This window comes from Aeromonas sp. DNRA1 (genome assembly GCF_963888745.1).
GTDB lineage: Bacteria > Pseudomonadota > Gammaproteobacteria > Enterobacterales > Aeromonadaceae > Aeromonas > Aeromonas hydrophila.
Window position 1 is genome coordinate 1 of sequence record NZ_CAWPKQ010000008.1, and the last position, 56,610, is coordinate 56,610.

Consider the following 56,610-nt stretch of genomic DNA (forward strand, 5'->3'; position numbering starts at 1 on the left):
CGTGGAACCACCTGATCCCATGCCGAACTCAGAAGTGAAACGCGGTAGCGCCGATGGTAGTGTGGCATTCGCCATGCGAGAGTAGGACACTGCCAGGCATCAATTAAGCAATCACAGCGATGTGGTTGGTCGCGATACAACGTAAGGTTGTATAGGACAGAAGATTTAGATAGCGCACACAGTGCGGTCTTTACCGGTTAGTGTGCTGATATGGCTCAGTTGGTAGAGCGCATCCTTGGTAAGGATGAGGTCCCCAGTTCGACTCTGGGTATCAGCACCATTATTGAAGTAGTAAAGCTTTTGCCTGACGGCAATAGCGCCGTGGAACCACCTGATCCCATGCCGAACTCAGAAGTGAAACGCGGTAGCGCCGATGGTAGTGTGGCATTCGCCATGCGAGAGTAGGACACTGTCAGGCACCTATTTAGAAGAGGCCTCCCATTCGGGAGGCCTTTTTGCATTGGAATTTTGCCGTCCTGATGGGTTTCTTTTAGTAAAAATGCTGGGATGTCAGCACGTTGCCCGTTACTCTTGGTCTGGTATTGTCGGGAGTCATCGCCAGAGGAGTATGCATGGCCACGTTGAAGGAAATTGCACTGGAGGCGGGGGTTTCCCAGGCTACCGTGTCACGGGTGCTCAATGAAGATCCGACGCTGAGCGTCAAGGAAGAGACCAAGCAGAAGATCTTCGAGATCGCCGAGCGGCTGGAGTACAAGACCAGCGGTGCCCGCAAGGGGGTTCACAAGAGCAAACTGCACTTCCTGGCGGTCTATGCCTACCCGCAGAGCACCGAGGTCAACGACCCTTATTATCTGGCCATCCGCTATGGCATCGAGACCCAGTGTGCCCGTCTCAACATCGAGCTGACCCACTTCTACAACGGTGCCGAGGGGCGCGATCTCTCCGCGGTCGACGGTATCCTGGTCATCGGCCATCTGCCTGCAGAGCGTCTCGCCGCGCTCCACTCCCTCTCTGCCCAGCTGGTGTTCGTGGATTGCCGTTCTCAGGGGGACTTTGACTCGATTGACGTGGATCTGGCGCTGATCAGCCAGCAGGTAGTGGACTTCTTCATCGCCCAGGGACATCAGCGCATCGGCTATATCGGAGGCCAGGATGATGGCCCGGATCTGCGCGAGCTGGCCTTCCTCGACTATGGTCAGCGTCTTGGCGTGGTGCAGGAGAGCGACCTCTATCGCGGGGATTTCTCCAGCGCCTCCGGTTACAAGTTGGCCAAAGAGATGCTGGCGGGAGATTGGCCTCAGGCGCTGTTTGTCGCCTCCGACTCCATCGCCATCGGTGTACTGCGTGCCATCCACGAGAAGGGACTGGCAATTCCCCAGCAGATCGAGCTTATCAGCGTCAACGATATTCCGACCGCCAAGTTCACCTTCCCGCCGCTCTCCACGGTGCGGATCCACTCCGAGTTGATGGGCTCCCAGGGGGTCAATCTGTTGGTCGAACGGCTGCGTGACGAGCGGGATATTCCACTCCGAGTTTTGGTGCCGAGCAAGTTGACCCTGCGTGGCACTACCCGCCAATTTTAGTAAAATATTATGCTTTTTAGTCGCACCATCTTGCGGTGGTGCGACACATCTCCCAAGCAAACCTCTTTCCCATATCATCCAGCAACTTCATATCATATTGTTTTATAGTTTATTTTATTGCAGTTCAGCCAACGGCTATCAACATCTATGCCACTCATCCATATCTTGTCCTCCTTTATCTCCCGCTTCTGATCTCGCTCACAAAACCATTTGTTCATTGTGATCAGGTTAAAACTTTACCAATTCAAAGCTGATATTTAGTAAATGTTTATCTAGAGTTTACCCAGTTAACGTTGCCTTGTTCCGGGAGGACATGTGAATAACTGGGAAAACGTCCAATTCGTTGGTGAAAACAGGCTGGCTCCGCGCGCCTACTTCTTCTCTTATGCCGACCACGCGCTGGCGGCCACCATGCAGCGCGAGCTGAGCCGCCGTTTTCTGAGCCTTGGCGGCCAGTGGCAGTTCCACTACTTCGACCACCCCCTGCAGGTGCCGGAGGCCTTCTATCACAGCCCCATGAGCGAGTGGGGCCAGATCACCGTGCCCAACATGTGGCAGATGGAAGGACATGGCCAGCTGCAGTACACCGACGAAGGTTTTCCCTTCCCCATCGATGTGCCCTTCGTGCCGACCAACAACCCCACCGGCGCCTATCAGCGCAGCTTCACGCTGAGCCCGGCTTGGGACGGCGAGCAGGTGATTATCAAGTTTGACGGGGTGGAGACCTACTTCGAGGTCTATGTGAACGGTCACTACGTCGGTTTCAGCAAGGGGAGCCGTCTCACCGCTGAGTTCGATATCAGTGCCTACGCCAACATTGGCGAGAACCTGCTGTCGGTGCGGGTGATGCAGTGGGCTGACTCCACCTATATCGAAGATCAGGACATGTGGTGGATGGCGGGGATCTTCCGCGACGTCTATCTGGTGGGCAAACCGGCCACCCATGTGCAGGACTTCTTCATCCGCACCGCGCTGGCGGATGACAACCAGAGCGCCACCCTGAGCTGCGATATTCAGCTGGAAAATCTGGGAGCGGCTGCCCGAGATCACCGTCTGGTCTGGTCGCTGCTGGATCAGGGCAACGAGATCGCCAGCGGTTCGCTCGATCATCTCGCCATCGATGGCAAGTGTGATTGCCGCTTCACGCTGGATCTGGCCACCCCCCATTTGTGGAGCGCCGAAGACCCTTACCTCTATCAGCTGCAACTCTCCCTCTACAACGGTCGGGGCGAGCTGCTGGAAGTGATCCCGCAGCGGGTCGGGGTGCGTGAAATCAAGGTCAAGGATGGCCTCTTCTACGTCAACGGCCACTACCTCAAGCTGCACGGGGTGAACCGCCACGACAACGACCACCTCAAGAGCCGCGCGGTCGGCATGGATCGGGTGGAGCGCGATATCGTGCTGATGAAGCAGCACAACCTCAACTCGGTGCGCACCGCCCACTACCCGAACGACCCGCGTTTCTACGAGCTGTGCGACCAGTACGGTCTGTTCGTGATGGCGGAGACCGACGTGGAGACCCACGGTTTTGCCAACGTCGGCGATCTCAGCCGCATCACCGACGACCCCTTCTGGGAGCCGGTGTTCGTGGATCGCATCGAGCGCCACGTGCACGCCCAAAAGAACCACCCCTCCATCATCATCTGGTCGCTCGGCAACGAGTCCGGCTACGGCTGCAACATCAGAGCCATGTACCAGCGCTGCAAGGGGATCGACCCGACCCGGCTGGTGCACTACGAAGAGGATCGCGATGCCGAGGTGGTGGATGTGGTGAGTACCATGTACTCCCGCGTCTCCCAGATGAACTGCTTCGGCGAGTTCCCGATGGCGAAGCCGCGCATCCTCTGCGAATACGCCCATGCCATGGGTAATGGCCCGGGTGGCCTCAGCGAATACCAGCAGGTGTTCGACCGCCATCCCCACATTCAGGGTCACTACATCTGGGAGTGGTGCGATCACGGCATTCTGGATCAGGACGAGCAGGGGCGCCCCGTCTACAAGTACGGCGGCGACTACGGCGACTACCCCAACAACTACAACTTCTGCATGGATGGCCTCATCTATCCGGATCAGACCCCGGGGCCGGGGCTGCGCGAATACAAGCAGGTGATCTGCCCGGTCAAGGTGCGCGCCCTGGATCTGGCGAGCGGCAAGCTGGCGGTGGAAAACCGCTACTGGTTCTCCACTCTCGACGACATCCGCCTGCTGGTCGAAGTGAAGGCCGAGGGCGAACTGCTGGCCAGCCAGCAAATTCGGCTGGAAGGGATTACCCCCGGTGCCACCACAGAGCTGCAACTCGAACTGCCATCCCTCGATGGGCGGGAAACCTTCGTCCAGCTGCGGGTCATCAAGGCCAGTGCGACCCGCTACAGCGCGGCGGAGCACGAGCTGGGCCAGTACCAGTTCCAGCTGAAAGAGTCGACTCGCCAGCTGCAGCCCTTTGCCAACCCCAACGCCACTCCGTTGCAGATTGCCGATGAGCGCCTCGCGCTGACCTTGAGCGGCAGCGGCTTTGCCCTGCGTTTCTCGCGCCTCGACGGCAAGCTGGTGAGCTGGCAGCAGGATGGTATCGAGCTCATCGAGCGAGCCCCGCGCCTCACCTTCTTCAAGCCGATGATCGACAACCACAAGCAGGAGTACGAGAGCCTGTGGCACCCGAACCACCTGCAGATCATGCAGGAGCACTTCCGTGGCTTAAGCTGGCGTCAGCTGGGTGAGGCGGTCGAGGTAACGGTGGAGAGTCTGATCGCACCGCCGGTGTTCGACTTCGGCATGCGCTGCCGCTACGTCTACACCCTGAGCCCGAACGGTCAGCTGCACGTGGCACTGTCCGGTCAGCCCTACGGCGGTTATGACGACATCATCCCCAAGATCGGCTTCGAGCTGGGCATTCGTCAGGATCTCGACCGGGTGCACTACTACGGCATGGGGCCGGGCGAAAACTATCAGGACAGTCGCCAGAGCAACTGGATCGACAGCTTCCAGAGCACAGTCAGCGAGATGTGGGAGCACTACCCCTTCCCACAGGATAACGGCAACCGCCAGCAGGTGCGCTGGGCGACCCTGACCAACCGCCACGGTGCCGGTCTCTACGTGCGGCCCGATGCCCCCATCAATCTGAGCGTCTGGCCTTACAGCTGGGAGCATATCCACGCGGCGCAGCACATCAACGAGCTGGAGCCCTGCGGTTATCTCACCCTCAATCTGGATCACAAGGTACTGGGGCTCGGCTCCAACTCCTGGGGCTCCGAGGTGCTGGACTCCTGGCGGGTGCGCTTCGAGCCATTCAGCTTCGGCCTGACCCTGCTGCCCATCGCCCGTGGCAACCTCAATCCGGCTGCGCTGGCCGGGCTCGATCTCACCATCAACGGCGGGAGGAACCTCGCATGATCACCCTGGACAACCTGACCCTGTTCAAAAACATCTACCGGGAGGGCAAGAAGTGGGGCCGCTGCGTGGAGGCCATCAACAACCTGCCGAACCTCAAGCCCGGCATCTGCCACTCCATCGGTGACTCCCTCACCTACCGCTTGCAGGAGGGGGCCAGCCCGGCCACCTCGTTGTTCGAGGGGCAGCGCCGCTACTTCGACGTTCACTACTACCTGGAAGGGGAAGAGACGGTGGAGTGGGCTGCCAAGAGCGAGCTGGTGGTCGAGCAGGCCTATGACGATACCACCGACCGCGAGTGGCTGGCCGGTGAGGTGCGTGAGCGCCAGAAAGTCGGCAACGGTCAGGTGGTGATCTTCGAGAACGACGAGGCCTACCGCTTCGTCGGCGATGCGCCGGTGCGCAAGGTGATCATCAAGGTCACCGTCGAAGGCGGCTACTTCAAAAACAAATAACAAGCCGCCGGTTCTGCACTGATAAAAGCCGGAAGGGCGGGGCTCACCCTACAAATCATGCCCCGCCCTTTCGCTGAGATAACTACAGGTCTGGAGATGCACCATGTCTGATTCCAAACGCAATACGATAGGCAAGTTTGGTCTGCTGTCGCTCACCTTCGCGGCGGTATTCAGCTTCAACAACGTCATCAACAACAACATCGAGATCGGTCTGGCCTCGGCCCCGATGTTCTTTCTGGCCACCATTTTCTACTTCATTCCGTTTTGCCTGATCATTGCGGAATTTGTGTCACTGAATAAGAACTCCGAAGCGGGGGTGTATGCCTGGGTGAAGAGTTCCCTCGGCGGTCGCTGGGCCTTTATCTCCGCCTACACCTATTGGTTCGTGAACCTCTTCTTCTTCACCTCCTTGCTGCCACGGGTCATCGCCTACGCCTCCTATGCCTTTCTCGGCTACGAGTACATTCTCACTCCGGTGGCGACCACGGCATTGAGCATGGTGCTGTTTGCCTTTGCCACCTACGTCTCCACCAACGGCGCCAAGATGCTCGGCCCCATCACCTCGGTGACCTCGTCCCTGATGCTGCTGCTGACCCTCTCCTACATCCTGCTGGCGGGTGCGGCACTGGTGGGCGGCGTGCAGCCGGCTGACCCCATCACGGTAGAGGCCATGGTCCCCGATTTCAGCTGGGCCTTCCTGGGCATCACTACCTGGATCTTTATGGCAGCCGGTGGCGCCGAGTCAGTGGCGGTCTACGTCAATGATGTGAAGGGGGGCTCCAAATCCTTCGTCAAGGTGATCATCGTCGCCGGGATCTTTATCGGCGTGCTCTACTCCATCGCGTCGCTGTTGATCAACGTGTTCGTCCACAGCGACACCCTGAAATATACCGGCGGCTCGGTGCAGGTGTTCGAGGGGCTGGCAGCCTACTTCGGCCTGCCGGAGATCCTGATGAACCGCTTCGTCGGGCTGGTCTCCTTCACCGCCATGTTCGGCTCCCTGCTGATGTGGACCGCGACCCCGGTGAAAATCTTCTTCTCCGAGATCCCGGCCGGCATCTTCGGCAAGAAGACGGTCGAGCTGAACGAGCACGGCGTGCCCGCCCGTGCAGCCTGGATCCAGTACCTCATCGTGCTGCCGCTGATGGTGATCCCGACCCTGGGCTCCAACACAGCGCAGGATCTGATGAACACCGTCATCAACATGACCGCTGCCGCCTCCATGCTGCCGCCGCTGTTCATCATGCTGGCCTACCTCAATCTGCGTCTGAAGCTCGATCACCTGCCGCGGGATTTCAGGATGGGTTCGCGCACCACCGGCATCGCCGTGGTCTCGGTGCTGATCGTCCTCTTCTCGGTGGGCTTCCTCGCCTCCACCTTCCCGACCGGCGCCGACATCATGACCATCATCTTCTACAACGTCGGCGGGATCGTGATTTTCCTCGGCTTCGCCTGGTGGAAATACAACAGATACGAGGCCTCCCTCAGTGCCGAAGCGCGTGCCAAAGAGGCCCAGCCGACAGCGCAGGTTGCCATGCAGACGCCATAGCCACTGCATTGAATTCCAATCAAACCGGGTGGCCGTTGGCCACCCGCAAACCGTTGAACCAGAAAAGGAAAAGAGCATGAGCGAGACGATCGAGTTTGCCGAATTCAAACGGGTCGAGATGAAGGTGGGCAAGGTGCTGGAGGTGGTGCGTCACCCCGGTGCCGACAAACTCTACATCGTCCAGATCGACGTGGGTGGCGAGCGGCCGCTGCAGACCGTCACCAGTCTGGTGCCTTACTACAGCGAAGAGGAGCTGATGGGCAGCGAGGTGGTGGTACTGACCAACCTCAAGCCCACCAAAATGCGCGGTGAGCGATCCGAGTGCATGTTGCTCTGCGCCGAGACCCCGGACGAGAGCCAGAGCGTGCTGTTGCAGCCGCGGGTGCCGATGGCGCCGGGCACTCCGATCGTCTGAATGGTATTGCGAGCCGGTGCGGGAGATTGCACCGGTTCACCAAGAAGGCCGTCCACGCGGCCCGATCATAACAAGAGAGTAAAGGGCAGGGTCGACAGACCCTTGCCGAACACATCACAGAGTCACAGCGTTACCCGCAGGGAGCGCGAGTCCACTGGAGGACACCATGTCTGAATCCGTACGCGGCACCATAGGCAAGTTTGCCCTGTTGTCGATGACCTTTGCCGCCGTGTTCAACGTGCGCAACATCGTCAACAACAACATCGAGCTGGGGCTCAGCTCCGCCCCCATCTTCCTGCTGGCGACCATCGTCTACTTCATCCCGTTTGTTTTCATCATTGCCGAGTTCGTCTCGGCCAACAAAAACTCCGAGTCGGGGATGTATGACTGGCTGAAAAAGCCACTCGGCACCCGGATGGCCTATCTGGGCTCGTTTCTCTACTGGTTCGTGAATCTGTTCTGGTTCGTCTCCCTGCTGCCCAACGTCATCGCCTACGCCTCCTACGCCATGCTGGGCTATGAGTACAGCTTCTCGCCCATGGTCACCTCGGTCATCTCCATCGTGCTGTTTGCGGCGGCGACCCATATCTCCACCAAGGGGGCGAGCTGGCTCGGCAAGATTGCCGAGATCGTGGCCTACGGGGTATTTGCCCTGTTCGCCATCTATGTGCTGGGCGCCCTGATGGCTCTGAGTGGGGATCATGTGCCGGCCCAGCCCATCACGCTGGAGGCGATGACTCCCACCGTCAACTGGGCGACGCTCGGCATCATGTGCTGGATCTTCCAGGCGGCGGGCGGTGCCGAGACAGCGGCGGCCTACCTCAATGACGTGAAGGGCGGCCAGAAGTCCTTCATCAAGGTGATCATCAGTGCGGGTATCGTCATCGGTGCCATGTATGCGGTCGGTTCCCTGTTGGTGAACGTGTTCGTACCGCGCGAGAGCCTCACCTATGCCGGCGGCATGGTGGAGATCTTCACCGGCATGGCGCAGTACTTCGGTCTCTCCGAGGCGCTGGTGGGCCGCTTTGTCGGCGTGGTGCTGTTCATCGCCATGTTCGGCTCCATGATGATGTGGACCTCGGCGCCGGTGAAGATCCACTTCTCCGAGATCCCCCAGGGGGTTTACGGCGAGAAGACCACCCAGCTCAACGAGCACGGGGTGCCGGTGCGCGCCGCCTGGTGGCAGTTTGTCTTCGTGTTCGCGATGCTGGTGGTGAACGGCTTCGGCTCCGAGTCGGTACAGCAGATGATGAACACCGCCATCAACCTCACCGCCGGTACCGCCATGTTGCCGCCGATCTTCATCATGGTGGCCTACTTCGTGTTCCGCTGGAAACATGACGACACCCCCCGCGAGTTCCGCATGGGGTCGCGCAAGTTCGGGATGGGGGTGGTGTCGGTGCTGATCGCTATCTTCGTGGTGAGCATGAGCGCTTCTGCTTTCCCGGCCGGGGTGGATCTGGTGCGCGCCTTCTTCATCAACGTCTTCATGACCGCGGTCTTCTCGGCGCTGGCCTACTGGTGGATCTCCCGCTTCGAGAAGCGCCAAGCCCGCAAGCAGGCCACCGGCACAGCCGGCGGCAAGCTGGCCAAGCAGAGTTGAAGCACAAGGCTGGCCGGATCCGGTGGCCAGCCGGGCTTGCTTAATTTCCGACAGATAAAGGGGCGTCGCTCAACTTTGCGCCTCCCGCATATCGGGGTAAGCTGGAGATTCGTTTCAACAGGAGCTGTGCCACAGCTCCTGTTGTGTTTCCTGTCGTCCCCGATCACCGGCCCCGCGAGGGGACGGGATCTGCTTTCACCGGAGACCGCTCGTGCGTCTGGATCCCTTTACCTCTGTACTGATTGTGGTGGTCGCGCTGGCCTCCTTCTTCCCCTGCGAGGGGCAGGTGGCCGTCTGGTTCGGTCTGCTGACCAAGCTGGCGGTGGCGCTCTTGTTCTTCATGCATGGCGCCAAGCTGTCGCGCCAGAACCTGCTGGCGGGCCTCGGCCACTGGCGGCTGCACCTGGTGGTGATGGCCAGCACCTTCGTGCTGTTTCCGCTGCTGGGGCTCTTGCTCACGCCGCTGGTGCCCCACTGGCTGAGCCCGGCCATCTACCTCGGTTTCCTTTACCTGTGCGCCCTGCCGGCCACCGTGCAGTCGGCCATCGCCTTCACCTCCATGGCCGGCGGCAATGTGTCGGCGGCGGTGTGCAGCGCCTCGGCCTCCAGCATCCTCGGCATCTTCCTCTCGCCGGTGCTGGTGGGGCTGATGATCAATGTGCAGGGGGAGGGGGTCGATACCTGGCACTCCATTCAGGCCATCATGGTGCAGCTGATGCTGCCGTTCGTGGTGGGCCATCTGTCGCGCCCGCTCATCGGCCGCTGGGTTGACAGCCACCGGCCACTCATTGGCAAGCTGGATCAGAGCTCCATTCTGCTGGTGGTCTATGTGGCCTTCAGCGAGGCGGTGGTGCAGGGGATCTGGCACCAGGTCGGCTGGTACGATCTGGCCAGCATCGTGCTGTTGAGCTGCGTGCTGCTGGCGCTGGTGCTGGGCTGGAACGTCTGGATCAGTCGCCGCCTCGGCTTCAACAGGGCGGACGAGATCACCATCGTCTTCTGCGGCTCCAAAAAGAGCCTGGCCAACGGGGTGCCCATGGCCAACGTCATGTTCCCGGCCGCCAGCGTTGGGGTCATGGTGCTGCCGCTGATGATCTTCCACCAGATCCAGCTGATGGTGTGTGCCGTGCTGGCCCGCCGCTACCACGAGCAGGAGGCCCTGCCCCAGGTTCAGCAGGGGTAAGTCGTCTGGATAAAAAAGAGGGAGGCCATGGGCCTCCCTCTTTCGTTTGCCGCGTCGTCAGCGTTTGCGCCAGACGGTGAGCTGAGCCACCGTATGCTGGTACTTGCGGGCGGTCTCGCGGATGACGAAGGGGACGTCCCTCGGGGGCATGTGCTCCTCGAACTCATCCGCCAGCAGCCGTTGCAGCGCCTGATAGGTGCCGAGGGCCTCGCCGTTTTCCCGGATGCCGCCGAGCCAGTTGGCCTTGGGGGTGTAGTCGGTCAGCCAGGTGTAGGGGCTGGTGAGCACCAGCAGGCCGCCGCTGCGAAGGCGCGGAGCAATGTCCCGCAGGAAGCGGGCAGGTTCCCGCAGCCGGTCGATCAGGTTGGAGGCGAGCACCAGGTCGTAGTCGCCGTACTTGGGCTTGAGGTTGCATGCATCCCCCTGGCTGAAGTGGACCCGCTCGCCCTGCTCGCGACCGAGCTCGTGGCGGGAGAGGCGCGCCTCGCAATATTCCACCAGATCCCCTTCCACCGGCACCGCATAGCGGAAGCTGTCCTGTCTTGCCAGGGTCAGGGCCACGTCGATGAAGCGGGCCGAGTAGTCCACCCCGTCCACGTGGGCGAAGCGGCGCGCCAGTTCGAAGCTGGCGCGACCGGTGGCGCAGCCGATGTCGAGCGCCCGCTCATGGCGGCCGCAGAGCTCGCTGGCAAGACCGGCCAGAGCCTCGGCGTAGTTGGCGACCCCGAAGTGGCTCGGGCCGTACTGGAAGTCGAGGTACTGAGCGACGAGCGTGTCGGTTTCATAGGGGTTCACGATGACGGGCTCCTGATGGCGTGAGACCAGGTAGCGGAAGCCCGCGTGCTGGAAGAAGTGGCGACGAAAGGCGTAGCGGGAGGATTTGAGCGCCTCGTTGCCGGTGCTGATCCAGCTCCCGCCCTTGATCAGGGTGTGTTTGCCGTCGAAGGTGGGGGTGGAGAAGTCGTCGTAGAGGGAATGCACCTTGAACCCCTCGAAGCCGTCGATGGCGGTGCTGGTCCATTGCCAGACGTTGCCCACCAGATCGAAGAAGCTGCCCTGCGGGCAGGCATCCACCGGACAGGACGATGCGAAGCGGGCCAGATTGATGTTGCCGGGCGCCTCGATCCAGTCCGGCTGATCGCCGGCCAGCTGTTCGCGCAGCAGCATCCACTCCGCTTCGCTTGGCAACTGGACGGGCAGACCGGTCTGGGCCGCCTGCCAGCGACAGAAGGCGGCCGCCTCCAGCTGATTCACCTCGGCCGGCCAGTCCCAGGGCATAGGGACCAGCTCGGTCATCAGCCGCAGATGCAATTGTTCGGGTTCGAGGGGGTCGCCGACCCAGAAGGTGGGCATACGGGCCCTGGCATACTGGCGCCAGCCCCAGCCTTCGTCATCCCACCAGTCACGGGTCTCGTAGCCGCCTGCCTGCACGAAATCGAAAAATTCTGCGTTGCTCACCAGCATGCGGCTGGCCTGGAAGGGGGCCAGTTCGATGTGGCGCTCGCCATATTCGTTGTCCCAGCCGTAGGTGGCATCCTGTTTGCCGAGCCGCACCCGGCCGCCGGCCACCGGCAGCAGGGTGTTGGCGGGCACCTCGTCACGGCGATGGCGCGCCTCGGGGCAGACTGGCCACTGGGGCTGGCTGCGCACCCAGGCCAGCGGCAGCTGGCGGATCAGCACGCTGGAGGTCTCGAGGTGGATGCGCTCGTGCTCTATGCCCATCAGGATGACCCAGGCCGGGCTCTGCCAGTCGATGGGCAGGGTGAGCGGCATCCGCGCGATGAAATCACACACCAGGGCGCGCACCTGGCCGCGATAGTCGCGCAGCTCGCTGACGGAGGGCCAGTCGTAGTGGGTCTCGTCCAGATCGTCCCAGCTCATCTCGTCCACCCCGATGGCGACCATGGCCTCGATGCGGGCGTCGAGCCGGCCCTCGATAAGGCGGGCCGCCAGCAGCTTGTTGATGAAGAAGGCGGCGGTGTGGCCGTAGTAGAAGATGAGCGGGTGGCGCAGGGGGATCGCCTTGTCAAACCAGGCGCGCTCGTCGGCCAGGCAGTCGAACAGCGAGTCGTAGAGATCGAAGGTCTGGCAGAAGTAGGCGAGCAGCTCGCGGCGCTTGTGTTCGGGATCGCTGCCGGTCAGCAGCGGGGTACGGGTCGGTTCCGGCAGGCCGGTGGCGGTGGAATAGAGAAGAGTGGCTTGGGTCACGCTCTGACTCCTTGTTGGCAGTGAAGACTGACAAGACAGTGGTAATGGCATTACCGCGATGGAGAGCTTTGTACGCACAAGGTACCACTATTGGCTCAACAGACCGGCTCGGCAACCAAAAACTTCCACGGCTTGTCAGCATAGCGACCCCGCAAACGGCTCGCCAATCGGCCGTCCACCTGCCCGTTCGGGGATGGTCAGATTCGCCAGATTATGGTCTGAATGACTCTCTGCTTGCTGTGATCATGTGGCGTAAAAATGGATATTTTCTTGAAAATCATACAGTTGATTAACTGGCACAGGCTTTGCGATGGATGCTGACCAAGGGGCCACGACTGGCCAATACACAATGAGGAGAGTGGCGATGAAATGGATGATGGGCGTGGTGCTGGCGGTCGGGCTCAGCGGGTGCAGCTGGCTGGATGATACCCGGGTGAGCGGGGCGGGGGCCGTGATCGAGCAGCAGCACGGGGTGGGCCGGCAGGTGACCCGGGTGCTGGCCGGCGTGCCTGCCAGCGTCCATCTGGTGGCCGGCGAGCCGCGCGGATTGCGCATCCGTGGGCAGGAGAACCTGTTGCCCTACCTGGTGCTGAACGAGCGGGGCGACAAGCTGGAGATCGAGGTGAAGGACGGCTACCGGCTCGATCCGACCGAGCCGCTGGAGATCACCATCACCCTGCCCGCGCTCCATGAGCTGGCACTGGCAGGGGTCGCCAACGGCGAGCTGCGCGGCTTCAAGGGGGAGGCGCTGGTGCTGTCGGTGGCCGGGGTCGGTGACATCGTCGCCGACGGGCTCGAGCTGGATCGGCTGGAGGGCAACATCGCGGGCGCCGGCAGCCTGGATCTGGGGAACAGCACGGCTAGGGCCGTCGAGTTCAACATCGCCGGCTCGGGGGATGTGCTGGGGGCCGAGCTGAAGGGGCGCGAGGTGGAGGTCAATATCGCCGGCAGCGGCGACGTGGAGGTCCGGGCCCAGGAGCGGCTCAAGGTGGGCATCGCCGGCTCGGGTTCGGTCAGCTACTGGGGCGATCCCGTGCTGCAGAGCGAGATCGCCGGCTCCGGCGAGGTGAGCCGGCAGGGCAGCTGAATGGTCTTGTCCACCGAGTAGAAAAAACAGGCCCGTCACGGGCCTGTTTCGATCAGAGGTGACGGGCGTGAAAGCGCAGGTGCGCCTCGATGAAGCTCGCCACGAAGTAGTAGCTGTGGTCGTACCCGGGGTGGCGGTTGAGCTCCAGCGGCCACTCCTTGCCGGCAGCCGCATCGGCGAGGGCGTCGATGTGCAGCTGTTCGGCCAGGAAGGGATCGTCCAGCCCCACGTCCACCAGGGTCGGCAGCGGCGTCACCGGGTGGTGGCGCAGCAGCTGGCAGGCATCCCACTCCTGCCACAGCAAGGGGTTGTTGCCGAGGTAGGCGCCGAGTGCCTTCTGGCCCCAGGGGCAGCGGCTCGGGTGGCTGATGGGGCTGAACGCCGACACCGAGCGGTAGCGACTGGGTTCGCGCAGGGCGGCGATGAGCGCCCCGTGGCCACCCATGGAGTGGCCGCTGATGGCGCGTTTCGTCGAGACCGGGAAGTGGGTCTCGATGAGCTCGGGCAGCTCGCGGGTGACGTAGTCATACATCTGGTAGTGATCGCGCCAGGGATGCTGGGTAGCGTTGACGTAGAAGCCGGCGCCCATGCCGAGATCGTAACCTGGGTCGTCCGCGACGTCTTCACCGCGCGGGCTGGTGTCCGGTGCCACCAGGGCGATGCCGAGCTCGGCGGCGATGCGCTGGGCGCCCGCCTTCTGCATGAAGTTTTCATCGGTGCAGGTGAGGCCGGAGAGCCAGTAGAGCACGGGCACCTTCTGGCCGGTGAGGGCCTGGGGCGGTAGATAGATGGCGAAGCGCATCTCGCAACCCAGCACCTCGGAGGCGTGGCTGTAGCGCTTGTGCCAGCCGCCGAAGCTCTTGTTGCTGCTGATTATGTCCAGATTCATCGGGGGAACTCCTGCACCCCGCCCACGGTGGCGGGCGGGGTGATCATGCTCAGTAGTGGATGACGCTGCGAATGCTCTTGCCTTCGTGCATCAGATCGAACGCCTCGTTGATCTGCTCAAGCCCCATGGTGTGGGTGATGAAGTCGTCCAGCTTGAACTCGCCCTGCATGTAGCGCTGCACGTAGCTCGGCAGCTCGCTACGACCGCGCACGCCGCCGAAGGCGCTGCCGCGCCAGACCCGGCCGGTGACCAGCTGGAACGGACGGGTGCTGATCTCCTGGCCGGCGCCGGCCACGCCAATGATGACCGACTCGCCCCAGCCCTTGTGGCAGCACTCGAGCGCTGCACGCATCACCTTGACGTTGCCGATGCACTCGAACGAGAAGTCGACGCCGCCGTCGGTGAGCTCGACGATCACCTCCTGGATGGGTTTGTCGTAGTCGTTCGGGTTGATGCAGTCGGTGGCGCCCAGCTTGCGGGCCAGTTCGAACTTGCTCTCGTTGATGTCGATGGCGATGATGCGGCCGGCCTTGGCCAGGCGAGCCCCGATAACGGCGGAGAGGCCGATGCCACCCAGCCCGAAGATGGCGACGCTCTCACCCTCTTTCACCTTGGCGGTGTTCATCACGGCGCCTATGCCGGTGGTGACGCCGCAGCCGAGCAGGCAGACCTCTTCCAGCGGGGCGGCCGGGTCCACCTTGGCGATGGAGATCTCGGGCAGTACCGTGTATTCGCTGAAGGTGGAGGTGCCCATGTAGTGATAGATGGGCTGGCCATCCTTGGAGAAGCGGGTGGTACCGTCCGGCATCAGCCCCTTGCCCTGAGTGGCGCGGATCTTCTGGCACAGGTTGGTCTTGCCGGATTTGCAGAACTTGCACTCGCCGCACTCGGGGGTGTAGAGCGGGATCACGTGATCGCCCACCTTGACGCTGGTGACGCCCTCGCCGACGGATTCGACGATGCCGCCCCCCTCGTGGCCGAGGATGCAGGGGAAGACCCCTTCCGGATCTTCACCGGAGAGGGTGAAGGCATCGGTGTGGCAGACGCCGGTGGCGACGATGCGCACCCGCACTTCGCCCGCCTGGGGCGGCATGACGTCGACTTCTTCGATGGAGAGGGGCTGGCCCGGGCCCCAGGCGATGGCGGCCTTACACTTGATGCTTTGAACCTGTGCCATGACGGATGTCCTTATTGTTGAGCAGGGTGAGGAGAATGGGTTCGGACATCCAGTGTAGTTTCCCGCTTATTTGGTGATAATAAGGCGAAATCTGAAATCACTTTTACAGACAGGTAATAATGTTCGGCTGGGAAGGGATCTGTGAATTTGTCAGCGTGGCGGAGCAGGGGGGCTTTACCCCGGCGGCGCGCAAGCTGGGGGTGTCGGTGGCGCAAGTCAGCCGGCAGGTGGCGCAGCTGGAGGATCGGCTGCAGGCCAAGCTGCTGCTGCGTACCACCCGTCAGGTGCGGCTCACCGAGCTCGGCGAGATCTACTATCGCCACTGTCGTCAGCTGCTGGACAACCTCTACGAGGCGGAGCTGGCGGTGGGGCGCCATCAGGCGGTGCCGCAGGGCACCCTGCGCATCACGGCTCCGGTCTCCTACGGCGAGAGCCGCATCGCCCCGCTGGTGAACGACTTCATGGTGCGCTTTCCCCAGCTGGAGGTGACCCTCAACCTCACCAACCAGCTGCTGGATCTGGTGCACGAGGGCTACGATCTGGCGCTGCGGCTCGGCCACCTCAAGGACTCCAGCCTGGTGGCGCGCAAGCTGGCGCAGCGGGTGCCCTATGTGTGCGCCTCGCCCGCCTACACCGCCCGCCACGGCATGCCCAACAGCCTCTCCGAGCTGACTCGCCACACCTGCCTGGTGGGCAACAGCGACGAGTGGCACTTCACCCTAGATGGCCGCCCCCACAGTGTGCGGGTGCACGGCCTGCTGCACTGCAACAGCGGCCACGCCCTGCTGGATGCGGCGCTCAAGGGGATCGGCATCATCCAGCTGCCGGACTACTACGTGAGCGACCATCTGGCCCAAGGCGAGCTTATCGAGCTGCTGCCCGAGCTGCGGGCGCCGGCGGAGGGGATCTGGGCCCTCTATCCCCACAACCGCCATCTCTCTCCCAAGGTGCGGCTGCTGGTGGACTATCTGGCGGAGCGGCTGAGCGATCCCCATCAGCCCGCGCTGGTACGCCCCGTCGGCTGACTTCGCTCAATAAAAAAGGCCCGCATATGCGGGCCTTTTGCATGGCATGAAGGGCGGGACTATTCCCGTTCCTTGACGTAGGGGGTGCCGAGCGCCTTGGGTGCCACCGCCTTGCCGATGAAGCCGGCCAGCAGGAACACGGTCAGGATGTAGGGCAGTGCCTCGATGGCCTGCACCGGGATCGGGAAACCCCCGATGCTGACCCCTTGCAGCCGGATGGCGACCGCATCGAGGAAGCCGAACAGCAGGCAGGCCGCCATGGCGTTCCAGGGGCGCCATTTGCCAAACACCAGCGCCGCCAGCGCCATGAAGCCCTTGCCCGCGCTCATGTTGGGGATGAACTGGGCAGTCTGGGCCACCGCCAGGTAGGTGCCGCCGATACCGGCCAGCAGGCCGCCGATGATGAGCGCGGTGTAGCGCATGCGCACCACCGAGATACCGGCGGTATCGACCGCAGCCGGGGCCTCGCCCACCGCCCGCAGGCGCAGGCCGAAGCGGGTACGGAACAGCACCCACCAGGCCAGCGGCACGGCGGCAAACGCCACGTACTCCAGCAGGGAGTGGCCGCTCAAGAGCTCGCTGTAGAGCTGGCCAACGACAGGCACGTCATACAGCTCCTTGGCATAGGGCAGGTCGATGGGGGCGAAGCGGGCCGCGCCGGACAGCGCCGGGGTCTGACCGCCCTGATCGAACCAGTAACGGCCCAGGGTGACGGTCAGGCCGGCCGCCAGGATGTTGATGGCCATGCCGCTCACCACCTGATCACCACGGTGGGTGATGGTGGCAAAGCCGTGCATCAGGGCGAACAGGATGGAGACACCCACCCCGGCACCCAGCCCAATCCAGGCAGAGCCGGAGACGGCTGCCGCCGCCGCACTGGCGAACGCCGCCGCCAGCAGCTTGCCCTCCAGGGCGATGTTGACCACCCCGGAGCGCTCGCAGAACATGCCGGCCATGGCCGCCAGAATGAGGGGCGGCGCGGTACGGATGGTGGCATCCAGCATCAGGATCAGAATTTCAAACATGGTGATACCCCTTCACTGTCAGGCTCGGCGACATCAGGATCTTGATTTCACTCATGATCAGGCCCCCTTGACTTGCGCAGAGCGGTTGGCAAACGCCAGATAGAGCTGCTCGATGCGCGGACGCATCATGTGCTCAAGGGCGCCACAGAACAGGATCACCAGACCCTGCAACACCACCACTATGTTGCGGTCCACCCCGAACTCGAAGCTCAGCTCGGCGCCGCCCTGATAGAGGAAGCCGAACAGCAGGCTGGCGATGATGACGCCGACCGGGTGATTGCGCCCCATCAGCGCCACCGCAATGCCGGTGAAGCCGAAGCCTTCCACGAAGTTGAGCTTGATCTGGTGCAGTTCACCCTGCAGTACGTTGAGGGCGAAGAAGCCCGACAGCATGCCGGAGATCACCATGGCCAGGATCACCACCTTGGGATAGGAGATGCCGGCATAGGCGGACGCACTCTGGCTGGCGCCGACCGAGCGGATCTCGTAGCCCCAGCGGGTATGCCAGATGAAGACCCACACCAGGGCCGCACAGAGCAGTGCCCAGAAGAAGCTGATGTTGAGCGGGCTGTTCGACATCTCCATGCCGAATGCCCCCGCCAGTTCGCTCATCTTCGGCAGCCAGCTCGCCTCGGCGAACACCTTGCTCTCGGTGGCCATGGAGCCCGCCGGCTTGAACACCTCGACCAGCAGGTAGGCCATCAGGGAGGCGGCGATGAAGTTGAACATGATGGTGGTGATAACGATGTGGCTGCCGCGCTTGGCTTGCAGCCAGGCCGGGATGAAGGCCCAGGCCGCACCGAACAGGCCGCCGGCGATGATGGCCAGCGGCAGCAGCAAAGCGAACGGCAGGGAATCACCCAGCAGCAGACAGACCAGACCGACGCCGAGGCCGCCGATATAGGCCTGCCCCTCGCCACCGATGTTGAACAGGCCGGCGTGGAAGGCCACCGCCACCGACAGACCGGTAAAGATGAAGCCGGTCGCGTAGTAGAGGGTGAAACCGACCCCTTCACCGGTGCCGAAGGCGCCGTACCACATGATCTCGGCAGCATCGACCGGGTTGATGTCGAGGTAGTAGAACAGGATGGCCGACACCAGGAAGGCCAGCAGGATGTTGACCGCGGGCAGTACGCCCACGGAGATCCAGGCAGGGATACGTGCTTGGCTCATGGGCGAGCCTCCTTGGCAATCTGGTCGGAGACGGGGGGGTTGACCATCAGCAGGCCGAATCCGTTACAAGTGGCTGTGAGCTTCATGATGTGGCTCCTTGTGATTGGCTTGCCGCCACGTCGTCAGGAACTATGTTCGCCATCATCAGACCGATGGTGCGTTCATCCGCCTTGGCGGCATCCAGCTCACCGACGATGCGACCGTCGGCGATGACCAGGATGCGGTCAGAGAGGCTCATGATCTCGTCCAGCTCCACCGATACCAGCAATACTGCCTTGCCCTTGTCGCGCATGGCGATGATCTGCTGGTGGATGTACTCGATGGCGCCGATGTCGACCCCGCGGGTCGGCTGGCCGATCAGCAGCACATCCGGGTCCTGCTCCACTTCCCGGGCGATCACCAGCTTCTGCTGGTTGCCGCCGGAGAAGTTGGCGGTCTTGTGCTCGGGGTGGGGCGGGCGCACGTCCCACTTGTCCATCTTGGCCTGGCAATCCTGCAGGATCGCCTCTTTGTTCTGCAGCCAGCCCTTGTTGTACTGGGGGCGGCGGTGATAGCCGAGGATGAAGGCCTCTTTCGCCTCGAAGCGGTTGATGAGACCCATCTTGTGTCTGTCTTCCGGCACGTGGCCGAGACCGAAGTTGCGCACCCGCTCCGGGTCGGCCGGGTGGCTCACGCTCACTTCGTGGGCCTGACCGCCACCGGTGATGGTGAAGCTGCCCTTGCTCGGCTTGAGGATGCCGCCGAGCAGGCTGAGCAGCTCGGACTGGCCGTTGCCGGAGACGCCGGCGATGCCGACCACTTCACCGGCCCGCACCTCGAAGCTGACGGATTTGACCCGCTCCACCCTGGCGTCGTCCACATAGCTGAGGCCATCGACCTTGAGCTTGGCGTCGCCCGGCTGGGTCGGCCCCTTGTCGACCTTGAGGCGCACCTTGCGGCCCACCATCAGCTCGGCGAGCTGCTCCTTGTCGGTATCCTTGGTGGCGACGTGGGCCACCATTTCACCCCGGCGCATGATGGAAACCTGATCCGTGATGGCCAGGATCTCGCGCAGCTTGTGGGTGATGAGGATGATGGTGGCGCCCTGATCGCGCAGCTTCTTGAGCACCTCGAACAGATGATCCGCCTCTTGCGGGGTCAGAACCCCGGTCGGCTCGTCCAGGATCAGGATGCGGGCGCCGCGATAGAGCGCCTTGAGGATCTCGACCCGCTGTTGCAGGCCTACAGGCAGATCCTCGACCTTCTCGTGCAGCGGCACTTCGAGACCATAGTCCCGTGCCAGCTCGCCCAGCAGCTTTTCGGCCGCCGCCAGGCTCTTGCCCAGGTGCCAGCCGTTTTCCGCGCCGAGAATGACGTTTTCCAAAACCGTGAAGTTGTTCACCAGCATGAAGTGCTGGTGCACCATGCCCACGCCTGCGGCAATCGCATCTTGTGAGCCATGGGGTTTGAACGGGTTGCCGTCGATGAACATCTCGCCTTTGTCGGCGTGGTAGAAACCGTAGATGATGCTCATCAGGGTCGACTTGCCGGCGCCATTTTCACCGACGATACCGTGAATGCTGCCTTTACGAACCTTAAGGTCGATCTGCTTGTTGGCGTACACTTCGCCAAACCGCTTATCGATACCCCTTAATTCGATGGCATAGCGATCTGTCTGGTCCATGATGCAGTCCTTGCGGGTCATGAAAAGAGACTAAAAACCGGCCCGTGCGGGCCGGTCGTTGGGTTGAGAGTAGTAGCGGTTACTCAGTATTTGCAGGTGCTGTCGCTCATGTAGTCGTGCACCTTGACCTTGCCGGAGATGATTTCAGCCTTGATGGCGTCAACCTTGGCTTTCATCTCGGGGGTGATCAGCTTCTCGTTGTCTTTGTCGAGTGCCCAATCCACACCACCCTCGGCCAGGCCCAGGTTCTTGATACCCGGTTTCCAGGTGCCCTTGGCGGCGTCATCCCAGGTCTGGTAGGCGGCCAGGCCAACCGACTTGACCATGGAGGTCAGCATGGTGCCCGGTTGCAGGTGGTTCTGGTTGGAATCCACGCCGATGGCCAGCTTGCCTTCGTCCTTGGCGGCCTGGTAAACACCGATGCCGGTACCGCCAGCGGCGGCATAGACCACGTCGGCGCCCTTGGCGAACTGGGACTTGGCCAGTTCTGCACCCTTGGCCGGGTCAGCAAACGCCGCCGGGGTGGAGCCGGTCATGTTCTGGAACACTTCGATCTTCGGATTGACGTACTTGGCACCCTGCTCGTAGCCGCACTCGAACTTGCGGATCAGCGGAATGTCCATGCCGCCCACGAAGCCGACCTTGCCGGTCTTGGAGGCGATGGCAGCCAGGGCGCCCACCAGGAAGGAACCTTCATGCTCCTTGAAGATGACGGACTGGACGTTCGGCTTGTCGACCACCATGTCGATGATGGTGAACTGGGTTTTCGGGAACTCGGTCGCTACTTTCTCTACCGCGGAACCCATGTTGAAGCCGACGGCAACGATCGGACCGTTGCCACGGCTGGCCAGACGACGCAGACCCTGCTCACGCTGGGCTTCGTTCTGGGGTTCGAACTCCTTGACCTTGACGCCTTTGTCTTTGTTGTAGACTTCGACGCCATTGCGGAACACGGCTTCGTTGAACGATTTGTCGAATTTGCCTGCGGTGTCGTAGATGACGGCGGGCTGGGAGGCTGCCTGGGCAGACAGGGCAGCGAGAGTGAGGGCGGCAACGGTGGCCAGCTTGAGCACTTTAGTCACGATCGTATCCTTGATTGTTATGTGAGGGTCCACAACCTGCCAGGGCAGGCCATAAAGCACGCTGGCTAACTGTAAGTGAGCCATGGTGTGGGTCAAGGAGATCATAAAGGAAAAACGTTTGCGTTAACGGTTTGAAATATAAGCAAATCACTTTATAAGTGGTTGTTTTGATGCCTGTTTTCAGATTTAAATTCTGTGAATAATTGGCTCCAAATGACATTTATGTTTGTATTCATAAGGTTATAAGCAAGCGTTTTCTTCAAGTTGTACAAAAAGTGGCTTCCAATGGTGCCAACTGATGGATTTTTCTCGGTTGGAACGCGTCATCCTCGGTGGCAAGCAACCGGCTTGCAACGGTCACCGACAAGCCGATTTGGTCTGTGGCGCCGCAGGTCGTATAATCCCCGCCTGTATAAATAAACAGGAGTGGTGATGGACGTTTCAACCCTGCTCGACGGGCTCAATGACAAGCAAAGAGACGCGGTGGCGGCCCCCCGTTGCAACCTGCTGGTGCTGGCCGGTGCCGGTTCGGGCAAGACCCGGGTGCTGGTGCACCGTATCGCCTGGCTGATGCAGGTGGAACGCTGTTCACCCTTCTCCATCATCGCGGTGACCTTTACCAACAAGGCGGCGGCCGAGATGCGCGGCCGGGTCGAAAAAGTGATCGGTGACGGCGTGCGCGGCATGTGGATCGGCACCTTCCACGGCATCGCCCACCGCCTGCTGCGGGCCCACCATCTGGATGCAGGGCTGCCGCAGGATTTCCAGATCCTCGACTCCGACGACCAGTACCGTCTCATCCGCCGGGTGCTCAAGGCGCTCAACCTCGACGAGAAGCACTGGGCCCCGCGCGCCGTGATGGGCTACATCAACGGCAAGAAGGACGAGGGGCTGCGCCCTGGCGACATCGACCTCTACGGCGACCCCGTCACCCGCACCTATCAGCAGATCTACAAGACCTATCAGGAGACCTGCGATCGCTCCGGGCTGGTGGATTTTGCCGAGCTGCTGCTGCGCGCCCACGAGCTGTGGCTCAACAAGCCGCACATCCTCGAGCACTACCGCGATCGCTTCCAGAACATCCTGGTGGACGAGTTCCAGGATACCAACGGCATCCAGTACGCCTGGCTGCGGATGCTGGCCGGCGACACCGGCAAGGTGATGATCGTCGGCGACGATGACCAGTCCATCTACGGCTGGCGCGGTGCCAAGATCGAGAACATCCAGCGCTTCCTGACCGACTATCAGGGCGCCGAGACCATCCGTCTCGAGCAGAACTACCGCTCCACCGCCAATATCCTCAAAGCCGCCAACTGCGTCATCGCCAACAATGCGGAGCGGCTCGGCAAGGAGCTGTGGACCGAAGGGGCCGAGGGGGAGCCGATTTCCCTCTACGCCGCCTTCAACGAGGTGGACGAAGCCCGCTTTGTGGTTGGCCGCCTCAAGGATTGGAAAGAGAAGGGCGGTTTGCTGGCCGACTGCGCCATCCTCTATCGCTCCAACGCCCAGTCCCGGGTGCTGGAAGAGGCGCTGATGCAGGACGCCATGCCCTACCGCATCTACGGCGGTCTGCGCTTCTTCGAGCGCCAGGAAATCAAAGACGCCATGGCCTACCTGCGGCTTATCAACAACCGTGGCGACGACGCCAGCTTCGAGCGGGTGGTCAACACCCCGACCCGCGGCATCGGCGATCGCACCCTCGAGATCCTGCGCAACAACGCCCGCGATCAGGGCCAGAACCTGTGGCAATCGGCCAAGGCGCTGCTCAATGACAAGGTGCTGACCGGCCGCGCCGGCAACGCGGTGCGCGGCTTTGTGGATCTCATCGACGCGCTGGAGGAACAGGTCTCCCTGCTGCCCCTGCACCAGCAGGCGGATATCGCCATCCAGCACTCCGGCCTCAAGGCGATGTATCTGGCGGAAAAAGGCGAGAAATCCCAGGCGCGGGTAGAAAACCTGGACGAACTGGTCACCGCCTGCCGCCAGTACCAGCGCCCGGACGAGCTGGAAGACATGAGCGATCTCTCCGCCTTCCTCGCCCACGCGGCGCTGGAATCTGGCGAGAATCAGGCGGACGAATATGCCGACGCGGTGCAGCTGATGACATTGCACAGTGCCAAGGGCTTGGAGTTCCCGCTGGTGCTGCTGGTCGGCGTCGAAGAGGGGATGTTCCCCAGCCAGCAATCCACCGAGGAGTCGGGCCGGCTGGAAGAAGAGCGCCGCCTCTGTTACGTCGGCATGACCCGCGCCATGGAGAAGCTCTACATCTGTTATGCCGAGAGCCGCCGCATCTACGGCCGCGAGATGTTCCACAAACCGAGCCGCTTTATCCGCGAGATGCCCGCCGAGTGTCTGGAAGAGATCCGGCTGCGCACTCAAGTCAGCCGCCCCACCCAGTACGGCCGCTTCAGCCAGAACGAGGTGCAGCAGAGCTTTGACGCCAGCGGCATCAAGCTCGGCCAGCGGGTGCTCCATCCGAAATTCGGCGAAGGGGTGGTACTCAACTTCGAAGGAGTCGGCCAGCAGAGCCGGGTGCAGATCCAGTTCGACGACGTCGGCGCCAAGTGGCTGGTGACGGCGTATGCCAGATTGGAAGCGCTCTGATTTTTCCCGTTCTTGATGCAATCAACCCGGCCTAAGCCGGGTTGGGCTTTATATTACTAATCGTGGCAAGAGTAATATATGTGTATTTATGTATTTATGTATTTATGTATTTATGTATTTATGTATTTATGTATTTATGTATTTAACATTCCGCTCCATAAATTATGAGCAATACAGATTAAAATCTATTAGCTCATTATTTTAACAACCTCAAGATTTATGTTTTATGTGTACAACTAATCACGTGTACTCTGGGCGTTAATAAATTAAAAAACTAGCGCATTTTTTCAGATACATACAATTATGTTTTCATTGAAAAAAAAGTGATTAATAAGTAAAATGCCACTTATTACATTTAGATGACTTAATTTATTGGTTATGGCACGGGGAATATATGGAAAATTTAATTAAAATAGATAGGTCTCGAGTATCCACTGCCGAGCACTCTTCAATTTTAGCTGCGACTCAGAGTGATAGAGCTCGTCTAATCTATTCTGCACCCTTTCGAAGGCTACAGCAGAAAGCCCAAGTTTTTTCTTTGGAAAGCAATTCCGCGGTTCGGAGCAGATTAACCCATTCTATTGAAGTATCACATATCGGACGATATATTGTAGCTAAAATAACCGAAATGATATCACAGGCAGATAATATTTCGGATTCTCAAAAAGAGTACTGGAAAGAAAATGGTCTAGCTATTTCAAATATTGTAGAAATAGCATGTTTAATGCATGACATTGGTAACCCACCCTTTGGTCACTTCGGTGAAGCAGCAATTGTTGAGTGGGCAAGATCTGCTGGAATGGATAATGTTATTGCAAGTGCAATTCCGAAAACTGATGGTGTTATAAATAAAGATATTCTTCTAAGCGATTTTTATAATTTTGATGGCAATCCGCAAGGATTTAGAATCATTACAAAGTTACAAGGAGATGATGGTTTTAATGGTCTTAATCTAACATTCTCTCAACTTGCATCATTTTTGAAGTATACTCATAGTCCTGAAACAAAATCATCATCACCAGCGAAACCGTTCACCAAAAAAATTGGTTTCTTTGAAACAGAAAAACACATTATTCATAAGGCTTGGCAAGCACTAAGTATGCCAAAACATTCACGTCATCCTCTTGGTTTTCTTATGGAGGCATCGGATGACATATCATACTGCATTAGTGATATTGAAGATGGAATTGAGAAGGGGATTATAACTCTTGAGCATTTTATAGCGAATATGAAATTGCTGACCGAAAAGGAGTTAGCGCACGTCAATAATGACGATAAATATAAAAAACTCTTGATTCAGCTGACTCAACAACAAGGTATAGATTCACCTATAGGTGTTTTTCTTTCATTCAAAACCCAACTTCAGAATATTCTAGTCCATGACGTGGCTGAATTTTTCATATCAAATTACGATAAGTTTTTAGATTTTTCCTTGGATAAGGAGATTATTTTTAAGGGCACTACCTCTCATTCTGTTCTTAAATTATTAAAAACCTACACAGGGAAGTATTTGTTTTCTTCATGTGAAGCAGAGGAAATGGAACTTTCAGGATTTTCAATAATTTATGGAATTCTTGATGAATATCAAAAACTCTTAAGCCTGCCAAAGGAATCTTTTATATCTCTTGTTATTAGTGATGTAGATGAAATAAACAAAAAAAATCTAAAACTTCATCATAGACTATTTAATAGGCTTCCCTCTAGACATGTTAAAGCTTATATGTCGGCATTATTAAATGAAGCTCTTCCTCCTAAAAAAATGGAAGATGAGGCAGCTCTTAACGCAATGCTAAAAACAAAAACTATGTCTATGGATGCTCATCAAGAGTGGGTTTTACGTGCACACCTAATTGTTGACTTTGTTTCTGGCATGACTGACCAGTTTTCAATGGAATTTTTCCAGATGTTGAAGGGTATAAATGTCAAATAATTATCCGTACAATACCCAGCTGGGTATAAAGATGGGGAGGCACCCATTCCAATGGGTGGCGCTGTTATTGCGAAATTATATTAACACCAACCCAGTTTGGGCATCGTCAAACATTGAATTAAGTCGTTATCACTACATACCTCAGTCTTTCCAAGATTATCGTGAGACTATACATCTTGCAATTTCAGAACTAAATGAGAATATCTTCTTGCAGATGATCATGGAATTACCACAAGACTTTGAGTTAGCAATAAATTCTAGAGTAATAACTATGGGTCAAGTCTATCATATACCCATGATTGATTTCGGATATAAAGGTTCCAGCCCATTAGAGTCACAGTTATTAAAAGAATTCAGCTCATATTGGAGAATGAACTTTAATATATATGACAGCGGACGTTCATATCATGCATATGGAGATAGATTACTGACAACTCAAGAATGGTACCAATTCATGGGAAGTTTATTGCTTTTAAATAAACCTAGTGGATTTAAGCTGATTGATGAGCGATGGGTTGGACACCGTATAGTTGGTGGTTATTCAGCTTTACGATGGAGTAAAAACACCTCTCATTATAAAAAATTTCCGACATATTGTGGTTATTTGAACGGAACTGAGTTCAATATCTCGATATAGTGGAACAATAATTTGGGCTCTCCATCATTCTGACAGATGGCGTAGCTGTTGAGACTACGCCCTGTTTATTCGGTGAAGATATCAGATTACTTAACCAACTTACTCTCCATCACCCCTTGCTTGCCCTCCTCTTCACTGACCTGACTCAGCTTGGAGCGAGCCATCAGCAGGCCCATTTTGACCTCCTGCCAGACGTAGTAATTTTTACCCGCCTCGGTGCTGAGGGTCAGGGTGGCATCGTTCTCCGACTTGGAGGTGATGGTGTGGCTGCCCGGCGTCACCTGCTTGAGGATATAGCTGTGGGCCACGGTATCGCCTACGGCAGAGCCATCCACCAGCAGCGGCATTTTCACCGCCGTGCCGAAGGTCTCATTGCGATAGATATAGAGGTTGGCTGCATCCTTGGGGGCCACAAACTGCTTGGCCTGCGCATCTGCGGTGGCATCGGCCATGGGTACGGAAGGGCCGTAGGTTCGATTAGCGAAGCGTAATCGGACGATCGAGTAATCGGACGATCGCGTAATCGGTCGCTTACAACGGAACAACCCTTTTAGGTGTTCACTCCCATCCCCCCAACACCCCATCCACTGATCCGCACCAATCCGGCGGATAGATGCCGCTCGCCACATAACGATGGAAGGTGGAATACGACCAATCGGCCACCCGGGTGACATGACCATGCTTGAGCGGGTTGATATGGACGTAATCCATATGGTGGCGGTAATCCTGCTCATCCCGGATCAGGTGTTCCCAATAATGGCGTTGCCAGATGCCCCGCTCCCCGTGGCGTAACCGGGTCTGGCTGCGCCGTTCGGTCACCGGCAAGGCGCGGGAAAAGGGCCGTAGGTTCGATTAGCGAAGCGTAATCGGACGATCGAGTAATCGGACGATCGCGTAATCGGTCGCTTACAACGGAACAACCCTTTTAGGTGTTCACTCCCATCCCCCCAACACCCCATCCACTGATCCGCACCAATCCGGCGGATAGATGCCGCTCGCCACATAACGATGGAAGGTGGAATACGACCAATCGGCCACCCGGGTGACATGACCATGCTTGAGCGGGTTGATATGGACGTAATCCATATGGTGGCGGTAATCCTGCTCATCCCGGATCAGGTGTTCCCAATAATGGCGTTGCCAGATGCCCCGCTCCCCGTGGCGTAACCGGGTCTGGCTGCGCCGTTCGGTCACCGGCAAGGCGCGGGAAAAGTGGCTTTTGATCAACCGCCAACGCAGGGGGAAATCGGTGTCCCCTTCCGGCAAAGAGAGAATGCAGTGGAGATGGTCGGGCAACACCACCCATGCGTGAATGGCGAAGGGGTGAGCCTGCTGCACTTTGGCAACGCTATGGCGCAGCAAGTCGATCTGCTCCACCAGCAACCGGTTGTTGCGCCGCTCCAGCAGGTTGACGGTAAAGAACCAGGTTCCGCCGGGCCACCATGCCCGCCGCCAGTTGGCCATCCTCTTTCCCTTGTTGAGACTGAAAAGCCAAGCATAGCCTTGCCGCTATATAGCCAATCACGCGATCGTCCGATTACGCTTCGCTAATCGAACCTACACGCCGCATAAGATGGGTTATCGGTATCGTGGCCGAGAGGCACAAACCCCAAGCTCCCGCCTGTCTGACTTACCTCGGCTGAAACGCCTTGACGATAAATTCGATAAAGAGCCGCACGTTGCGGGACTGCTCCTTGTGGAAGGGGTAGACGGCGAACAGGGCGTGGGGGTCGGGTTGCCAGTCGGGGAGCAGTCTGACCAGGGTGCTGTCCGACAGGTCGTTCGACACGAATTCATCCGGCACCAGGATCACCCCGAGCCCCTGCACCGCCGCCTGTTTCAGGGCGATGCCGTTGTTGGCACAGAAGCTGGCGGGGGGCAGTTCCACTGCCACGCTCTCCGCGTCCCGGGTGAAGAACCACTTGTTGGGGGAGGAGGAGAGGCTGTAGCGCAGGCAGTTGTGGGCCTTGAGATCCGCCGGGTGGGCAGGCTGGCCCGCCTCCTTCAGGTAGTCGGGGGCGGCGCAGAGCACCCGCTGCACCTCGCACAGGGGTTTGGCGCGCAGGGTAGAGTCCTCCAGGGTGCCTGCCCCTCGGATCACCACATCCAGCCCCTGATCCACCAGATCCATGTAGGCGTCGCTCAGGATCACCTCAATGCCGATTTCCGGGTAGCGGCGCTGGAACGCGCAGACGAGGGGGTTGAGGCGGATCAGCCCGTAGGACATGGGCATGCCGATCCTCAGCCTGCCCCTGGGGGTGAAGGAGGCAGCCATGATGGACTGGTCGGCGGCCTCCAGGCTGTCCAGCACGGCGCATATCTGGCCGTAATAGGCCATGCCGGCTTCGGTGACGCTCAGCCGCCGGGTGGTGCGGTTGATCAGCGCAATGCCGAGAAAGGCTTCCAGCTCGTTGATGTTCTTGCTGACCGCCGCCTGGGAGAGGCGCAGATCGTCCGCCGCTGCCCTGAAGGTGCCCATTTCCACCACCCGGCGAAAGACGTTCAGCGCCGTGATCTTGTTCATCCTGCCCCCGTTAATTCACTACTGGTAAATGATGGCGCCATCATTGCGCACTTTTATCACAATAGTGCGGTTCCCCGGGGTGTCCACCCCCCATCCCCCGCCAGACAGAGAGTTGCCGGTGGTAGAGCGGCCCGGATCATGGCCCTCCGGGCGTGGCGGGCCCGGCAGAGACGCAGACGAATAGAGAGGCGATGAGCCCCGGGCATCCCGGCCCGTGACGGCAGGCATAAAAGCAGGCGGCAGGGCCCGGGCCCCGCCGCCAGATGACACGCACCGGCTTACTGCACCTTGCCGGGGGCGGGGGGCAGGGTGATGCCGACATCGGCCCAGGGGTTGGTGCCGAGCAGCTGCGCGTGGGGTACATCCGCCTGGTAGCGCATGGTGAACGCTCTGGGGCCGTGGGCGAAGGCCACCAGCAGCCCCTGTTTTGCGTCCATCAGCCCGGCATGCATGCCCAGCCCGTGATAGCTGACTCGCACGGCCTTGTCCTCAAGGCCCACTTTGTCGATCTGGAAGCGGGCGATGCTGCCGTCTTCGAGGGTAAAGCCCCAGCGGAACGGGCCGCCGCTGACCACCGTCATCACCTCGTCGATGTCGGTGCCGTCCTCGGCGGAGTTGACGTGCATGCGGCCATATTTGCCGAGTACGGCGCTGCGGGTGCGCTCGTCCAGCGCCATCAGGTCATAGACCTTGGGGTAGGGGCCGACGCCGGTCTCCTCGGTGGCGACGCCGCCTCCTTGCACCGCGGGCTCGCGCCCTGCGAGCCTGGCCTGCTCAAGCAGTTCCCCCTGACTCAGATTGAAGGCCGCAATCAGGGCGCCGTGCTCCGCTTTGGTCAACGCGCGGCGGTGGGAGGCGGCGAGCAGCGGCCTGGCGGCCTCGGGAATGTCGACGGTGACCACGTTGACACCGATGGGGTTGAGCGCGTTGTTGACCGCCTCGACCCCGCTGACGGCGGCGCGGCCATCGCTGAACTGTACCGAGACGATGTCACCGGCGAAGGTGTTGAAAGAGAAGGCCGAGGCGAGGGTGCCGGCCAGCAACGGGATATGGGTGAGTTTCATACAAGACTCCTCGTTAAGGTTCGAGAAGCAGTCTAGGGCGGTGATGTGTTCACTGAAATGACACTCGAATGATATGAAAATTCACTGGTAGTAATGAATCGTGGGGATCAGGGTCGTCGGCCCGCCCCGGGGGAGATCGCCCTCTGCCAGAGGGTGTGAGCCCGGTTGACGCAACGGGGCCCGGCTTGTGGTATGACTCTGGACGTTACTCATCAGAACCTGTCGGAGGACGAGACAATGCTGGCGTTGATCACCACGGCGCACCACACCTGCTACCCCAATCCCATCGCCTTTCGGGCCGGAGAGCGGGTGCGCATCGGCCACGAGGACGACGAGTTTCCGGGCTGGGTGCGCACTTTTACCGCAGACGGCAACGAGGGGTGGGCGCCCCTGTCCCTGCTGACCCCGATCGGCACGGAGGAGGCGCAGGCGCGCCAGGACTATACCGCCCGGGAGCTTGACGTGGCGGCGGGGGAGCGGGTACGGGTGGATCGGGAGCTAGCAGGCTGGCTCTGGGTTCACAACGAAGCGGGGCAATCAGGCTGGATACCGGCAAGCTGCATCGCCTCGCCCTCATAAGGTGCAGCGGCTCGGAGAAGGAGTAGAGAGCAGAAACCCGGCCCCAACGGGGCGCGGCGGCCGGGTGAATTGTAAAGAGTAGGGTGACAGAGAACGCGGGTTATCAGCCTAGTCTAATCAACTCGATGGGGGCGTAGTGCTCCCGGGAGTTGGCCAGCAGCACGCACTTTTCATGCTCGGCCTGATAGGGGGTCAGGTTGTCGGTGTGAGCCTCTTTCAGAAAGTCGACGGCGCCGGTGGCAGCGATCATCACGCGTTGACCGGGTGTGAGCGCATTGCGGTTTCGGTCATAGATTTTCATGGCACTCTCCTTTTATGGGGCCCGGTGGTATGCCCGGGCTGCGCGAATCAGCCTACGCCCCTGCCAATGCGTGATGCATGTCACAGATCAAAAAAGAGCCGAAGAGGGACTCAGTGCGTCGGCAAGGGCAAACGGACCTGCCGCGCGGGGTCGTCCAATCCTGTCGCTGGGAAGGCAGGTCGGTACTGCTTTTTGCGGGGGTGGGCTCGAACAAACGGGGGGATACGCTATAGTGGATGCCGCTCGTTTAACTGCCTTCAACCAACCGAGAGCGCATTATGAATCGTGATATCGTCGCCCAGTTTATCAAGATGCTGACCAACCTCGACCACTGTCTGGCCAAGGCCGAGGCCCACGCCGCCGCCAAGAAATTCAACGTGGAGAACTTCTTCGGCGATCGGCTGATCGTCGACATGCTGCCATTCAGCAAGCAGGTGCTGATCTGCTGCGACAGCGCCCGCGCCGTGGTGGCCACCGCCAGCCTGAGCGAGCCGCCGGTGCTGGGGGATGACCCCAAGACCATGGCGGATCTGCGCGCCCATGTGGCCAAGACCCTCACCTATCTGCAGAGCAAGCTGGATGCCGATTTCAGCCAGTATGCGAGCGGCCACTACTACCCCTACTGGGCCGGTGGCAAGGGGATGGACGGCTACACCTGCGTGCATGAATACGGCATCCCCAACTTCTACTTCCATCTCACCATGACCTATGCCCTGCTGCGCAAGGCCGGGGTCGAGCTCGGCAAGGGGGATTACCTGGGCGCCATCAAGCTGCAATAAGCCGGACTCTGGTACGAAAAAGCCTGCCCGCTGGCAGGCTTTTTTTATCCGCGAACGGAGGCGAGCCGGATCTAGCGGCATGGTCGCTGGCGACGGCTCTGGGCATAAAGGCGTGGTCTTCGGCCCTCTCGCGGTTACAATCCGGCGTCAAAGTAGAAAGGGTAAGAGAAACATGAAGATCCGAGTAATGATGCTGGCGGCCTTGCTGTGCCATGGCGCCGCGCAGGCGCAGGAAAGCGTCGCCGCAAGCTGGCCCGACACCCCCGTCACCCGTCTCAAGGCGCAGGCGCTGCTGCAGACCCTCAATGCCACCCTGCTCAGCAACCCGAGCGCCACCGTCACCCTGCAGAACTGGTGCGCCGACCACCGGATGGCCGGGGAGCCGCGCATCCGCGCCCTGCGTGATCAGGATACCCGCAAACCGGCCGATGCCGCCGTCCGCGAGCAGCTCAAGATCGCGGCCGACGAGCCCGTTGGCTATCGCCGGGTACAGCTCGCCTGCGGCGATCATGTCTTCTCCGAAGCGGACAACTGGTACGTGCAAAGCCGCCTCACTCCCGAGATGAACCGGCTCCTCGACACCAGCGATACCCCGTTTGGCCTGGCCGTCAAGGCGCTCAACTTCAGCCGCCGGACCCTCTCTTCCACCCTGCTGTGGGCGCCCCTGCCGGCCGGTTGGGAGATGCAGATGCCCACCCTTACCAGCAGTGACCAGCCGCTGGCGATCCCCGAGCGGGTGCTGCAGCATAGGGCCATCCTCTCACGGGGGGATGGCGTGCCGTTCAGCCTGGTGGTCGAGACCTATCGCCGCGATCTCTTCGCCTTCCCGCTGGACAAGGCCCCCGGCCGCTGAGCCCGGATGGTGGTTTGGCGCGCACAGGCCGCCAGCAATAAAAAAGCCTGCCAGTTGGCAGGCTTTTTCGTGGGCGTCACTCAGCCCGGCGGGATCTCCGGCTCCACCAGAGCGGCCAGCTGGGCCAGCGACTCCTGCCAGCCGAGATAGCACATCTCTACCGGAATGGCCTCGGGGATCCCCTCCTGCACGATGGCGAGCTCGGTGCCGCACACCACCCCGGTCAGGATCACGGTCACGTGCATCACTCCCGGCAGGTTGGGATCGTCGAACCGGTCGGTGTAGCGGATGCGCTTGCCCGGTTCGAGCTCCAGGTATTCGCCGCCAAAGGCGTGGCTGTTGCCATGGCCGAAATGGGTAAACGCCATCCGGAAGTGGCCGCCCACCTGGGCCTCCAGCTGCTCCACCCGGCAGGTGAAGCCATAGGGCGGCAGCCACTTGGCCAGCGCATCGGCCTCGATAAAGGCCCGGTAGATCCGCATCGGCGGTGCCTTGAGCACCCGGTGCAGCCGCACTGTTCCTGTCCTCATCTCTCTGTTCCTCGTTGCCTTGGGTCCATCAAGGATAGCCGGTTGCGTCCGTTTGCCGACGACTGGCCGGCATTGGTGCCCTAGAAGGGGCCGTTGCGCTCGCGCAGCTGGTCGGGCAGGCCGTCGTGATCCCCCAGCTCGCGCTCGGGCACCGCATCCCAGTGCCGCGCGCCGATGAAGCGGTTGCGCTCGGGGTGCACGGCGTAGTGGATGTGGTTGTCCGCCCGATCGGTGTCGCCCACGCAGAGCAGTCGCACCGGCTGATCGGTATTGTTGATGAAGGTGTGGGCCAGCCCGTCGCCGGCCTTGAAGCCGACCGAGTCACCGGGCTGCAGCCGATGCAGCACGCCATCGAGCCAGACGTCCGGGGTGCCTTCCAGCACGTGGACGAACTCGTCCTCGGTCTCCTCGGCGTGGGGCCAGCTGGTGCGCCGGCCGGGCGGCAGCAACTCGTGGTGAATGCCGAGGCGGGCAAAGCCGTAGTGCCTGCCGAGGGCGCTGCCCAGAGAGAGCGGCTCCTCGCTGCCGGAGTAGCGGCCGGGCTCGGGCTCCTGCAGCTCGCGCCAGTGCTTGATGCTGGGGTGACGGTTCATGACGGCTCCTTGTCGAAGTCAGGGGGTAAACAAGCGGCCCCGGACTGGGCGCACGGGGCCGGGAATGGGCGTCTTGCGCCCGAGTGGCGATGAGCCGGACTAGCGGCCCAGGTTGTCGGCCAGTTGCTTGGCGCGGCCGGCGGCCCACTGGTCGATCATCTTCTCCATCTCGCTGGCGGTGATGGGGCTGTCTTTGTGGGTGGTATCCGGGCTCTCGCGCGCATCCATCACCCGCACCAGCAGCTTGCCGTTCTGGGAGTCGAGCAGCTGGGCCATGCTGCCCACCTTGAGCAGATAGGGCTCCTTGCCGATCACCTCGCGGGTGACGTTGATGGCGATCTTGGCGGGCAGCAGATCCCGTAGCTTGGGGTCGGGCCGGGTCAGGTCGAAGTTGGTGATGGCGGCCTGCACCCGCATCACGCCGGGACCGGGGGCGGTGGCAATCTTGACGCCGTGGCTCATCAGTTCGCGCTGGAAGGTAGCGTGGTAGTAGCGGCCGATCTCGTTCTGCTCGTTGGCGGTCAGCAGATACCACTGGCCGTTCTCCTGGCGGATGAACTGCAAGGGGTCGAGCAGCACCTGATGGTACTGGCGCAGATCCACGCCGGGCTCCTTGTAGATGCGCTGGTTGGGGTTGCTTTCACTCTGCTGGAAGGCGGTCAGCGGAATCGCCTGCAGGCTGTGGGATACCTGGTTCTTCACCGCGCAGCCACCCAGCAGAATGGCCACCATGCCCGCGATTACGGCTCTTTTCATCTTTTGCTCCTGATTGCGGCGCTTGCCCGACCCTGGCATCCGGTGCGCAGGGCATTGCAAGAGAAATAACCGATTCAAAGAGCGCCCACAAGCGAAGAGTGCAGGAGTGTTCAGGCAGGATCCAGCCCGCAGGCGGCGGCCACCCAATTGCCGGGACATGACGCTAATACAATGATTTTGCTTCGGATCGGCAATCATTTGATCAAGGTTGCGGATATTGGCGCCGTTCGCTCATATAATCGCCGCCATGAAACTGATTCGGAAGGATTCGATGACCAGCCTGATGGCGGCCCTGTGCGGGTTGCTGCTCTCCTGCCTGGCCTGGGCGGCACCCACCCCCTTCGTCACTACGCCCCCTGACAGCACCACCACGGCACCCTCCGCCAGCATGGAGCCGCTGCTCTCCTGGTTTACCGGCGAGTTCTCCAGCCGCGAGCAGGCCAGCTACGACAACCGCTTCACCAGCGCCGAGCTGCGGCTGGTGGAGATCTGGCCCGGCTACAAGGGTTTTCGCTGGGTCTATGCCGAGCAGTTCCTGACCGAGCGGTCGGTTCGCCCGTTTCGCCAGCGCATCTACCGCTTCTCGCTGGTGCCTGATGGCCGCATCCTGATGGCCGAGCTGACCATGCCGCGGGCCATCGACTTCGCCGGTGCCTGGCGCCAGCCCGAGCTGCTCGACTCCCTCACGCCACAGCAGCTCTCTTTGCGTCAAGGCTGCGAGATCTGGCTGACCCGCCAGCCGTCGGGGGAGTACGCCGGCCACAGCAAGGTGGGCAGCTGCTCCACCAATTTTGGTGGCGCCAGCACCCTGGTGCAGTACCTCTGGATCGGCCCCCACAGCGTGAGATTGCTGGATCGGGCCTACGACACCGAGGCCCATCAGCGCTGGGGCAGCCCGGGGGAGGGCTATGTCTATCTGCGCCGGGTGAAACAGCGCGGCGAGTAGGGCTGCGTCCTACAACTGGTGGCGCTGCTCGATCAGGTAGTCGATGAGCAGCCGCAGGCGCAGTGGCAGCGGCTCCCTGGCCGGGTAGAGCAGGTTGACCGGGCGCGGGGCGGGCAGGGCATCCGCCAGGATCTCCTGCAGGGTGCCGCTCTCGAGCTCCTCGCTCAGCAGGGCGCGCGGCTGCAGCAGGATGCCGGTATGGTTGAGGGCGGCCACCTTGAGGGCGCTGCCGTGGTTGCTGATGAAGGGGGCGCTCATCAGCCTGCTCAGCCCCAAGGCGATCATCTTCTTCACCAGCCTGTTTCCCCAGTTCATCGACTTTCGTCACGGGGCGCTGGGTCAGTGCATGCTGCTGGCGGTCACCTTCAGCGCCGTGGTGCTGGTGGTGCATGGCGGCTACTGTCTGGTGTCCCACTGGGTGGAGGCGCAAGGCTATGACGAACGCTTCGCCTAGGGGATCAACCGGCTATCGGCGGTGATGTTCACCGGCTTCGCCCTGTTGCTGCTGTTTAAAGGGTTGAGGTAGAGAAGAATGGGGGCTGGGGTAGCGTGGGATCGGCGCACCGGCTTGGAGGGGGAATCGTGACGGGATGGCGTTTAACCGCGCCATCCCGTTGTTTTATCAGAGCTTGAACAGCGGGCGCAGGCGGATGCCGATCAGGCTGCCGGCGAGGGCCATCAGCATCCAGACCCAGCCGTGCAGGCTGCCGGAGGCGGTGCCATCGAAGAAGCCGCCGAGGTTGCAGGCGCTGTACATGGCGCCCATCCCCATCAGCAGGCCGCCGAGGATGGAGGCCAGGCTGTTGCCGAGCCGCATCGGGGCGAAGGTGCCGCCACCACTGATGCAGCGCGCCAGCATGGCCCCCAGAATGCCGAGCCAGAACATGCCAACCATGGGGTTGATGAACAGCGGTTGGGCCAGCTTGGGGTTCCCCTCGAACAGGCCGAACAGGGAGGCACCGCGCAGCGCCATGTCATAGACGGCGCCGGTGATGGTCCAGGCCGAGCCGTGCAGGGCGACGACAGTGGAGTTGAGTATGGCGATGATGATGCCGCCGGTCAGCACGGTGAAGCGGCCATCGCGCCAGAACAGGTTGCCGCCGCTGAAGAGGGGCTTGAGCTCACCGGTACGTTTGAGCTCGCTCTTGCGAAATAGAAGGAACAGCGCGGCGACCAGCGCCAGGTTGAGCAGCATGCCGCTCCAGATATTGCCGGTCAAATCCTTGGCCAGCACCACATGGCTGGAGAAGGTGGCCTCCAGTTCGGGGCGGAACTGGTTGCTGATCAGGGTGCCGATGCCGTAGCAGAGCAGCACCAGCCAGAAGCGGGGTTGCCCCTCGCCGCAGCAGTAAAGGGTGCCGGTGGCGCAGACGCCTGCCAGCTGCATGCCGATGCCGAACAGGAAGGCGCCGACGATGAAGGGAATGCCGATGGCCATCACGTTGCCCACCATGGCATCGCCAAACAGGGCGTGGCTAAAGGAGAGGAAGCAGGTGAACAGCAGAATTTCGATGGCGATGGTGAGCAGGTGAACCCGCACATAGTAGCTGTTGCGCTTGGTCAGCATCTCGCGCCAACCGAACACGATACCGAAGCGGCTGAAGGAGAGGGTGAAGCCGAAGCCGAATCCGATCAGGGCCATCAAAGCCCATTTCATACCAAAGGTGTTGCCGAGCCAGAGTAACGCTCCCCCCGCGATTGCCACGATGGGGAGCGACCATTTTCGATTCATGCTGTTGTTTCCTGTGCGTCATGGATGGAAGCCGAGCATCCTATTCCCACATTGAGTCCGATTCCAGCCCGGATCGGGTGGATGGCCGGAAAATCCGGGCAAAACCCTATCCAGATCAATTCACGATGGCGGGGGAAGCGAAATGCGGATGAATCCGTTTTCGTGCGGGAAATAATGTAGCGGCCACTCCTTGCTGGAATTAAATGGCAAAAGATGAATTTATATTTTGCGCCGCCAAATATTTCTGGGTAGAATCTTGGCGTGTTATCAACAGATGGAAGGATATTATGGAAAGCGACAGTTGTAGCCGATTGCACAGCGCGATGTGGGCTAATCAGAACTGAGGTTGATATCCCTTCTTCTCCCTCACTCTGATCGCTCAGAGTGTGGCATCTAGCGAGTCATCCCGACTCTTGCAACCCAGCTCCGTCAGAGCCTGCGTTGCTCCCCGGATTGTTCCACTCCCTCTGCGAGCCATGCCGCCTCGCGCCCCAGCAATTGCACGCCTTGCCACGTACGCCCTTTGTCATGGGCCCGAGGCTGCCCGTTGCGCCCGTTCACCGGATCTTTGGCGAGCAGGGACAAACAGGCCGGCGTGAAATAACAGGATGGACAGCTCGTATTGAAACCAATGTGGTTTTCGATAGGCTGCGCTGCGAATTTAAATAATGAAGGTCTCTCCTTTATATATTTAGAAATATGCGCTGGCTATTTCTCAATATATTCGTGGGGTGCGGTTGATTGCTCATGTGACCGGACCATGAACCCTCCTCATTATTATTCGGCCATCATGCCGTTATTGTTGCCTGTGGTTATCCTGATCTCCTTTGTCGGTCCTGGTCGCCCCGTTGCGGCCCTTGCCTCCTGCCGATAACGCCGCCGCGCGGATCTGCCCGCCGGCGATGACCTGCCGTGACCTCGATATGCCGGGGCCGGCTTGCTGCCGCCCAACTCGGAGGAACCGTCATGACCGAAGAGCCCAAACCTAGACCCTCGGGGTCCACGCCTACCCACTCCTGATCCCCTGCGGGGAGCGGGATGCGGTGTCCTGACCCCTGATCCGACCCGAGCGCGCCGGTGTGGCCGCGCAGACTGCTGTCTGCGGGCCGCCCAGTGTGCGGCGGTGGTCTGCCCGCTGCCGGGTCCATTGCATTTCACATCAGTACTGACGCCAGGCCCGGCCCGCGACAGGGCCCGCTTGCGCGTAGAAATCAGGATAACGAGTCATGAAACAACAACATACCGCCAGCCGGCACAAGCAGCAGGGCTTTGTTGCCCCGACCAGTGTCAGGGAGAAGCTCTCCTCCCGGGTGCTTGACGAGGCCGACAAGTCCCTCGAGTACACCCTCACTGCCGTGCGCGGCAACATCGACGGCCTCACCGCGACCGAGGCCGCCAACCGCCTGATCCAGTTTGGTCCCAACGAGGTGACCCACGACAAGCCGCCCCATGCGCTGATCCAGCTGCTGCAGGCGTTCAAGAACCCCTTCGTGCTGGTGCTGATCGTGCTCGGGCTGGTCAGTTACGTGATGGACGTGTTGATGGCCGAGCCGGGCGACGAGGACTGGGTCAAGGTGATCATCCTCGGTGTCATGGTGGGCCTGAGCGGTCTACTGCGCTTCTGGCAGGAGTACCGCTCCGCCAAGGCGGCCGAAGCGCTCAAGTCGCTGGTGCGCAACACCGCCACCGTGCAGCGCCGACCCTCGCCCGGGGTCGCCCCCCAGCGCAAGGAGGTGGCGATGACCGAGCTGGTGGCCGGTGACATAGTGCACCTGCAGGCGGGGGACATGATCCCGGCCGACATCAAGCTGATCGAATCCCGCGATCTCTTCATCAGCCAGGCGGTGCTGACTGGCGAAGCGCTGCCGGTGGAGAAGTACGATACTCTGGGCGCCGTGGCCGGCAAGTCGGCAGACGGCACCGGCGCAGGGGAGGCGGGGCTGCTCGATCTGCCCAACATCTGCTTCATGGGGACCAACGTGGTGAGCGGTACCGCTCGCGCCGTGGTGGTGGCCACCGGCAGCGACACCTACTTTGGTTCGCTGGCCCGCAACGTGGTGAGCCACAAGCGCATCGAGACCAGCTTCGATCGCGGCGTGAACAGCGTCACCAAGCTGCTGATCCGCTTCATGCTGGTGATGGTGCCCATCGTCTTCATGCTGAGCGGGGTGAGCAGCGGTGACTGGATGTCGGCGCTCACCTTCGCGCTGGCGGTGGCGGTGGGGCTCACCCCCGAGATGCTGCCGATGATCGTCTCCGCCAACCTGGCGCGCGGCGCGGTGGCCATGGCCAAACGCAAGGTGGTGGTGAAGCGGCTCAACTCGGTGCAGAACTTCGGCGCCATGGACGTGCTCTGCACCGACAAGACCGGCACCCTGACCCAGGACAAGATAATCCTCGAGCACCACTACGACGTGCGTGGCAAGCGGGACGACCGGATCCTGCAGCTGGCCTGGCTCAACAGCTTTCACCAGAGCGGCATGAAGAACCTGATGGACATCGCGGTGGTCGAGCACGCCGATGCGCTGGGAGAGAGCTGCAAGCCGGCCAACTACCGCAAGGTGGACGAGCTGCCGTTCGACTTCGTGCGCCGGCGCCTGTCGGTGATTGTGCAGGACGATCTGGGCCAGCAGCTGATGGTCTCCAAGGGGGCGGTGGAAGAGATGCTGGCCGTCTCCAGCCAGATCGCCGATGGCCAGGAGGTGCGGGAGCTGACCGACGCGGATCGCCGTGCCCTGCTGCGCCAGAGCGAGGAGTTCAACGCCGAGGGCTATCGGGTGCTGATCGTGGCGACCCGCGAGATCCCGGCGGGCGAGTGCAAGCAGAGCTATCGCACCAGCGACGAGGTCAAGCTGGTGGTGCGCGGCTTCCTCACCTTCTTCGATCCGCCCAAGGATTCCGCCGCGCCGGCCATCCGCGCCCTCAACGACTACGGGGTGGCGGTCAAGGTGCTGACCGGCGACAACCCCATCATCACCAGCAAGGTGTGTCGCGATGTGGGGCTGGAGCCCGGTGTGCCGCTGCTTGGCAAGGATATCGAGGTGATGGACGACGTGGCGCTGTGCACCGTGGTCAAGCACACCACCATCTTCGCCAAGCTCACCCCGCTGCAGAAGTCGCGGGTGGTGAAGGCGCTGCAGGCCAACGGCAACACGGTGGGTTTCCTCGGCGACGGCATCAACGATGCGCCGGCGCTGCGGGATGCGGACGTGGGGATCTCGGTGGACAGCGGTGCCGACATCGCCAAGGAGACCGCCGACATAATACTGCTGGAGAAGAGCCTGATGGTGCTGGAGGAGGGGGTGATCAAGGGGCGCGAGACCTTTGGCAACATCTTGAAGTACCTCAACATGACCGCCAGCTCCAACTTCGGCAACGTCTTCTCGGTGCTGGTGGCCTCCGCCTGGCTGCCCTGGGCGCCCATGCTGGCGATGCAGATGCTGATCCAGAACCTGGTGTACGACGTCTCCCAGATGCTGCTGCCGTGGGATAAGATGGATCCCGAGTTCCTCAAGCGGCCGCGCAAGTGGGAGGCGAGCAACATCAAGCGCTTCATGCTGTGGCTTGGCCCGACCTCGTCGGTGTTCGACATCAGCACCTACTGCCTGATGTGGTTCGTGTTCGGTGCCGGTGCCCTCTATGCCACCGCCAACGGCAGCATGGATCCGCTGGTCAACGGTCAGGCCATCATGAACTCCGGCTGGTTCATCGAGGGGTTGGTGTCGCAGACCCTGGTAGTGCACATGCTGCGTACCCGCAAGATCCCGTTCCTGCAGAGTACCGCCACCCTGCCGGTGCTGCTCTCCACCTCGATCGCCATTGCCATCGGCTGTTACCTGCCGTTCTCGCCTGTGGCTGAGCACTTCGGCTTCATCACTCTGGATGGGCCCAAGTACTTCATGTGGCTGGTGATCACCATGCTGGCCTACATGGGGCTGACTCAGACCGTCAAGAGCATCTACATCAAGCGCCACGGTCAGTGGTTCTGATGAAGGGCTAGTGAGAGGGCCGGTTACCGGGCCAGGAACAATGAACGCAAAGAGGGATGGCCTGGGCCATCCCTCTTTTTCATAGGGGCAAGACAGGGATCAGTGCAGGACCAGGGCATAGGCCTCGCCGGCCATGCCGGTCAGGATGGAGAGGCTGACCGCGCCAAACAGCAGGCCGGTGACCAGATTGAGCGGACGCTGCACGCGGCCGAGCAGGCGCTGGGCCCGTACGGTGGAGAGGCTCCAGGCCAGCACCCCGAACCAGACCAGGGAGAGCAGGAACAGCTCCAGTACCAGCAGGCCTCGGGTCAGGCCGTCCACCTGGGGTGTCACCATGGCGGCCAGCAGCCCCATGAAGAACAGCAGAGCCTTGGGGTTGAGCAGGTTGGTGGCAATGCCGCGCTGCACCCCCTTGCGCCAACCTTGCGCCTCGCCGCCTGCGCGCAGGGCGAGCTCGGCCGAGCTGCGCCAGGCCGCCTTGAGAGCCCCCCAGCCGAGCCAGCCCAGATAGAGAGCGCCGACCACCTTCACCGTCATGAACAGCCATGGGTGTTCGGCAATCAGCAGGCTGATGCCGGTGAGGCTGAGGGTGGCGTGCACCACAATCGCCAGGGCGATGCCGAGTGCCGCCCCGAGAGCGGTGGGCCTGTGCAGGCTGGTGCGCAGGATCAGCGCGAAGTCCGGGCCCGGGCTCGCCAGAGCGATGAGATGGATGAGACCTATGGTCAGAAACAGGCTGGTGAACATGGAAACCTCTGCGACAGTATCGAGTTCACAGCATGGCGGATCGCAGGGGGGCGGGATTGTAAAAGATTGCAGTGCGGAGTTAGTCAGTGCGCCCAATGGCGGCCAGCATCTGCTGGCGAAAATCGGCGGGGGTGAGGCCGAACGCCTGGCGAAAACCGTGATGGAAGTGGCTCTGATCGAAGAAACCGACTGCCAGCGCCACCTCGCTCACCGGCAGGCCGCGGCCGAGCAGGCGCTTGCTCTGCTCGAGCCGCAACCGCTTGAGCCAGGCGTAGGGGGTCATGCCGGTCTTTTTCTTGAACTGGCGCAGAAAGGCGAAGCGATCCAGCCCGAACAGGGCGGCCAGATCCTCCAGACTGTGGCGCTCATCCAGCCGGGCCATCAGGTAGTCGCGCAGGAACCTGAGCTGAGGGTCGGCCAGGGCGTGGCGCTCGGGGGCGATGTGCAGCAGCTCGCCGAGCAGGGCCAGCAGCTGGCTCTCCGCCAGCAGGCCGTCGGGGCTGGGGTTGTCCAGATACATGTGCAGCCGGGCAAATCCCTGATAGAGGTCGGGGCGGCTCTGCAATCCCTTGTCGAAGAAGGGCTCCGGGCTGTCTGGCAGCCAGCGGGCCAGCTGTTCGGGGGCGATGGCGAACACCCGCACCTCGTACCCTTCCGGCCGCAGGCTGAGGCCATCGTGCATCTCGTCCGGGTTGACGGTGGAGAGCTCGCCGCGCACCAGGTGGTGGCTGTTGCCCTTGTGGATGAATTTCTGGCCGCCCTGCTGCACCAGACCTATGTGGTAGTCCAGGTGAACATGGCGGCCATAGCTGAACTCCCTGTGGTGGGAGTGGGAGAGTTCAACCCCCGGCAGCAGCCGGGATTGCCAGTAGTGGATGCGGGAGTGGGATGTGCTCATCGGCTATTGATAACCTGAAACCCATGGGTGGGCTTGTAGATTATTGCAGCGTCAGGCGAGCGTCCCGTCAAGCCTGCTCCGCAGCCTGCCGGCGCTTGCCGCTGCGCAGCCCGTCCAGACTGAACAGCACCAGCGCGCTCCAGATGAAGGCGAAGGTGATCATCTTGTCCAGCGCCAGCGCCTCGCCATAGAGGGTGACCGCCAGGATGAACATCAGGCTTGGCCCTATGTACTGGAAGAAGCCCAGGGTGGAGAGCTTGAGCCGGGTGGCTGCGGCGGTGAAGCAGAGCAGGGGAGCCGTGGTGACGGCACCGGCGGCGATCAGCAGCAGGTTGAGGTGCCAGTCATTCTGGGTGAGATGGCTGGTGGGGCTGTCGGCAAAGCCCCACAGATAGATGGCGGCGGGTGGCAGCATGATCAGGGTCTCGATCAAGAGGCCGGTCAGCGCATCGAGGGCCAGCTTCTTGCGGATCAGGCCGTAGATGGCGAAGCTCGAGGCCAGCACCAGCGCGATCCAGGGCAGGGAGCCGAAGGCGATGATCTGGATGGCGACACCGATCGCCGCCAGCCCGACCGCCCACCACTGCAGCCGGCGCAGCTTCTCGCTCAGGAACAGCATGCCGAGCAGCACGTTGAACAGCGGGTTGATGTAGTAGCCGAGGCTGGCATCCAGCATGTGGCCATTGTTGATGGCCCAGATGAACAGCAGCCAGTTGCCGCCGACCGTGATGGAGGTAAAGGCCAGGGTGAGCAGTACTTTCGGCTGGCGCAGCACCGCCTGTACCTTGTGCCACTGGCGGCCGAGCAGGGTCAGCACCATCAGCAGGGCGCACGACCAGATCATCCGGTGGGTCAGGATTTCGGCGGCCGGCACGGCGGCAATGGTCTTGAAGTAGATGGGGGCCAACCCCCAAAGGGTATAGGCGCACAAGGCGTAGATGACGCCCTGGCGCTGAACGTGTTGCTGCATGCGGATAACCTTCACTGGAGAGTTGGATGCGGGAAAACATCGCAAAAAATCAGTGTAGCGATCCTTTTGCGGGGAAAGAAGTTAATAAATGATGATCAGCGGATTTTAACGGCGTACTGCCCGGCTCAGCGGCCACCACCACGGCGGATCTTGTCCACGTCCAGCAGCAGCCACAGCATGAGAGCGATGGCGGAGATCCAGGGGCCCCAGGTCACGTAGGCCTCACCGTGTCCCAACATGTAGAACAGCAGCGGCAGTCCTATCACCAGAAACAGTACACTTCCCAGAAAAAATAACATTTTTATCTTTATATTTAAGGGCTTGTCTATTTGATGATTATATCGATTGAGGCTGGCGATGAAAGGGCAAAAATGAAAAAGGGGGATTTCTCCCCCCAATTTGCAGATAAGCGTCATTTCTGATGTTATTCGAGCTGGATCCAGGTGCTTTTCAGCTCGGTGTACTTCTCCAGCGCATGCAGTGACTTGTCGCGGCCGTTGCCGGACTGCTTGAAGCCGCCGAACGGCATGGTCATGTCGCCGCCATCCCAGTTGTTGACGAACACAGTGCCGGCACGCAGGGCGCGGGAGCCTTTCACCGCCTTGTTGAGATCCGCCGTCCAGATCGCGGCCGCCAGGCCGTAGTCGGTGTCGTTGCCGAGCGCAATGGCCTCTTCCAGCGTGTCGAAGCCGGTTACCGCCAGCACGGGGCCGAAGATCTCCTCGCGGAAGATGCGCATCTCGGGGGTCACTTCGTCGAAGATGGTGGGTTCGATGTAGAAGCCGCCGCTCTCGGTATTGGTGCGCTTGCCCCCCAGCAGCAGCTTGGCGCCCTCCTGCTGGCCGATGGCGATGTAGTTGAGCACCTGCTCCATCTGGATATGATCCACCATGGCGCCGATACGGGTGGCAGGGTCGAGCGGGTTGGCCGAGATCCATTCGCGGGCATGGGCCAGCAGCCGGTCCATGAACTGCGGCTTGATGCTGTTTTGCACCAGCAGGCGAGAGGCGGCGGTACACACCTCGCCCTGGTTGTAGAAGATGGCGCCGGCGGCGCTTTTGGCGGCGGCGTCCAGGTCAGGCGCATCCGCCAGTATGATGTTGGGGCTCTTGCCGCCGCACTCCATAAAGGCGCGCTTGAGGTTGGACTTGCCGGAGCACTGCACCAGATGCTTGCCGATCTTGGTGGAGCCGGTGAAGGTGATGCAGTCCACGTCCATGTGCATGGCCAGCGCCTCGCCCACGGTATGGCCGAAGCCCGGCAGCACGTTGAACACGCCGTCGGGGATGCCGGCCTCCTTGGCAAGACCCGCGATGCGCAGAGCGGTGAGCGGGGATTTCTCGGAGGGTTTCAGGATCACCGAGTTGCCGGTGGCGAGTGCCGGCCCCAGCTTCCAGCAGGCCATCACCAGCGGGAAGTTCCACGGCACGATGGCGGCGACCACCCCGAGCGGTTCGCGGGTCACCAGCGCCAGGGCGGACTCTTCGACCGGGGCGACCTGATCGTAAATCTTGTCGATGGCTTCGGCGTTCCAGGCGATGCAGTTGGCGGCGGCGGGGGCGTCATAGCCCATGGCGTCGCCGATGGGTTTGCCCATGTCGAGCGACTCCAGCAGCGCCAGCTCCACCTTGTTGAGCCGCATCAGTTCGGCGAAGCGCTGCAGGATCTGCTTGCGCTGCTTGGGCGGCAGACCACTCCAGCGCTTGTCGTCAAAGGCGGTGCGGGCAGCCTGCACCGCCAGTTCGGCATCGGCGGCGTCACAGGCGGCGACCTTGGTCAGCAGCTTGCCGTTGGCCGGGTTGATGCAGTCGAAGGTGGCGCCGTTGATGGCGTCCCGGTAGCTGCCGTCGATGAAGGCTTGCGAGGGCAGGGTCAGGTGGGAGGCCTTGTGTTGCCACTGGGCCAGGGTCAGGTCACTCATGTTCACTCCTTGAACCGGCAAAAAGTCAGTTTCCGCGTATCAATATGCTAAACATCCTGCCGCTTGTAAATCCATCTTGTAACAATTCGTTAAACACTTTGCCAATTTGGCCTCATCCGGCATCCGTCCCGGCGAGGGTTTCCGGTGGGGCAAACCACACCGCAAGGGCGGGCCGTCGGCGCCTGCCAAACCGGAGGCCAGCGCGAAGGGACTGGTCGCTGTGCTGGGTCCGCCAAGGGGCGGTGTCTCCCCTCTCATGGCTTAGAAACTGGCGGGGGTGTTGGCCGAGATCAGCACGCATTCGTGCTCATCCACATTGCGGAAACGGTGCGGGGTGCGGCTGTCGAAGTAGTAGCCGTCTCCCGGTGTCAGCAGGTAGACCTGCTCGCCGACGGTGACCTCCACCTGGCCCTGGATGACGATGCCGCACTCTTCGCCTTCGTGGCTCAGCATGTCGTCACCCGTGTCGGCGCCCGGTGGCAGTATCTCCTGCATCATGCCGATGGCACGGTTGGCGCGGCTGTGGCCCACCAGGCGGTAGCTGATGGGGTGGGTACCGAGATCCGGCATGTCGGCGGCGCGGAAGATCACCTCGGAGTCCATCTCCGTCTCATCGGTGAAGAAGGTGGCCAGCGACATGGGAATGCCTTCCAGCACCTTGCGCAGAGAAGCGACCGAGGGGCTCACCTGATTTTTCTCGATTTGGGAGATAAAGCCGTTGGTCACACCGGAGCGTTTCGCCAGCTCGCGCTGGGAGAGGGCCGCCTTGGTGCGAACCGCCTTGAGGCGGTGACCGATATCCATCGATAGACACTCCTTGACTGTTTACTATTATTAAATTTGTGTTAAATATCTTATACCACCCCGCTCAGAGCAGCTAGTCGGGTGATACCACATGGGGCAAGTTTGAGCCCCTTTTTAAGATTTCAGGTGTTTAATTTAATAGGCATTGGCCGATAGTTACTAAACACCTTAAGGATGAGGTGACCATGAAACCGATCAGCGACATCAATACCCCCTCCGACATGTCCGCTTTCTGGATGCCGTTCACCGCCAACCAGCAGTTCAAGGCGGCGCCGCGCATCCTGAAGTCGGCAGAGGGGATGTATTATCACTCAGAGGATGGCCGCAAGATACTGGATGGCACTGCCGGGCTCTGGTGTTGCAACGCGGGTCATGGTCGGCGCGAGATTGCCGAGGCGGTTTCCCAGCAGATTTCCCACCTCGATTTTGCCCCCACATTCCAGATGGGGCACCCCCTGCCGTTCGAGCTGGCCAACCGGCTGGTGGAGATCGCCCCCAAGGGGCTTGGCCACGTCTTCTATACCAACTCCGGTTCGGAATCGGTGGATACCGCGCTCAAGATCGCGCTGGCCTGGCAGCGGGCGCGCGGTCAGGGCACCCGTACCCGGCTGATCGGCCGTGAGCGTGGTTACCACGGGGTCGGCTTCGGCGGCATCTCGGTGGGGGGCATTCCCGGCAACCGCAAGTGGTTCGGCTCCCTGCTGGGCGGGGTGGATCACCTGCCCCACACCCTCAACATCGCCAAGAATGCCTTCACCAAGGGGCTGCCCGAGGAGGATGTGGCGTTGGCCGACGAGCTGGAGAAGATCGTCTTCCTGCACGATGCCAGCAACATAGCGGCGGTGATCGTCGAACCCATCGCCGGCAGTACCGGCGTGCTGATGCCCCCCAAAGGCTACCTCAAGCGGCTGCGGGAGATCTGTACCAAACACGGCATCCTGCTGATCTTCGACGAAGTGATCACCGGTTTCGGCCGCCTCGGCTCTCCCTTCGCAGCACAAGAATTCGACGTCATCCCCGACATGATCACCTGTGCCAAGGGGCTGACCAACGGCGCCATCCCCATGGGGGCCGTGCTGGTGAGCAACGCCATCTATGACGACATGATGGCGGCCGGCAAGGGGGCCATCGAGCTGTTCCACGGCTACACCTACTCCGGCCATCCGGTGGCTGCGGCTGCGGGTCTGGCGACCCTCGAGATCTATCGCAACGAGAACCTGCTGAGCCGCGCCGCCGATCTGGCGGGCTACTGGGAGGAGGCGGCCCATTCGCTCAAGGGCTGCAAGCATGTGAAGGATGTGCGCAACTATGGGCTGGTGGCGGGCATCGAGCTGGAATCCATGCCGGATGCGCCGGGCAAGCGCGCCTATGAGGTGTTTGTTCGCTGCTTCGAGAAGGGGGCGCTGATCCGCGTCACCGGCGACATCATCGCCCTGTCGCCACCCCTCATCATCGAGCGCAGCCAGATCGACGATCTCTTCACCCTGCTGCAGGACGCCCTGCAGGCCCAGGACTGACTTTTAACTGATTGATGGCGCCCGTCGCGGCGCCACTTGCCCGTGCCTGCTCCCCGGGGCGGCGCGGGCAGGCACGCATAACCCATCACGGAGGATTTATGACATACAGGGTCAGCAACTTCATCGACGGCGAGACGACCGAGAGCCGCAGCGAGCGCTTCGGGGCCATCTTCAATCCCGCCACCGGCCAGCAGCAGGGCCAGGTGGTGCTCAGCACCGCCGCCGAGTGCCAGGATGCCATCGCCAGCGCCGAGCGCGCCCTGGCTGACTGGGCGCAGACTCCGCCGCTGGTGCGGGCCCGGGTGCTGTTTCGCTTCAAGGAGTTGATGGAGCAGCACAGGGACGATCTGGCGCGGCTGATCAGTCGCGAGCACGGCAAGGTCTTCTCCGATGCGCAGGGTGAGTTGACCCGCGGGCTGGAGGTGGTGGAGTTTGCCTGCGGCATTCCCCATCTGCTCAAGGGGGAGCACTCCCTCAACGTGGGCCGCGGGGTCGACAGCCACTCCATGATGCAGCCGGTGGGCGTCTGCGCCGGCATCACCCCGTTCAACTTCCCGGCCATGGTGCCGCTGTGGATGTTCCCGGTGGCCATCGCCTGCGGCAACACCTTCATTCTCAAGCCGTCCGAGAAGGATCCGTCCCTCTCCCTGCGCATGGCCGAGCTGCTCAAGCAGGCCGGCCTGCCGGACGGGGTGCTCAACGTGGTCAACGGCGACAAGGAGGTGGTGGACGTGCTGCTGACCGACCCGCGGGTCAGTGCCGTGTCGTTTGTCGGCTCCACTCCCATCGCCCAGTACATCTATGCCACCGCCTCGGCCCACGGCAAGCGGGTGCAGGCGCTGGGTGGCGCCAAGAACCATATGCTGGTGATGCCGGATGCGGATCTCGAGCTGGCGGTCTCCGCCCTGATGGGGGCGGCCTACGGTGCCGCCGGCGAGCGCTGCATGGCCATTTCGGTGGCCGTGGTGGTGGGGGATGAGACGGCCGATGCGCTGGTGGCCAAGCTGTCGCCGCTGGTGGCGGCGCTGCGGGTGGGCCCGGGACTGGGCCAGACCCCGGAGAACGAGATGGGGCCCCTCATCAGCCGCGAGCACCTGGCCAAGGTGCGCGGTTATGTGGATCAGGGGGTGGCCGAGGGGGCCGAGCTGGTGGTGGACGGCCGGGGCCTGAGCCACGGCGAGGGTTACTTCATCGGCGGCAGCCTGTTCGACCGGGTCGGCCCAGAGATGCGCATCTACCGGGAGGAGATCTTCGGTCCGGTGCTGGCCATCGTGCGGGCGCCGGACTACGAGACGGCGCTCAGGCTCATCAACGAACACGAGTACGGCAACGGCACCGCCATCTTCACCTGTGACGGCGACACCGCGCGGGACTTCACCGCCCGCGTGCAGGTCGGTATGGTAGGGGTGAACGTTCCCATCCCGGTGCCCATGGCGTTTCACAGCTTTGGTGGCTGGAAGCGGTCCATCTTCGGGCCGCTCAACATGCACGGGCCGGATGGGGTGCGCTTCTATACCCGGATGAAGACGGTGACTGCCCGCTGGCCCCAGAGCCTGCGGGCGGGCGCGGAGTTCTCCATGCCGACAATGAAGTAATCAACCATGCAGCAGCTAGCCCGGACATGGCCCGGTGGCAGGAATCCACCTTCGTTCGCCGCTATCACTGTGAAGGAGTAACAGATGCGACTGGGAATTCTCGATTGTGACCGGCTGGACCCCGACTTGGTGGGGGATTTCGGCCCCGTTTACTCCGAGATGTTTATCAAGGGCTTCCGGGCACTGGCCCCCGGGCTGGAGTTTCGGGTCTGGTCGGCGCTCGATGGCGAGCTGCCGGCCGATCTGCACGAGTGCGATGCCTGGCTCATCACCGGCTCGCGCCATGATGCCTACAGCGACATCCCCTGGATCCGGGCGCTGCGCGACTGGATCCGGCGTGCCCACGATGCCGACGTCAAGCTGGCCGGGGTCTGCTTCGGCCACCAGGTGATCGCCCAGGCGCTGGGGGGCGAGGTGATGAAGTCCACCAAGGGTTGGGGGCTGGGGGTGTCGGTTCATCCCATGCTGGCGCGGCAACCCTGGATGGAGCCGGGGCTCGAGACCATCCGGATCCTGGCCAGCCACCAGGATCAGGTGGAGCAGCTGCCGCCGGGGGCCACCCGGCTGGCGGGCAATGATTTTTGTCCCAATTTCATGTTTTTGCAGGGTGACCACATAGTGGCCATCCAGGGACATCCGGAATTCTCGGTGGAGTACAACCGGGCGCTGATCGAGCGGCGGCGGGATCTGCTGCCGGACGATCGTTACCAGCGCAGCCTCTCCTCGCTGGAGGGAGAGGTGGATTCGGCCACCATGATGCAGTGGTTGTTGCAATTTTTGGGCATCCTGCCCGGCGTCGACACGGCCGCCGGCGGGATCACAGCAGGAGAGCGAGCATGATTATTGGCGTACCCAAGGAAATCAAAAACCATGAATACCGGGTCGGCATGACTCCCGCCGGAGTGCAGGAGCTGACGGCCCGGGGACACAAGGTGCTGGTGCAGCAGCAGGGAGGCGAGGCGATCGGGCTGTCCGACGCCGAGTACCAGGCAGCCGGTGCCGAACTGGTGGCCAGCGCGGCGGAGATCTTCGCCCGGGCCGAAATGATAGTGAAGGTGAAGGAGCCCCAGCCGGAGGAGTGCGAACTGCTCAGGCCGGGTCAGCTGCTGTTCACCTATCTGCACCTGGCGCCGGATCCGGTGCAGACCCAACTGCTGGTGCACTCGGGGGCGGTGGCCATCGCCTACGAGACGGTGACCGACGATCGCGGCGGCCTGCCGCTGCTGGCGCCCATGTCCGAGGTGGCGGGGCGGATGGCGATCCAGGCCGGCGCCCACAGCCTGGAGAAGGCGCAGGGGGGCAACGGCACCCTGCTGGGCGGGGTGCCGGCGGTGGCGCCCGCCAAGGTGGTGGTGTTGGGTGGCGGGGTGGTCGGCGTCAACTCGGCGCGCATGGCGCTGGGACTGGGGGCCGACGTCACCATCCTGGATCGCTCCCTGCCGCGACTGCGGGAGCTGGACAGCCTGTACGGCCCGGCCCTCAAGACCCTCTACTCCACCCGTACCAATATCGAGGCGTGCATCGCTCAGGCCGATCTGGTGATCGGCGCCGTGCTGATCCCGGGGGCGGCGGCGCCCAAGCTGCTGACCCGCGACATGCTCAAGCTGATGCGCAAGGGCTCGGTGCTGGTGGACGTGGCCATCGATCAGGGCGGCTGTTTCGAGACCTCCCACCCGACCACCCACGAGGAGCCCACCTACGTGGTGGACGGCATCATCCACTACTGCGTGGCCAACATGCCGGGTGGGGTGGCGCGCACCTCCACCTTCGCGCTGACCAACGCCACCCTGCCGTTCGTGCTGGCGCTGGCGGATAAGGGCTACGCCCGGGCGCTGCAGGACGATCACCACCTGCGGGCCGGTCTGAACGTGTTCAAGGGCAAGATCACCCAGGCGGCGGTGGCGCAGGCGCTCGGCTACGAGTACGTCAGCGCCGAGTCGGTACTGGGCTGACGCAGCCGTCGCGCGCTCGGCAAACGTCGAGCGGGCTCACAAACCCCGCGATTTCAGGGAGGGCCGTCACGGCCCTTTCTCATATACTGGGCTCCCCTGTCAGTGAGGTCTCTTCATGTCCCGCATTCTGCTGCTCGCCAATCTCAACTGTGATCACGTGCTCTCCCTCTCTGAACCCCTGGTGGCCGGCGCCCGCCTGCAATACCTGGATCAGGGCCGCCGACTCGGCGGCGGCGCCGCCAACACCGGCATCGGACTGGTGTGGGCCGGCCACGAGGTGACCATCGCCTCGCGCATCGGGCTGGATGAAACCGGCGACTGGCTGTTGGAGCAGGCGGCGGGCTACGGTCTGGATTGCAGCCATGTGGAGCGCTTCGGCGGCGAGACCGGCGAGCTGCTGATCCTGGTGGACTCCACCGGCGAGCGCACCATCCTCCGGCGGCCACGGCGCCCGGATCTGCCGGGGGATCTGCCGAGCGAGGGGGTAGACTGCCTCTATGTGAACTACCCGGGTACCGCCATCATCGGTTACATGCGCCAGATGCTCGGCAAGAGCTTCGTGGTGGCTCAGTATCCCAAGGGTGGCCAGGCGCGTCGCCCCTGCCACGTGCTGGTGGCCTCACGCTCCGATCTCGGCGAGGTGGACGACCTCTGGCAGCATGCCCGCCAGATCGCCGGCGAGCAGCTGGCCTGGCTGGTGCTGACCGAAGGCAAGGCGGGGGCGGTGGCTATTCACGGCGAGGAGCAGATCCGGGTGGCGGCGCGGCCGGTGTCGGTGGTGGACACCACGGGGGCGGGGGATGCCTTCGCTGGCGGCCTGATCCACGGGCTGGCGCGAGGCATGGCGATCCGGGATGCGCTGCAGTGCGCGGTGGACTGGGGCGCCTTCGCGGTCGCTTCCGAGAGTTCCATCCCCTCCAGCGCCCTGAAAAACTGGCTCAGGCAGCCGCACTGAGCCGCCATGAACCCTTGCCGATGAGGTCTCCTTGCTCGGGCCTAGGCGGAGGGGAAAACCGGCGAATTTAACCGCCATAACCCCCCAAAACCTTGGACTAACCCGGCAAGTTTGCGATCAATCAAAGAAAGTGTCGATTTATGTGCATCTTCATCGACACCCGCCTGAGCTGCTCTTAACCTTGTCATTCCACGACTCAGATTAAGATGCGGACCTTGCGCGGGCGCAAGCGCTTCCCCGCCTCTTAGCTTTAGGTTGTCGTCCTGATTTCTGACTTGTAGTAAGAGGCAAGTGCGACCATGCAACTGACACGATTTACCGACTATGCCCTGCGTACCCTGACTTTTCTGGCGGTCCAGCCGGGAGATCGCCTGTCGACCATCACCGAGGTGGCCGATACCTTTGCCATCTCCCGCAACCACGTGGTCAAGATAGTGCATCAGCTCGGCATCAAGGGGTACATAGAGACGGTGCGTGGCAAGCACGGCGGCATTCGCCTCGGCCGTTCCGCCGTTTCCATCAACCTGCGCGATGTGGTGATGGACATGGAGCACGTGCTTTGCCCGGTGGACTGCAAGCGCGAGAACTGCCGCCTCTCCGGTGGCTGCCGCATTCAGGGTATTTTGCGCCGCGCCATGAACGCCTTCCTCGAGGTACTGGGGGAGTACACCCTGGCCGATGCGGTGCGCGATCCGACCCGGCTCTGCCACCTGCTCGGCATCGAACAGGATTCCATTCTGGCCATGGCATAAGCCAGGCAAGCATGACAAAGGGGCCCATGGGCCCCTTTGTCATGCTTGGGATTTGGGTTCAGAGCTGGGGGATCAGGGTGATGGCACCGTGCAGGCAGGCGAGACCGCAGGCGCCGCAGCCGTCGCAGGCCGCCATGTTGATGCTGACGCCGTCGGCGGTGGCCTTGATCGCCTGCTGGGGGCAGGCATCTTCACACAGCAGGCAATAGAAGCCCTGTCGGGCCTGGCAACTGGCCTCGATCCGCACCCGGGTCTGTACCTGACGACCCAGCTGCAGGTCGAGGGCGCCGGTCGGACAGGCTCTGGCGCAGCTGCCGCAATAGCTGCACTGGCCGCAGGCGAGATCCAGCACGGGCGTGCCGGCAATGGGGGTGTCGTCGTATTCGGGCTGGTTGGCCGGTTTGAGCAGGCCGTTGGGACAGGCCTTGAAGCATTCACCGCAGCGGGAGCAGAGGGAGAGGAACTGGGACTCTTCGATGGCCCAGGGGGGACGTGCTTCGTGACAAACCACCTCCGGTTTGCGAGAGCCCCCCAATGCTTGCGTTAGCCGGCGACAGAAAAAATGAGTCATGCTCACCCCTTATACCTATTAGGGGTTAATTTTATCCAAGTTTCCCTTCGCAAGCCAGAGAATAGCGCCGGCCAGGATCGCAAGCCGGGTTGCCCTTGTGTAAGCTAGGCGGGTCTTTTTGCAGGATTGAATGAACTCATGTGGTTATTTCTGTGGCGTGCTTCTCTGCTCTATGTCTTCCCCTTGCTGATGTGGGGCTACTGCCGCATCAAGGGGATCGAATTCGTCGAGCTCGACACCGGAGTTAACAGTCACAAGTGGGTGGTGCTGGCCGCCTATCTGCTCTATGTGCTGCTCTGGCTGCTGCTCAACCGCTATCTCGAACTCTTTCTGCGTCAGCGGAGCCGCAAATGATCGAGCCCGGGCTCTGGACCCTGCTGCTGCCTGCCGCCGTGCTGGCGGTCGGCATTGGCTGGCTGGCGGGCCGGCGTGGTGTGGCCCAGCTGGCCCAGCAGGTGCTGCTGAGCGAGGAGCGCCAGCAGGCGCTGCAGGATCGCTGTGACGAGCTGCAGGATGAAAAGTTGCAGAGCCAGCAGAAGCTGGAGCAGCAACAGACTCTGCTCATCAAGCTCACCGCCCGTCTCAAGGATGCCGAAGCCACCCTGCGCAGCGAGCGACTGGCCGCCGCCGAGAAGCTGCAACTGCAACAGGAGGCGGAACAGCGCCTCAGCCAGCAGTTCGAGAACCTCGCCAACCGGATCTTCGAGCAAAACTCGGGCAACTTCCGCGAACTGAACCAGAACAGCCTGGATCTGCTGCTGACGCCGCTGAAAGAGCAGCTCGAGGGCTTTCGCCGGCAGGTGGGGGAGACCCACGCCCAGGAGACGGCCCAGCGTCACAGCCTCAAGTTCGAGCTGGAGCGCCTGGCCGAGCTCAACGCCCGCATGACCGAGGAGGCGGCGGCGCTGACCCGCGCCCTCAAGGGGGACAGCAAGCAGCAGGGCAACTGGGGCGAGGTGGTGCTGGCGCGCATCCTCAGCGAATGCGGCCTGCGAGAAGGCCACGAGTACCATACCCAGGTCAACATCGAGGTGGACAAGGGCAAGCGCTACCAGCCCGACGTCATTGTCCACCTGCCGCAGGACAAGGACATCATCATCGACGCCAAGGTGTCGCTGACCGCCTACGAACGCTGGTACAACAGCGATGACGAGCTGGAGAAGGCGGTGGCGCTGAAAGAGCACGTCGCCTCGGTGCGCAACCATATCCGCGAGCTGGGCCGCAAGGATTACCAGCAGCTGCCCGGGGTGCGCACCCTCGATTACGTGCTGATGTTCGTGGCGGTGGAGCCCGCCTTCCTCACCGCGGTGGAGGCCGATCCCTCGCTGGTGCGATTCGGGCTCGACAACAACATTCTGCTGGTGAGCCCTACCAACCTGATGGTGGCGCTGCGCACCATCGAGAACCTGTGGCGCTACGAGCGGCAGAACCAGAATGCCCGCCAGATCGCCGAGCGGGCCGGCCGTCTCTACGAGAAGCTGCGGCTGTTCGTGGAGGAGATGCAGCAGCTGGGTGGCAGCCTGCACCGGGCGCAGGAGAGCTACGACAAGGCGATGGGGCGGCTGGTCAACGGGCGCGGCAACCTGATCGCCCAGGTGGAGCGCTTTCGCGAGCTGGGGGTGGAGGTGACCAAGACTCTGCCCGAACCGCTGGTCAACCGGGCGCTGGAGCGGGAAGACCCGGCCGAGTGAGGCGGGGCCTCATGTTTCATGCAACAAGAAGGGCGGCCAGTGGCTGCCCTTCTGCATTTCTTCGTCTTGATACCCTCCGCCATTCGATCTCGCGAACTCGCCGGTTACTGCTTCCAGAAGGAGGGGAAGAAGAGCACCGCCACGGTCAGGATCTCGAGCCGTCCCAGCAGCATGCCGAATGACAGGATCCACTTGGCCGAGTCCGGCAGGGTGGCGAAGTTGGTGCTGGGGCCGATGACCGGTCCCATGCCCGGACCCACGTTGGCCACGGCGGTGATGGAGCCCGAGATGGCAGTCAGGGGATCCAGCCCGATGGCGGCGAGCAGGGCGGCGATCAGCAGGATGACGGCGAAGTAGGCCAGCACGAACGAAATCATCGAGCGGATGATGGCGTCGTTGACCGGGCGGCCGTTGTACTTCTGCGGGAAGACGCCGGAGGGGTGCATCAGCTGGCGCATCTGCTTCTTGAACAGGGCGAACGCCACCTGTACCCGGAAGATCTTGAGGCCGCCGGCGGTGGAGCCGGAGCAGGCACCGAGCGCCAGCAGGATGATGAAGATGATGCTGGTGAGCGGGCCCCAGGTGCCGAAATCACCGAGCCCGAAGCCGGTGGTGGTGAGCACGGAGACGATGTTGAAGCAGCTGATGCGCAGGGCATCCATGAAGCCGTAGATGTCCCTTAGCCACAGATAGAAGGTGACCACCACGGTGACCCAGACTACCAGCCAGAAGAAGCCCTGGACCTGGGCGTCCTTGAGCAGGCTGTTGTCACGCCGGCTCAGGCTCTGTACGTAGAGCAGGAAGGGCAGGCCGCCGAGGAACATGAAGACGGTACCGATCCAGTGTGCCGAGTTGGAGAAGTGGGACATGGATTGATCGGAGGTGGAGTAGCCACCGGTGCTGAGGGTGGTCATCGAGTGGTTGACCGCCTCGAACAGGGTCATGCCGCTCACCC

50 protein-coding genes, 1 tRNA gene, 2 rRNA genes and 2 pseudogenes (1 of these 55 only partly in view) are annotated in these 56,610 nt (G+C 61.6%); 29 read left to right on the forward strand and 26 right to left on the reverse strand.

Features of this window, described 5'->3' with window-relative positions; translation table 11 throughout:
• The 10 genes from rrf (AACQ43_RS19850) to AACQ43_RS19895 all read left to right on the forward strand — a co-directional run.
• Nucleotides 1–98 (forward strand): 5S ribosomal RNA (gene rrf / locus AACQ43_RS19850); the annotation flags it as partial.
• Between the two features lie 106 nt (nt 99–204).
• Nucleotides 205–280 (forward strand) — tRNA-Thr (locus tag AACQ43_RS19855).
• A 23-nt stretch (nt 281–303) separates the two neighbouring features.
• A 5S ribosomal RNA gene (rrf, locus tag AACQ43_RS19860) occupies nt 304–418 on the forward strand.
• A 154-nt stretch (nt 419–572) separates the two neighbouring features.
• Entirely contained in the window at nt 573–1,544 is a 972-nt protein-coding gene (ebgR, locus tag AACQ43_RS19865; RefSeq protein WP_168968461.1) for a transcriptional regulator EbgR, read from the forward strand.
• A 315-nt stretch (nt 1,545–1,859) separates the two neighbouring features.
• Nucleotides 1,860–4,934, forward strand: a complete 3,075-nt coding sequence (gene ebgA / locus AACQ43_RS19870; protein WP_168968463.1) for a beta-galactosidase subunit alpha — start codon at nt 1,860–1,862, stop codon at nt 4,932–4,934.
• On the forward strand, nt 4,931–5,386 hold the full coding sequence (locus tag AACQ43_RS19875; RefSeq protein WP_033114711.1) for a beta-galactosidase subunit beta: 456 nt from the start codon (nt 4,931–4,933) through the stop codon (nt 5,384–5,386). The genes ebgA and AACQ43_RS19875 overlap by 4 nt, the downstream gene beginning before the upstream one ends.
• Before the next feature lie 103 nt (nt 5,387–5,489).
• A complete protein-coding gene (locus AACQ43_RS19880; RefSeq protein ID WP_168968465.1) occupies nt 5,490–6,935 on the forward strand; it encodes an amino acid permease in 1,446 nt (481 codons plus the stop codon).
• A 76-nt stretch (nt 6,936–7,011) separates the two neighbouring features.
• A complete protein-coding gene (locus tag AACQ43_RS19885; protein WP_005342042.1) occupies nt 7,012–7,350 on the forward strand; it encodes a tRNA-binding protein in 339 nt (112 codons plus the stop codon).
• Nucleotides 7,351–7,516: 166 nt separating this feature from the next.
• The gene (locus AACQ43_RS19890; protein WP_168968467.1) at nt 7,517–8,953 is read left to right on the forward strand and encodes an amino acid permease; all 1,437 of its coding nucleotides are present in this window, start codon (nt 7,517–7,519) and stop codon (nt 8,951–8,953) included.
• Between the two features lie 211 nt (nt 8,954–9,164).
• Nucleotides 9,165–10,136 (forward strand): bile acid:sodium symporter family protein, encoded by a 972-nt coding sequence (locus AACQ43_RS19895; protein WP_024944633.1) that lies wholly within the window; start codon nt 9,165–9,167, stop codon nt 10,134–10,136.
• A 57-nt stretch (nt 10,137–10,193) separates the two neighbouring features.
• Here the strand turns inward: AACQ43_RS19895 and ovoA are convergent, their stop codons facing one another.
• Nucleotides 10,194–12,344, reverse strand: a complete 2,151-nt coding sequence (ovoA, locus tag AACQ43_RS19900; RefSeq protein WP_168968469.1) for a 5-histidylcysteine sulfoxide synthase — start codon at nt 12,342–12,344, stop codon at nt 10,194–10,196.
• A 364-nt stretch (nt 12,345–12,708) separates the two neighbouring features.
• Here ovoA and AACQ43_RS19905 point away from each other — a divergent pair, with 364 nt between their 5' ends.
• Nucleotides 12,709–13,431, forward strand: coding sequence for a head GIN domain-containing protein (locus AACQ43_RS19905; RefSeq protein ID WP_168968471.1), 723 nt, complete (start codon nt 12,709–12,711; stop codon nt 13,429–13,431).
• 52 nt (nt 13,432–13,483) lie between these two features.
• Here the strand turns inward: AACQ43_RS19905 and fghA are convergent, their stop codons facing one another.
• Together fghA and AACQ43_RS19915 are read right to left on the reverse strand one after the other, a co-directional pair.
• Entirely contained in the window at nt 13,484–14,320 is an 837-nt protein-coding gene (gene fghA / locus AACQ43_RS19910) for an S-formylglutathione hydrolase (protein ID WP_168968473.1), read from the reverse strand.
• 49 nt (nt 14,321–14,369) lie between these two features.
• Entirely contained in the window at nt 14,370–15,497 is a 1,128-nt protein-coding gene (locus AACQ43_RS19915) for an S-(hydroxymethyl)glutathione dehydrogenase/class III alcohol dehydrogenase (RefSeq protein ID WP_017410549.1), read from the reverse strand.
• A 119-nt stretch (nt 15,498–15,616) separates the two neighbouring features.
• Here AACQ43_RS19915 and AACQ43_RS19920 point away from each other — a divergent pair, with 119 nt between their 5' ends.
• A complete protein-coding gene (locus tag AACQ43_RS19920; RefSeq protein WP_005307641.1) occupies nt 15,617–16,522 on the forward strand; it encodes a LysR substrate-binding domain-containing protein in 906 nt (301 codons plus the stop codon).
• A 59-nt stretch (nt 16,523–16,581) separates the two neighbouring features.
• Here AACQ43_RS19920 and AACQ43_RS19925 read toward each other — a convergent pair whose 3' ends face one another.
• The 4 genes from AACQ43_RS19925 to AACQ43_RS19940 all read right to left on the reverse strand — a co-directional run bounded on the left by AACQ43_RS19925 (nt 16,582) and on the right by AACQ43_RS19940 (nt 21,465).
• Nucleotides 16,582–17,547, reverse strand: a complete 966-nt coding sequence (locus AACQ43_RS19925; RefSeq protein WP_024943032.1) for an ABC transporter permease — start codon at nt 17,545–17,547, stop codon at nt 16,582–16,584.
• Nucleotides 17,548–17,604: 57 nt separating this feature from the next.
• The gene (locus AACQ43_RS19930; protein ID WP_005307647.1) at nt 17,605–18,720 is read right to left on the reverse strand and encodes an ABC transporter permease; all 1,116 of its coding nucleotides are present in this window, start codon (nt 18,718–18,720) and stop codon (nt 17,605–17,607) included.
• Nucleotides 18,721–18,802: 82 nt separating this feature from the next.
• Nucleotides 18,803–20,383, reverse strand: coding sequence for an ABC transporter ATP-binding protein (locus tag AACQ43_RS19935; RefSeq protein ID WP_039214817.1), 1,581 nt, complete (start codon nt 20,381–20,383; stop codon nt 18,803–18,805).
• A gap of 83 nt (nt 20,384–20,466) precedes the next feature.
• A complete protein-coding gene (locus tag AACQ43_RS19940) occupies nt 20,467–21,465 on the reverse strand; it encodes a BMP family lipoprotein (protein ID WP_024944638.1) in 999 nt (332 codons plus the stop codon).
• A gap of 432 nt (nt 21,466–21,897) precedes the next feature.
• Here AACQ43_RS19940 and uvrD point away from each other — a divergent pair, with 432 nt between their 5' ends.
• From uvrD to AACQ43_RS19955, 3 genes are all read left to right on the forward strand, one after another.
• On the forward strand, nt 21,898–24,069 hold the full coding sequence (gene uvrD / locus AACQ43_RS19945; protein ID WP_168968475.1) for a DNA helicase II: 2,172 nt from the start codon (nt 21,898–21,900) through the stop codon (nt 24,067–24,069).
• 394 nt (nt 24,070–24,463) lie between these two features.
• Nucleotides 24,464–25,999 (forward strand): dGTPase, encoded by a 1,536-nt coding sequence (dgt, locus tag AACQ43_RS19950; protein ID WP_168968477.1) that lies wholly within the window; start codon nt 24,464–24,466, stop codon nt 25,997–25,999.
• The gene (locus AACQ43_RS19955) at nt 25,989–26,636 is read left to right on the forward strand and encodes a primase 1D-like protein (RefSeq protein ID WP_168968479.1); all 648 of its coding nucleotides are present in this window, start codon (nt 25,989–25,991) and stop codon (nt 26,634–26,636) included. The genes dgt and AACQ43_RS19955 overlap by 11 nt, the downstream gene beginning before the upstream one ends.
• Nucleotides 26,637–26,722: 86 nt before the next feature.
• On the opposite strand, the gene AACQ43_RS19960 is transcribed toward AACQ43_RS19955, so the two are convergent.
• The 5 genes from AACQ43_RS19960 to AACQ43_RS19980 form a co-directional block, all read right to left on the reverse strand.
• The gene (locus tag AACQ43_RS19960) at nt 26,723–27,088 is read right to left on the reverse strand and encodes a DUF2846 domain-containing protein (protein WP_168968481.1); all 366 of its coding nucleotides are present in this window, start codon (nt 27,086–27,088) and stop codon (nt 26,723–26,725) included.
• 106 nt (nt 27,089–27,194) lie between these two features.
• Nucleotides 27,195–27,461 carry an REP-associated tyrosine transposase gene (locus AACQ43_RS19965; protein ID WP_445206794.1) on the reverse strand — a complete coding sequence of 89 codons (267 nt, stop codon included), beginning with the start codon at nt 27,459–27,461 and terminating at the stop codon, nt 27,195–27,197.
• 108 nt (nt 27,462–27,569) lie between these two features.
• On the reverse strand, nt 27,570–28,100 hold the full coding sequence (locus AACQ43_RS19970; RefSeq protein ID WP_168968483.1) for an REP-associated tyrosine transposase: 531 nt from the start codon (nt 28,098–28,100) through the stop codon (nt 27,570–27,572).
• Nucleotides 28,101–28,266: 166 nt separating this feature from the next.
• Nucleotides 28,267–29,160, reverse strand: coding sequence for a LysR family transcriptional regulator (locus AACQ43_RS19975; protein WP_168968485.1), 894 nt, complete (start codon nt 29,158–29,160; stop codon nt 28,267–28,269).
• A gap of 278 nt (nt 29,161–29,438) precedes the next feature.
• Nucleotides 29,439–30,224, reverse strand: a complete 786-nt coding sequence (locus AACQ43_RS19980) for a hypothetical protein (protein WP_168968487.1) — start codon at nt 30,222–30,224, stop codon at nt 29,439–29,441.
• A 237-nt stretch (nt 30,225–30,461) separates the two neighbouring features.
• Here AACQ43_RS19980 and AACQ43_RS19985 point away from each other — a divergent pair, with 237 nt between their 5' ends.
• The gene (locus AACQ43_RS19985; RefSeq protein WP_103244057.1) at nt 30,462–30,803 is read left to right on the forward strand and encodes an SH3 domain-containing protein; all 342 of its coding nucleotides are present in this window, start codon (nt 30,462–30,464) and stop codon (nt 30,801–30,803) included.
• A gap of 103 nt (nt 30,804–30,906) precedes the next feature.
• Here AACQ43_RS19985 and ydfZ read toward each other — a convergent pair whose 3' ends face one another.
• Nucleotides 30,907–31,104, reverse strand: a complete 198-nt coding sequence (gene ydfZ, locus AACQ43_RS19990) for a putative selenium delivery protein YdfZ (RefSeq protein WP_168968489.1) — start codon at nt 31,102–31,104, stop codon at nt 30,907–30,909.
• A gap of 278 nt (nt 31,105–31,382) precedes the next feature.
• Between ydfZ and AACQ43_RS19995 the strand changes: the two genes are divergently transcribed.
• Complete coding sequence (locus tag AACQ43_RS19995) at nt 31,383–31,883, forward strand: DUF1993 domain-containing protein (RefSeq protein ID WP_168968491.1); 501 nt, start codon at nt 31,383–31,385, stop codon at nt 31,881–31,883.
• 187 nt (nt 31,884–32,070) lie between these two features.
• The gene (locus AACQ43_RS20000) at nt 32,071–32,736 is read left to right on the forward strand and encodes a hypothetical protein (protein WP_168968559.1); all 666 of its coding nucleotides are present in this window, start codon (nt 32,071–32,073) and stop codon (nt 32,734–32,736) included.
• 80 nt (nt 32,737–32,816) lie between these two features.
• Here the strand turns inward: AACQ43_RS20000 and AACQ43_RS20005 are convergent, their stop codons facing one another.
• From AACQ43_RS20005 to AACQ43_RS20015, 3 genes are all read right to left on the reverse strand, one after another.
• Entirely contained in the window at nt 32,817–33,266 is a 450-nt protein-coding gene (locus tag AACQ43_RS20005) for an SRPBCC family protein (protein WP_168968493.1), read from the reverse strand.
• An 80-nt stretch (nt 33,267–33,346) separates the two neighbouring features.
• A complete protein-coding gene (locus tag AACQ43_RS20010) occupies nt 33,347–33,859 on the reverse strand; it encodes a cupin domain-containing protein (protein ID WP_017410560.1) in 513 nt (170 codons plus the stop codon).
• A 99-nt stretch (nt 33,860–33,958) separates the two neighbouring features.
• Nucleotides 33,959–34,615, reverse strand: a complete 657-nt coding sequence (locus AACQ43_RS20015; protein WP_017410561.1) for a DUF3313 domain-containing protein — start codon at nt 34,613–34,615, stop codon at nt 33,959–33,961.
• A 271-nt stretch (nt 34,616–34,886) separates the two neighbouring features.
• On the opposite strand from AACQ43_RS20015, the gene AACQ43_RS20020 reads away from it, so the two are divergent.
• Entirely contained in the window at nt 34,887–35,561 is a 675-nt protein-coding gene (locus AACQ43_RS20020) for a chromophore lyase CpcT/CpeT (RefSeq protein ID WP_175610377.1), read from the forward strand.
• Nucleotides 35,562–35,570: 9 nt separating this feature from the next.
• Here AACQ43_RS20020 and AACQ43_RS20025 read toward each other — a convergent pair.
• A pseudogene (locus AACQ43_RS20025) lies at nt 35,571–35,822 on the reverse strand (LysR substrate-binding domain-containing protein); the annotation flags it as partial.
• Here AACQ43_RS20025 and AACQ43_RS20030 point away from each other — a divergent pair.
• A pseudogene (locus AACQ43_RS20030) lies at nt 35,803–36,087 on the forward strand (LysE family translocator); the annotation flags it as partial. The pseudogenes AACQ43_RS20025 and AACQ43_RS20030 sit on opposite strands and share 20 nt — an antisense overlap.
• Nucleotides 36,088–36,183: 96 nt before the next feature.
• Here the strand turns inward: AACQ43_RS20030 and AACQ43_RS20035 are convergent.
• A complete protein-coding gene (locus AACQ43_RS20035) occupies nt 36,184–37,293 on the reverse strand; it encodes a YeeE/YedE thiosulfate transporter family protein (RefSeq protein ID WP_194759689.1) in 1,110 nt (369 codons plus the stop codon).
• Nucleotides 37,294–38,519: 1,226 nt separating this feature from the next.
• Between AACQ43_RS20035 and mgtA the strand changes: the two genes are divergently transcribed.
• Entirely contained in the window at nt 38,520–41,282 is a 2,763-nt protein-coding gene (gene mgtA / locus AACQ43_RS20040; RefSeq protein WP_168968497.1) for a magnesium-translocating P-type ATPase, read from the forward strand.
• Between the two features lie 99 nt (nt 41,283–41,381).
• On the opposite strand, the gene AACQ43_RS20045 is transcribed toward mgtA, so the two are convergent.
• The 6 genes from AACQ43_RS20045 to AACQ43_RS20070 form a co-directional block, all read right to left on the reverse strand.
• A complete protein-coding gene (locus tag AACQ43_RS20045; RefSeq protein ID WP_168968499.1) occupies nt 41,382–42,029 on the reverse strand; it encodes a LysE family translocator in 648 nt (215 codons plus the stop codon).
• 79 nt (nt 42,030–42,108) lie between these two features.
• Nucleotides 42,109–42,927: an AraC family transcriptional regulator gene (locus tag AACQ43_RS20050; protein ID WP_168968501.1), complete on the reverse strand. Its 819-nt coding sequence runs from the start codon at nt 42,925–42,927 to the stop codon at nt 42,109–42,111.
• Between the two features lie 67 nt (nt 42,928–42,994).
• A complete protein-coding gene (rarD, locus tag AACQ43_RS20055; protein ID WP_011704249.1) occupies nt 42,995–43,897 on the reverse strand; it encodes an EamA family transporter RarD in 903 nt (300 codons plus the stop codon).
• A gap of 125 nt (nt 43,898–44,022) precedes the next feature.
• Nucleotides 44,023–44,196 carry a hypothetical protein gene (locus tag AACQ43_RS20060; protein ID WP_016349064.1) on the reverse strand — a complete coding sequence of 58 codons (174 nt, stop codon included), beginning with the start codon at nt 44,194–44,196 and terminating at the stop codon, nt 44,023–44,025.
• Between the two features lie 125 nt (nt 44,197–44,321).
• Complete coding sequence (locus AACQ43_RS20065) at nt 44,322–45,818, reverse strand: aldehyde dehydrogenase (RefSeq protein ID WP_029305041.1); 1,497 nt, start codon at nt 45,816–45,818, stop codon at nt 44,322–44,324.
• Nucleotides 45,819–46,079: 261 nt separating this feature from the next.
• Nucleotides 46,080–46,622, reverse strand: coding sequence for a cupin domain-containing protein (locus AACQ43_RS20070; protein WP_011704252.1), 543 nt, complete (start codon nt 46,620–46,622; stop codon nt 46,080–46,082).
• A 185-nt stretch (nt 46,623–46,807) separates the two neighbouring features.
• On the opposite strand from AACQ43_RS20070, the gene AACQ43_RS20075 reads away from it, so the two are divergent.
• The 6 genes from AACQ43_RS20075 (at nt 46,808) to AACQ43_RS20100 (ending at nt 53,393) form a co-directional block, all read left to right on the forward strand.
• Nucleotides 46,808–48,139, forward strand: a complete 1,332-nt coding sequence (locus AACQ43_RS20075; protein WP_076362609.1) for an aspartate aminotransferase family protein — start codon at nt 46,808–46,810, stop codon at nt 48,137–48,139.
• A 98-nt stretch (nt 48,140–48,237) separates the two neighbouring features.
• The gene (locus AACQ43_RS20080; protein ID WP_168968503.1) at nt 48,238–49,734 is read left to right on the forward strand and encodes a CoA-acylating methylmalonate-semialdehyde dehydrogenase; all 1,497 of its coding nucleotides are present in this window, start codon (nt 48,238–48,240) and stop codon (nt 49,732–49,734) included.
• An 84-nt stretch (nt 49,735–49,818) separates the two neighbouring features.
• A complete protein-coding gene (locus AACQ43_RS20085) occupies nt 49,819–50,574 on the forward strand; it encodes a glutamine amidotransferase-related protein (protein WP_168968505.1) in 756 nt (251 codons plus the stop codon).
• Nucleotides 50,571–51,686 carry an alanine dehydrogenase gene (gene ald / locus AACQ43_RS20090; protein ID WP_076362606.1) on the forward strand — a complete coding sequence of 372 codons (1,116 nt, stop codon included), beginning with the start codon at nt 50,571–50,573 and terminating at the stop codon, nt 51,684–51,686. Before AACQ43_RS20085 ends, ald begins: the two co-directional genes overlap by 4 nt.
• 115 nt (nt 51,687–51,801) lie before the next feature.
• Nucleotides 51,802–52,641: a PfkB family carbohydrate kinase gene (locus tag AACQ43_RS20095; RefSeq protein WP_076362605.1), complete on the forward strand. Its 840-nt coding sequence runs from the start codon at nt 51,802–51,804 to the stop codon at nt 52,639–52,641.
• A gap of 299 nt (nt 52,642–52,940) precedes the next feature.
• Nucleotides 52,941–53,393 carry an Rrf2 family transcriptional regulator gene (locus AACQ43_RS20100; protein ID WP_011704258.1) on the forward strand — a complete coding sequence of 151 codons (453 nt, stop codon included), beginning with the start codon at nt 52,941–52,943 and terminating at the stop codon, nt 53,391–53,393.
• Nucleotides 53,394–53,451: 58 nt separating this feature from the next.
• Here the strand turns inward: AACQ43_RS20100 and AACQ43_RS20105 are convergent, their stop codons facing one another.
• A complete protein-coding gene (locus AACQ43_RS20105) occupies nt 53,452–53,964 on the reverse strand; it encodes a ferredoxin-type protein NapF (protein WP_168968507.1) in 513 nt (170 codons plus the stop codon).
• 138 nt (nt 53,965–54,102) lie between these two features.
• Between AACQ43_RS20105 and AACQ43_RS20110 the strand changes: the two genes are divergently transcribed.
• Together AACQ43_RS20110 and rmuC are read left to right on the forward strand one after the other, a co-directional pair.
• Nucleotides 54,103–54,318 (forward strand): hypothetical protein, encoded by a 216-nt coding sequence (locus tag AACQ43_RS20110; protein WP_016349071.1) that lies wholly within the window; start codon nt 54,103–54,105, stop codon nt 54,316–54,318.
• The gene (gene rmuC / locus AACQ43_RS20115) at nt 54,315–55,655 is read left to right on the forward strand and encodes a DNA recombination protein RmuC (RefSeq protein ID WP_060390898.1); all 1,341 of its coding nucleotides are present in this window, start codon (nt 54,315–54,317) and stop codon (nt 55,653–55,655) included. Before AACQ43_RS20110 ends, rmuC begins: the two co-directional genes overlap by 4 nt.
• A 104-nt stretch (nt 55,656–55,759) precedes the next feature.
• Here the strand turns inward: rmuC and AACQ43_RS20120 are convergent, their stop codons facing one another.
• Nucleotides 55,760–56,610, reverse strand: partial view of a TrkH family potassium uptake protein gene (locus tag AACQ43_RS20120; protein ID WP_024944658.1) — the 3' portion only. It continues 592 nt past the right edge of the window; only the last 851 of its 1,443 coding nucleotides appear in the window; its start codon lies off the right edge, out of view — the gene reads right to left on this strand; its stop codon occupies nt 55,760–55,762.

What these genes read in the sequence shown, in the direction of transcription:
- AACQ43_RS19985 (WP_103244057.1), top strand. Translation starts at nt 30,462, where the DNA reads ATGCTGGCGTTGATCACCACGGCGCACCACACCTGCTACCCCAATCCC.
- AACQ43_RS19920 (WP_005307641.1), top strand. Translation starts at nt 15,617, where the DNA reads ATGTTCGGCTGGGAAGGGATCTGTGAATTTGTCAGCGTGGCGGAGCAG.
- AACQ43_RS20015 (WP_017410561.1), bottom strand. Translation starts at nt 34,615, where the DNA reads ATGAAAAGAGCCGTAATCGCGGGCATGGTGGCCATTCTGCTGGGTGGC.
- AACQ43_RS20020 (WP_175610377.1), top strand. Translation starts at nt 34,887, where the DNA reads ATGACCAGCCTGATGGCGGCCCTGTGCGGGTTGCTGCTCTCCTGCCTG.
- ydfZ (WP_168968489.1), bottom strand. Translation starts at nt 31,104, where the DNA reads ATGAAAATCTATGACCGAAACCGCAATGCGCTCACACCCGGTCAACGC.
- AACQ43_RS20045 (WP_168968499.1), bottom strand. Translation starts at nt 42,029, where the DNA reads ATGTTCACCAGCCTGTTTCTGACCATAGGTCTCATCCATCTCATCGCT.
- AACQ43_RS20060 (WP_016349064.1), bottom strand. Translation starts at nt 44,196, where the DNA reads ATGTTATTTTTTCTGGGAAGTGTACTGTTTCTGGTGATAGGACTGCCG.
- AACQ43_RS20050 (WP_168968501.1), bottom strand. Translation starts at nt 42,927, where the DNA reads ATGAGCACATCCCACTCCCGCATCCACTACTGGCAATCCCGGCTGCTG.
- AACQ43_RS19915 (WP_017410549.1), bottom strand. Translation starts at nt 15,497, where the DNA reads ATGGCACAGGTTCAAAGCATCAAGTGTAAGGCCGCCATCGCCTGGGGC.
- AACQ43_RS19980 (WP_168968487.1), bottom strand. Translation starts at nt 30,224, where the DNA reads ATGAAACTCACCCATATCCCGTTGCTGGCCGGCACCCTCGCCTCGGCC.
- AACQ43_RS20075 (WP_076362609.1), top strand. Translation starts at nt 46,808, where the DNA reads ATGAAACCGATCAGCGACATCAATACCCCCTCCGACATGTCCGCTTTC.
- AACQ43_RS20010 (WP_017410560.1), bottom strand. Translation starts at nt 33,859, where the DNA reads ATGAACCGTCACCCCAGCATCAAGCACTGGCGCGAGCTGCAGGAGCCC.
- AACQ43_RS20110 (WP_016349071.1), top strand. Translation starts at nt 54,103, where the DNA reads ATGTGGTTATTTCTGTGGCGTGCTTCTCTGCTCTATGTCTTCCCCTTG.
- AACQ43_RS20080 (WP_168968503.1), top strand. Translation starts at nt 48,238, where the DNA reads ATGACATACAGGGTCAGCAACTTCATCGACGGCGAGACGACCGAGAGC.
- AACQ43_RS19885 (WP_005342042.1), top strand. Translation starts at nt 7,012, where the DNA reads ATGAGCGAGACGATCGAGTTTGCCGAATTCAAACGGGTCGAGATGAAG.
- uvrD (WP_168968475.1), top strand. Translation starts at nt 21,898, where the DNA reads ATGGACGTTTCAACCCTGCTCGACGGGCTCAATGACAAGCAAAGAGAC.
- mgtA (WP_168968497.1), top strand. Translation starts at nt 38,520, where the DNA reads ATGAAACAACAACATACCGCCAGCCGGCACAAGCAGCAGGGCTTTGTT.
- AACQ43_RS20095 (WP_076362605.1), top strand. Translation starts at nt 51,802, where the DNA reads ATGTCCCGCATTCTGCTGCTCGCCAATCTCAACTGTGATCACGTGCTC.
- ebgR (WP_168968461.1), top strand. Translation starts at nt 573, where the DNA reads ATGGCCACGTTGAAGGAAATTGCACTGGAGGCGGGGGTTTCCCAGGCT.
- AACQ43_RS20085 (WP_168968505.1), top strand. Translation starts at nt 49,819, where the DNA reads ATGCGACTGGGAATTCTCGATTGTGACCGGCTGGACCCCGACTTGGTG.
- AACQ43_RS20070 (WP_011704252.1), bottom strand. Translation starts at nt 46,622, where the DNA reads ATGGATATCGGTCACCGCCTCAAGGCGGTTCGCACCAAGGCGGCCCTC.
- AACQ43_RS20000 (WP_168968559.1), top strand. Translation starts at nt 32,071, where the DNA reads ATGATGCTGGCGGCCTTGCTGTGCCATGGCGCCGCGCAGGCGCAGGAA.
- AACQ43_RS19930 (WP_005307647.1), bottom strand. Translation starts at nt 18,720, where the DNA reads ATGAGCCAAGCACGTATCCCTGCCTGGATCTCCGTGGGCGTACTGCCC.
- AACQ43_RS19970 (WP_168968483.1), bottom strand. Translation starts at nt 28,100, where the DNA reads ATGGCCAACTGGCGGCGGGCATGGTGGCCCGGCGGAACCTGGTTCTTT.
- AACQ43_RS19880 (WP_168968465.1), top strand. Translation starts at nt 5,490, where the DNA reads ATGTCTGATTCCAAACGCAATACGATAGGCAAGTTTGGTCTGCTGTCG.
- AACQ43_RS19890 (WP_168968467.1), top strand. Translation starts at nt 7,517, where the DNA reads ATGTCTGAATCCGTACGCGGCACCATAGGCAAGTTTGCCCTGTTGTCG.
- AACQ43_RS20005 (WP_168968493.1), bottom strand. Translation starts at nt 33,266, where the DNA reads ATGAGGACAGGAACAGTGCGGCTGCACCGGGTGCTCAAGGCACCGCCG.
- AACQ43_RS19925 (WP_024943032.1), bottom strand. Translation starts at nt 17,547, where the DNA reads ATGTTTGAAATTCTGATCCTGATGCTGGATGCCACCATCCGTACCGCG.
- fghA (WP_168968473.1), bottom strand. Translation starts at nt 14,320, where the DNA reads ATGAATCTGGACATAATCAGCAGCAACAAGAGCTTCGGCGGCTGGCAC.
- AACQ43_RS20035 (WP_194759689.1), bottom strand. Translation starts at nt 37,293, where the DNA reads ATGAATCGAAAATGGTCGCTCCCCATCGTGGCAATCGCGGGGGGAGCG.
- dgt (WP_168968477.1), top strand. Translation starts at nt 24,464, where the DNA reads ATGGAAAATTTAATTAAAATAGATAGGTCTCGAGTATCCACTGCCGAG.
- AACQ43_RS19960 (WP_168968481.1), bottom strand. Translation starts at nt 27,088, where the DNA reads ATGGCCGATGCCACCGCAGATGCGCAGGCCAAGCAGTTTGTGGCCCCC.
- AACQ43_RS20105 (WP_168968507.1), bottom strand. Translation starts at nt 53,964, where the DNA reads ATGACTCATTTTTTCTGTCGCCGGCTAACGCAAGCATTGGGGGGCTCT.
- AACQ43_RS20065 (WP_029305041.1), bottom strand. Translation starts at nt 45,818, where the DNA reads ATGAGTGACCTGACCCTGGCCCAGTGGCAACACAAGGCCTCCCACCTG.
- rarD (WP_011704249.1), bottom strand. Translation starts at nt 43,897, where the DNA reads ATGCAGCAACACGTTCAGCGCCAGGGCGTCATCTACGCCTTGTGCGCC.
- ald (WP_076362606.1), top strand. Translation starts at nt 50,571, where the DNA reads ATGATTATTGGCGTACCCAAGGAAATCAAAAACCATGAATACCGGGTC.
- AACQ43_RS19905 (WP_168968471.1), top strand. Translation starts at nt 12,709, where the DNA reads ATGAAATGGATGATGGGCGTGGTGCTGGCGGTCGGGCTCAGCGGGTGC.
- AACQ43_RS19875 (WP_033114711.1), top strand. Translation starts at nt 4,931, where the DNA reads ATGATCACCCTGGACAACCTGACCCTGTTCAAAAACATCTACCGGGAG.
- AACQ43_RS19955 (WP_168968479.1), top strand. Translation starts at nt 25,989, where the DNA reads ATGTCAAATAATTATCCGTACAATACCCAGCTGGGTATAAAGATGGGG.
- rmuC (WP_060390898.1), top strand. Translation starts at nt 54,315, where the DNA reads ATGATCGAGCCCGGGCTCTGGACCCTGCTGCTGCCTGCCGCCGTGCTG.
- AACQ43_RS19975 (WP_168968485.1), bottom strand. Translation starts at nt 29,160, where the DNA reads ATGAACAAGATCACGGCGCTGAACGTCTTTCGCCGGGTGGTGGAAATG.
- AACQ43_RS19935 (WP_039214817.1), bottom strand. Translation starts at nt 20,383, where the DNA reads ATGGACCAGACAGATCGCTATGCCATCGAATTAAGGGGTATCGATAAG.
- AACQ43_RS19995 (WP_168968491.1), top strand. Translation starts at nt 31,383, where the DNA reads ATGAATCGTGATATCGTCGCCCAGTTTATCAAGATGCTGACCAACCTC.
- AACQ43_RS20100 (WP_011704258.1), top strand. Translation starts at nt 52,941, where the DNA reads ATGCAACTGACACGATTTACCGACTATGCCCTGCGTACCCTGACTTTT.